General features: G+C 59.2%; 44 protein-coding genes and 1 riboswitch (1 of these 45 running past the window's edge). Of the genes, 31 read left to right on the top strand and 13 right to left on the bottom strand.

Annotated elements, in window-relative coordinates:
- From ACJMKX_RS08935 to ACJMKX_RS08905, 7 genes are all read left to right on the top strand, one after another.
- Window positions 1-1,737, top strand: partial view of a putative Ig domain-containing protein gene (locus tag ACJMKX_RS08935; RefSeq protein WP_452233333.1) — the end only. 4,845 nt of this gene lie to the left of the window's left edge; 1,737 of the gene's 6,582 nt are visible here — the last part of the coding sequence; its start codon lies beyond the left edge, outside the window; its stop codon occupies window positions 1,735-1,737.
- Between the two features lie 291 nt (window positions 1,738-2,028).
- Window positions 2,029-4,839 carry an XrtA/PEP-CTERM system TPR-repeat protein PrsT gene (gene prsT / locus ACJMKX_RS08930; protein WP_405223903.1) on the top strand — a complete coding sequence of 937 codons (2,811 nt, stop codon included), beginning with the start codon at window positions 2,029-2,031 and terminating at the stop codon, window positions 4,837-4,839.
- Between the two features lie 103 nt (window positions 4,840-4,942).
- Window positions 4,943-5,560: an XrtA/PEP-CTERM system exopolysaccharide export protein gene (locus tag ACJMKX_RS08925; protein ID WP_405223901.1), complete on the top strand. Its 618-nt coding sequence runs from the start codon at window positions 4,943-4,945 to the stop codon at window positions 5,558-5,560.
- Window positions 5,561-5,569: 9 nt separating this feature from the next.
- The gene (locus tag ACJMKX_RS08920; RefSeq protein WP_405223900.1) at window positions 5,570-7,111 is read left to right on the top strand and encodes an XrtA system polysaccharide chain length determinant; all 1,542 of its coding nucleotides are present in this window, start codon (window positions 5,570-5,572) and stop codon (window positions 7,109-7,111) included.
- 11 nt (window positions 7,112-7,122) lie between these two features.
- Window positions 7,123-8,028, top strand: coding sequence for an XrtA-associated tyrosine autokinase (locus tag ACJMKX_RS08915; RefSeq protein WP_405223898.1), 906 nt, complete (start codon window positions 7,123-7,125; stop codon window positions 8,026-8,028).
- 21 nt (window positions 8,029-8,049) lie between these two features.
- Window positions 8,050-9,324 carry an outer membrane beta-barrel protein gene (locus ACJMKX_RS08910; RefSeq protein WP_405223896.1) on the top strand — a complete coding sequence of 425 codons (1,275 nt, stop codon included), beginning with the start codon at window positions 8,050-8,052 and terminating at the stop codon, window positions 9,322-9,324.
- A 5-nt stretch (window positions 9,325-9,329) separates the two neighbouring features.
- Window positions 9,330-10,841: an exosortase-associated EpsI family protein gene (locus ACJMKX_RS08905; protein WP_405224559.1), complete on the top strand. Its 1,512-nt coding sequence runs from the start codon at window positions 9,330-9,332 to the stop codon at window positions 10,839-10,841.
- Window positions 10,842-10,891: 50 nt separating this feature from the next.
- Here ACJMKX_RS08905 and ACJMKX_RS08900 read toward each other — a convergent pair whose 3' ends face one another.
- Complete coding sequence (locus ACJMKX_RS08900; RefSeq protein WP_405223894.1) at window positions 10,892-11,770, bottom strand: GNAT family N-acetyltransferase; 879 nt, start codon at window positions 11,768-11,770, stop codon at window positions 10,892-10,894.
- 414 nt (window positions 11,771-12,184) lie between these two features.
- On the opposite strand from ACJMKX_RS08900, the gene ACJMKX_RS08895 reads away from it, so the two are divergent.
- From ACJMKX_RS08895 to ACJMKX_RS08855, 9 genes are all read left to right on the top strand, one after another.
- Window positions 12,185-13,285, top strand: a complete 1,101-nt coding sequence (locus ACJMKX_RS08895) for a glycosyltransferase (protein ID WP_405223892.1) — start codon at window positions 12,185-12,187, stop codon at window positions 13,283-13,285.
- A gap of 115 nt (window positions 13,286-13,400) precedes the next feature.
- Window positions 13,401-14,435, top strand: a complete 1,035-nt coding sequence (locus ACJMKX_RS08890) for an NAD-dependent epimerase/dehydratase family protein (protein ID WP_405223890.1) — start codon at window positions 13,401-13,403, stop codon at window positions 14,433-14,435.
- On the top strand, window positions 14,435-14,998 hold the full coding sequence (locus ACJMKX_RS08885) for a dTDP-4-dehydrorhamnose 3,5-epimerase family protein (RefSeq protein ID WP_405223888.1): 564 nt from the start codon (window positions 14,435-14,437) through the stop codon (window positions 14,996-14,998). The genes ACJMKX_RS08890 and ACJMKX_RS08885 overlap by 1 nt, the downstream gene beginning before the upstream one ends.
- A gap of 35 nt (window positions 14,999-15,033) precedes the next feature.
- Window positions 15,034-16,311: a DUF4910 domain-containing protein gene (locus tag ACJMKX_RS08880; protein WP_452233332.1), complete on the top strand. Its 1,278-nt coding sequence runs from the start codon at window positions 15,034-15,036 to the stop codon at window positions 16,309-16,311.
- The gene (locus ACJMKX_RS08875; RefSeq protein WP_405223884.1) at window positions 16,308-17,099 is read left to right on the top strand and encodes a sugar phosphate nucleotidyltransferase; all 792 of its coding nucleotides are present in this window, start codon (window positions 16,308-16,310) and stop codon (window positions 17,097-17,099) included. Before ACJMKX_RS08880 ends, ACJMKX_RS08875 begins: the two co-directional genes overlap by 4 nt.
- Window positions 17,096-17,746: a PIG-L deacetylase family protein gene (locus ACJMKX_RS08870; protein WP_405223882.1), complete on the top strand. Its 651-nt coding sequence runs from the start codon at window positions 17,096-17,098 to the stop codon at window positions 17,744-17,746. Before ACJMKX_RS08875 ends, ACJMKX_RS08870 begins: the two co-directional genes overlap by 4 nt.
- A gap of 94 nt (window positions 17,747-17,840) precedes the next feature.
- Window positions 17,841-19,046, top strand: coding sequence for a glycosyltransferase family 4 protein (locus ACJMKX_RS08865; RefSeq protein ID WP_405223880.1), 1,206 nt, complete (start codon window positions 17,841-17,843; stop codon window positions 19,044-19,046).
- Between the two features lie 450 nt (window positions 19,047-19,496).
- Window positions 19,497-21,302 carry an asparagine synthetase B family protein gene (locus ACJMKX_RS08860; protein ID WP_405223878.1) on the top strand — a complete coding sequence of 602 codons (1,806 nt, stop codon included), beginning with the start codon at window positions 19,497-19,499 and terminating at the stop codon, window positions 21,300-21,302.
- A gap of 378 nt (window positions 21,303-21,680) precedes the next feature.
- A complete protein-coding gene (locus ACJMKX_RS08855) occupies window positions 21,681-23,081 on the top strand; it encodes a phenylacetate--CoA ligase family protein (RefSeq protein WP_405223876.1) in 1,401 nt (466 codons plus the stop codon).
- A 567-nt stretch (window positions 23,082-23,648) separates the two neighbouring features.
- Here ACJMKX_RS08855 and ACJMKX_RS08850 read toward each other — a convergent pair.
- On the bottom strand, window positions 23,649-25,226 hold the full coding sequence (locus ACJMKX_RS08850) for a hypothetical protein (RefSeq protein WP_405223874.1): 1,578 nt from the start codon (window positions 25,224-25,226) through the stop codon (window positions 23,649-23,651).
- Between the two features lie 1,172 nt (window positions 25,227-26,398).
- Between ACJMKX_RS08850 and ACJMKX_RS08845 the strand changes: the two genes are divergently transcribed.
- Window positions 26,399-27,724 (top strand): glycosyltransferase family 4 protein, encoded by a 1,326-nt coding sequence (locus tag ACJMKX_RS08845; protein ID WP_405223872.1) that lies wholly within the window; start codon window positions 26,399-26,401, stop codon window positions 27,722-27,724.
- Between the two features lie 33 nt (window positions 27,725-27,757).
- On the opposite strand, the gene ACJMKX_RS08840 is transcribed toward ACJMKX_RS08845, so the two are convergent.
- Window positions 27,758-28,879, bottom strand: a complete 1,122-nt coding sequence (locus tag ACJMKX_RS08840) for a glycosyltransferase (RefSeq protein WP_405223870.1) — start codon at window positions 28,877-28,879, stop codon at window positions 27,758-27,760.
- Window positions 28,880-29,102: 223 nt separating this feature from the next.
- On the opposite strand from ACJMKX_RS08840, the gene ACJMKX_RS08835 reads away from it, so the two are divergent.
- The 3 genes from ACJMKX_RS08835 (at window position 29,103) to ACJMKX_RS08825 (ending at window position 33,575) form a co-directional block, all read left to right on the top strand.
- Window positions 29,103-30,920, top strand: a complete 1,818-nt coding sequence (locus ACJMKX_RS08835) for an ABC transporter ATP-binding protein (RefSeq protein WP_405223868.1) — start codon at window positions 29,103-29,105, stop codon at window positions 30,918-30,920.
- A 2-nt stretch (window positions 30,921-30,922) separates the two neighbouring features.
- On the top strand, window positions 30,923-32,299 hold the full coding sequence (locus ACJMKX_RS08830) for an O-antigen ligase family protein (RefSeq protein ID WP_405223866.1): 1,377 nt from the start codon (window positions 30,923-30,925) through the stop codon (window positions 32,297-32,299).
- Window positions 32,300-32,378: 79 nt separating this feature from the next.
- Complete coding sequence (locus ACJMKX_RS08825) at window positions 32,379-33,575, top strand: glycosyltransferase family 4 protein (protein WP_405223864.1); 1,197 nt, start codon at window positions 32,379-32,381, stop codon at window positions 33,573-33,575.
- Window positions 33,576-33,596: 21 nt separating this feature from the next.
- On the opposite strand, the gene ACJMKX_RS08820 is transcribed toward ACJMKX_RS08825, so the two are convergent.
- Both ACJMKX_RS08820 and ACJMKX_RS08815 read right to left on the bottom strand, forming a co-directional pair.
- Window positions 33,597-34,439 (bottom strand): sulfotransferase domain-containing protein, encoded by an 843-nt coding sequence (locus ACJMKX_RS08820; protein ID WP_405223862.1) that lies wholly within the window; start codon window positions 34,437-34,439, stop codon window positions 33,597-33,599.
- A gap of 104 nt (window positions 34,440-34,543) precedes the next feature.
- Entirely contained in the window at window positions 34,544-35,428 is an 885-nt protein-coding gene (locus ACJMKX_RS08815; protein WP_405223860.1) for a sulfotransferase family protein, read from the bottom strand.
- A 431-nt stretch (window positions 35,429-35,859) separates the two neighbouring features.
- On the opposite strand from ACJMKX_RS08815, the gene ACJMKX_RS08810 reads away from it, so the two are divergent.
- The 4 genes from ACJMKX_RS08810 (at window position 35,860) to ACJMKX_RS08795 (ending at window position 40,718) form a co-directional block, all read left to right on the top strand.
- Entirely contained in the window at window positions 35,860-37,047 is a 1,188-nt protein-coding gene (locus ACJMKX_RS08810) for a glycosyltransferase family 4 protein (RefSeq protein WP_405223858.1), read from the top strand.
- On the top strand, window positions 37,044-38,189 hold the full coding sequence (locus tag ACJMKX_RS08805; protein ID WP_405223857.1) for a glycosyltransferase: 1,146 nt from the start codon (window positions 37,044-37,046) through the stop codon (window positions 38,187-38,189). The genes ACJMKX_RS08810 and ACJMKX_RS08805 overlap by 4 nt, the downstream gene beginning before the upstream one ends.
- Window positions 38,186-39,319, top strand: a complete 1,134-nt coding sequence (locus tag ACJMKX_RS08800; protein WP_405223856.1) for a DegT/DnrJ/EryC1/StrS family aminotransferase — start codon at window positions 38,186-38,188, stop codon at window positions 39,317-39,319. Before ACJMKX_RS08805 ends, ACJMKX_RS08800 begins: the two co-directional genes overlap by 4 nt.
- A 205-nt stretch (window positions 39,320-39,524) precedes the next feature.
- Window positions 39,525-40,718, top strand: coding sequence for a polysaccharide pyruvyl transferase family protein (locus ACJMKX_RS08795; protein ID WP_405223854.1), 1,194 nt, complete (start codon window positions 39,525-39,527; stop codon window positions 40,716-40,718).
- A gap of 59 nt (window positions 40,719-40,777) precedes the next feature.
- On the opposite strand, the gene ACJMKX_RS08790 is transcribed toward ACJMKX_RS08795, so the two are convergent.
- From ACJMKX_RS08790 to ACJMKX_RS08770, 5 genes are all read right to left on the bottom strand, one after another.
- Window positions 40,778-41,698, bottom strand: coding sequence for a glycosyltransferase family 2 protein (locus ACJMKX_RS08790; RefSeq protein ID WP_405223852.1), 921 nt, complete (start codon window positions 41,696-41,698; stop codon window positions 40,778-40,780).
- A 183-nt stretch (window positions 41,699-41,881) separates the two neighbouring features.
- Entirely contained in the window at window positions 41,882-42,439 is a 558-nt protein-coding gene (locus ACJMKX_RS08785; RefSeq protein ID WP_405223850.1) for a glycosyltransferase family 4 protein, read from the bottom strand.
- A gap of 1,000 nt (window positions 42,440-43,439) precedes the next feature.
- A complete protein-coding gene (locus ACJMKX_RS08780) occupies window positions 43,440-44,390 on the bottom strand; it encodes a phytanoyl-CoA dioxygenase family protein (protein ID WP_405223848.1) in 951 nt (316 codons plus the stop codon).
- A gap of 69 nt (window positions 44,391-44,459) precedes the next feature.
- Complete coding sequence (locus tag ACJMKX_RS08775) at window positions 44,460-45,173, bottom strand: SDR family oxidoreductase (RefSeq protein WP_405223846.1); 714 nt, start codon at window positions 45,171-45,173, stop codon at window positions 44,460-44,462.
- A complete protein-coding gene (locus ACJMKX_RS08770; protein ID WP_405223844.1) occupies window positions 45,170-46,450 on the bottom strand; it encodes a methyltransferase domain-containing protein in 1,281 nt (426 codons plus the stop codon). The genes ACJMKX_RS08775 and ACJMKX_RS08770 overlap by 4 nt, the downstream gene beginning before the upstream one ends.
- 173 nt (window positions 46,451-46,623) lie before the next feature.
- Between ACJMKX_RS08770 and ACJMKX_RS08765 the strand changes: the two genes are divergently transcribed.
- The 4 genes from ACJMKX_RS08765 (at window position 46,624) to ACJMKX_RS08750 (ending at window position 50,563) form a co-directional block, all read left to right on the top strand.
- Window positions 46,624-47,526, top strand: coding sequence for an XrtA system polysaccharide deacetylase (locus tag ACJMKX_RS08765; protein WP_405223842.1), 903 nt, complete (start codon window positions 46,624-46,626; stop codon window positions 47,524-47,526).
- An 11-nt stretch (window positions 47,527-47,537) separates the two neighbouring features.
- On the top strand, window positions 47,538-48,566 hold the full coding sequence (locus ACJMKX_RS08760) for a FemAB family XrtA/PEP-CTERM system-associated protein (protein WP_405223840.1): 1,029 nt from the start codon (window positions 47,538-47,540) through the stop codon (window positions 48,564-48,566).
- Window positions 48,567-48,809: 243 nt separating this feature from the next.
- Complete coding sequence (locus ACJMKX_RS08755; protein WP_405223838.1) at window positions 48,810-49,544, top strand: sulfotransferase family protein; 735 nt, start codon at window positions 48,810-48,812, stop codon at window positions 49,542-49,544.
- Between the two features lie 164 nt (window positions 49,545-49,708).
- The gene (locus ACJMKX_RS08750; protein WP_405223836.1) at window positions 49,709-50,563 is read left to right on the top strand and encodes a polysaccharide deacetylase family protein; all 855 of its coding nucleotides are present in this window, start codon (window positions 49,709-49,711) and stop codon (window positions 50,561-50,563) included.
- A 47-nt stretch (window positions 50,564-50,610) separates the two neighbouring features.
- On the opposite strand, the gene ACJMKX_RS08745 is transcribed toward ACJMKX_RS08750, so the two are convergent.
- Both ACJMKX_RS08745 and ACJMKX_RS08740 read right to left on the bottom strand, forming a co-directional pair.
- Window positions 50,611-51,717, bottom strand: a complete 1,107-nt coding sequence (locus tag ACJMKX_RS08745; RefSeq protein ID WP_405223834.1) for a glycosyltransferase — start codon at window positions 51,715-51,717, stop codon at window positions 50,611-50,613.
- Window positions 51,714-52,892, bottom strand: coding sequence for a carboxylate--amine ligase (locus ACJMKX_RS08740; RefSeq protein WP_405223832.1), 1,179 nt, complete (start codon window positions 52,890-52,892; stop codon window positions 51,714-51,716). Before ACJMKX_RS08740 ends, ACJMKX_RS08745 begins: the two co-directional genes overlap by 4 nt.
- Before the next feature lie 88 nt (window positions 52,893-52,980).
- Between ACJMKX_RS08740 and ACJMKX_RS08735 the strand changes: the two genes are divergently transcribed.
- Together ACJMKX_RS08735 and ACJMKX_RS08730 are read left to right on the top strand one after the other, a co-directional pair.
- On the top strand, window positions 52,981-54,603 hold the full coding sequence (locus ACJMKX_RS08735; RefSeq protein ID WP_405223830.1) for an arsenate reductase/protein-tyrosine-phosphatase family protein: 1,623 nt from the start codon (window positions 52,981-52,983) through the stop codon (window positions 54,601-54,603).
- Entirely contained in the window at window positions 54,600-55,724 is a 1,125-nt protein-coding gene (locus ACJMKX_RS08730) for an NAD(P)/FAD-dependent oxidoreductase (protein WP_405223828.1), read from the top strand. The genes ACJMKX_RS08735 and ACJMKX_RS08730 overlap by 4 nt, the downstream gene beginning before the upstream one ends.
- Here the strand turns inward: ACJMKX_RS08730 and ACJMKX_RS08725 are convergent.
- Entirely contained in the window at window positions 55,711-56,409 is a 699-nt protein-coding gene (locus ACJMKX_RS08725) for a putative Ig domain-containing protein (protein ID WP_405223826.1), read from the bottom strand. The genes ACJMKX_RS08730 and ACJMKX_RS08725 overlap by 14 nt on opposite strands.
- Before the next feature lie 135 nt (window positions 56,410-56,544).
- Window positions 56,545-56,629: riboswitch (cyclic di-GMP riboswitch) on the bottom strand.
- A 478-nt stretch (window positions 56,630-57,107) separates the two neighbouring features.
- Between ACJMKX_RS08725 and ACJMKX_RS08720 the strand changes: the two genes are divergently transcribed.
- On the top strand, window positions 57,108-57,671 hold a 564-nt coding region (locus ACJMKX_RS08720; protein WP_405223824.1), incomplete at its 3' end, for a Calx-beta domain-containing protein.

Below are 57,671 nucleotides of genomic sequence, written 5' to 3'. Positions count from 1 at the left end.
CAGTTATTCACCTCCAAGGGCTGCGATAGCTGTCATACATCACCGAACTTCACCGACAGCCTGGATGAAACCACGCTCCACGACGTCGGCACGATCAAGCAGCCTACCAGCGGCAGTCGCCTGGGCGGGAGTCTCAACGGGATTGATGCACCCACGCTGGTCAGCCTCTGGAACACGGCGCCCTACCTGCATGACGGGTCGGCGATGGATGTGACCGAGGCGATCAGCGCGCATGCGGGGATCAGCCTGATGGCGGCCGAGTTGAATGACCTCGGTGCCTACCTTGACCAGCTGGATGGGGTGACGGCACAGATTCAGGATCCGGCTGGCTGTACGGATTGTCTCGATTTCTCTGTAATCACCACGGCGTCTTTCTCCCACCAGGACGTGAGCGCCGGTGTTCAGGTGCTGGATGGTGGCGAGACGCTCTTGCTAACTGACAACACGTGGCGCCGTACGGAGGAGACGTACACGATCACGCCGACGACGATGCTGGAGTTTACCTTCGAGAGCAGTCAGGAGGGTGAGATTCACGGGATCGGCTTTACGGACAGCGACACCACGAGTGCGGCGGCTTCACGCATATTTACACTGTGGGGCACGCAAAACTGGGGCATACGCGATTATTCTTACAACGGATCAGGCGCCCAGACCTTCGTCATTCCGGTTGGTCAGTACTACACGGGCACGGGGATGCGACTGACTATCGCCAATGATGACGATGCCGGGATAGGCAGCGATTCGCGTTTCACAGGAATCCGTATATACGACCCGAGCCAGGAGCCTGTGCCGCCAATGGTCACCAATCCGGGTCACCAGACGAGCACGGTTAACAACTTCGTGTCTCTGGCTATCTCGGCTAATGATCTCAATAGTGACCCCTTGGAGTTCTCGGCGACGAACCTGCCCACGGGGCTGAGCATGTCACCTGACGGAACGATCAGCGGGACGCCGACCGAGCTCAATACCTGGACGGTAACGGTTACGGTTACGGATAACGTCAGCGGCTCGGATTCAGCGATCTTCGACTGGTCGATCGTCGAGGCGCCTATCTGCTCCGACTGTTTCGATTTCAGGACCGCGGCCACCGTCTCTTTTTCTGACCAGGATGAAGATGGTGGGGTGCAAGTACTCGACAATGGTCTTTCGCTGATGTTGACCGGCAACACGTGGCGCCGTACGGAGGAGACGTACACGATCACGCCGACGACGATGCTGGAGTTTACCTTCGAGAGCAGTCAGGAGGGTGAGATTCACGGGATCGGCTTTACGGACAGCGACACCACGAGTGCGGCGGCTTCACGCATATTTACACTGTGGGGCACGCAGAACTGGGGCATACNTGGTGGGGTGCAAGTACTCGACAATGGTCTTTCGCTGATGTTGACCGGCAACACGTGGCGCCGTACGGAGGAGACGTACACGATCACGCCGACGACGATGCTGGAGTTTACCTTCGAGAGCAGTCAGGAGGGTGAGATTCACGGGATCGGCTTTACGTACAGCGACATTACCGGCGCAGCTGCCTCTCGAATCTTCCAGCTGTGGGGCACGCAGAACTGGGGCATACGCGATTATTCTTACAACGGATCAGGCGCCCAGACCTTCGTCATTCCGGTTGGTCAGTACTACACGGGCACGGGGATGCGACTGACTATCGCCAATGATGACGATGCCGCCGGAATCGCGATCGGTTCGTTCAGGTTTGTGCGAATCTACGAAAGTACAGGCAACTGACTATATTTGGAGGGTGCGTAGACGGGGGCAGACTATTTCGCCATGCCCGCGACTCTGGCGCCGTAGGAGGGGATTCATCCCCGATAATGATGGGCGGCATGCATCGGCTCTGAAGGCACTCCTACTTCGTGAATGTGATCTCCATCCCACTATTCCGCGGTAACGTGCGCTCCCCATCTATTCCCCGCTCTGGTGTAGAATTCTAGCGCTAGACTGGCGCGAGGCTGACCCGGTAAGCATCGGGTCACGAACTTCTCGATCAGGGATCGTCGCTTGGGGGTATGCCCGAACATGCTTGAAACGTCGCGCACGTGGGCCGGCCGGCTCGCCAGGGTTCCGATCCTATTCTCTCTTCTTGTCGTGGTCGTCGGCTGCGGGCTGGCCATGGACCACGGCGAGCGCCTGCAGCGTGCCGGGCAGGCCTACGAAGCCGGCGAGTACCGCGCCGCCGTCATCGATACCAAGCGCATTCTGCAGGACGAACCCGACAATCGGGCGGCGCGCCTGCTGCTCGGCCGCGCCTCGCTGCGAGCAGGTGACCCCGCCACCGCCGAGGTCGAACTCCGCCGTGCCGTCGATCTCGGCGTGGACTCCTCCGAGGTCGTCGTGGACCTGGCTGAATCCATGGTACGACTCGGCCGTTACAATGAAATGCTGGAGGAGATCCGGCCGGCGGTGGCCGCCCACGAAGCCGACCGGCTCGCCGTGCTCCGTCTCCGCGGCGACGCGACCATGGGTCTGCAACTGCCCGAGTCCGCGCGGGATATTTACCTGGATGTACTGGAGGCGGATCCGGCGAACTCTCACGCACGGCTCGGCCTCGCTTCCACCTACATTGCCCAGGAGGATTACGGCGAGGCCCGGCGCATCCTCGATGAGCTTCTGGCCGCCGATCCCGACTTCGCCCAGGGCTGGCGCGCGTCGGCCTCGCTGCACCTGTCCCGTGGCGATGCAGAATTCGCCGTGCAGGATTTCGAGCGGGCGGTGGGACTCTCGGCAGGTGCCGACGATACCGAGAATCAAGCCCAAGCCCTGGGCGGCCTCATCGAGGCCCACCTGGCTGGCGGGGGCACCGCCGCCGCGAAGGCCGCGGTGGAGCAGCTGCGCTCCCTGACCGGCAGTAACGTCGCTTCGCGCTACCTGGCTGGGCGGGTCGCTTACCTGGAAGAAGACCTCGACATCGCGCAGACGGAGCTGCAGCAAGTTTTGAAGGCTGCGCCGGAATATCGGCCCGCACAGCTCCTGCTCGGCGCCGTACACCTCCGGCAAGGCAATCTCGGTCAGGCCGAGATGTATCTCTCCGCGGTCGTGGCGGCGGCGCCGGCGAGCGCCAATGCCCGCCGACTGCTGGCCGAGACTCGGCTTCGGCAGGACCGAGCCGAGGAAGCACAGGAGGTTCTCCGCCCGCTGCTTGGCGGAGAAGACCGCGACGCAGCCACCCTGAATCTGGCTGTTCGCGCCAGCCTCGAGGCGGGCGACTACGACAACGCGATTGCCTATCTGACTCAGGCGGCCGAGTCTGCCCCCGACGATCCGGCAATCCAGCTGGATCTGGCCGCTGCCTATCTGGCCGCGGGAGAAGCCGAGCAGGCCGAATCCATCATCCGGTCGCTGCCGGAGGAGGCGGGTGACGCCAGTTACCGGCGGAATTTCCTGCAGGTAATGGCGCCGCTCCGCCGGGGTGACCCGACCACGGCCATGCAAGAGGCCGAGGCCATGCTGGAGCGCTGGCCCGACGATGCCCGCGTCCGCAACCTGATCGGCGGCGTGGCACTCTCCATGGCCCGCCTAGATAAGGCACGCGAGCACTTCCTCGCGGCGCAGAAAATTGCGCCCGACGATATCGCTGCCTATATCAATGTCGCCCGCATCGATACCCGCGAGGGCAATCTGGACGCGGCCAGAGAGCAATACCTGGCGGCGCTGGAGCAGCGGCCGGAATCGAGCCGGCTCATGGTGGCGCTGGCCCAGCTCGAGGCCCGGATGGCTAACAGGGATGCGGCCGTCGACTGGCTGGAGAAGGCCCGGCAGGCGGACGCCGACGCCCTCGCGCCGAGGGCGCTGCTCAGCCGCTTCTACGTGGCAGAGGACGAATTTGAGGCGGCACGGCAGGTGGCGCAAGAGGCGGTCGTACTGGATGCGGCTAATGCAGAACTTCAGAATCTGCTGGGCCTGGCTCACCAGGGACTAGGTGACAACGCGGATGCCTACGCCGCGTTCGAGCGTGCCGCCAAACTGGCACCGGACGAGCAGACCTACAGCATCAACAAGGCGCGGGCGGAAATGGCACTGGGCGACGCCGCGACCGCTGAGGAGACCCTTCGGGCATCCGGAGGAGACAATCCGGCGAATCTGCGGACGGCCTCGATGGTGGCGATCGCGCGGGCCCGGCAGGGAGACATAGACGCCGCCCTGGAAATCGCGGAAAGCCTGCAGGCGCGCCACCCCGAGGACGCCGTGCCCTTTGCGCTGGAGGGCGAGCTGCTCGCCTCGCGTGAGGATTATTCGGGAGCCGCGGCGGCGTACGACCAGGCCCTCGCTCTGCGCCCCGGGGATCGACGCCTGGCGTTCAGGGCCTTTCGTGCTCGCGCGGAGGGAGGTTTGAGCGATGCGGCTGCGCCCCTGCGGAGCTATCTGGATGGTGAGCCCGATGACACGGGCGCTCGGCTGGCCGTGGCTCAGCACTATCAGACCAGCGGCGATGGCCAGAGGGCGATCTCCGAGTACGAGCGAATCCTGCAGTCGGAGCCCGAGAATTTCGTGGCGCTGAACAACCTGGCGTGGGAATACGCCCAGTCCGGTAACCGCCGGGCGGAGAGCATCGCGCGACGCGCCTGGGAGTTGCGCCCGGATAATGGCTCGGTAGCGGATACGCTGGGCTGGATCCAGGTACAAAACGGTAATCTGGAAGAAGGCATCCCGATGCTGCGTCGGGCGGTCGAACTCAGTAACGGAAGGGCTCAGGTGAAGTATCATCTGGCCGCCGCCCTTGCCTCGGTCGGAGAGCCAGCCGAGGCGCGGAGGCTGCTCGAGGAGATACTGGAGTCCGACGCCGAGTTCAGCAGCCGTGCCGAGGCGCGGGAACTCCTGGCTTCTCTGTGACACCATTGACACTGGGAAATGTCGATGTCATCAGGGAAACTGCCCTGATCGGACGATAACCTGTCGAAGTCTGCAAGCGATTTGGAATCTTATGTCAATGCATATGCCGAGACTACTACTTTTTCTGGCCGCTGCGCTGGTACTGGGCGGCTGTGCTTCCCCGCCGAGCCTGCCTCCGGCTGAACCCGGCACCACCATCACCGACCGGGCCGACCAGGCCGAGTATCGCATCGGCCCCGGCGACATGCTGGAGGTCTTCGTCTGGCGCAACCCCGAGATTTCCGCGACCGTGCCCGTGCGGCCGGACGGCAAGATTTCGACGCCCCTGGTCGAGGACATGGTGGCTGTCGGCAAGACACCGTCCCAGCTGGCGAGGGACATGGAGGAGGTGCTCGCCACCTACATCAAGAGCCCGTCGGTCAACGTCATCGTCACCGGGTTCCAGGGCACCTTTGAAGAGCAGGTCCGTGTGGTCGGGCAGGCCGCCAATCCCCAGGCCATCCCCTATCGCGAGGGCATGACAATTCTGGACGTTATGATTGCCGTGGGCGGCCTCGGCGAGTTCGCCGCCGGGAATCGCGCCAAGCTTGTGCGCAAAGTCGATGGCGAGGCGCGGGAATACCGCGTGCGCCTCGACGATCTCCTCAACGGTGGCGATATCAGCGAGAACAAGGTCGTGCAACCGGGCGACGTCCTCATCATCCCCGAATCCTTCTTCTGATACTCGCCAATGACCCCTCAGATTCAGGATCTTCTCGCGCAGCTGAAGGGCCTCTGGCGCTATCGCTGGATGGCGCTCGGTGTCGCTTGGCTCGTTTGCCTCGTCGGCTGGGCGGGTGCCTACCTGTTCCCGGACACCTACAGGGCCGAGGCGCAGGTGTACGTCGACACCAGTTCGGCTCTGCGGGACGTCATCGAGAATCTGACGATTAAAACCGACGTTCGTAGCCGGGTGGATCTCGTGACGACGCTCATGCTCGGGCGGCCGCAACTGGAGAAGGTGGCGCGCAAGACGGATCTGCATTTGCGCGCAAAGACCAGCCAGGAGTTCGACAGCCTGATCGGTGGCATGCGCACGCGGATCAATATTCAGAACGATGAGCGGCGCGACCCTAACGTCTTCACGATCAGCTACAGCGACATCGACCCGGTGGTAGCCAAGGAGGTGGTTGACACCTTGGTCAGCAACTTCCAGGAAGACGTGCTCGGCGAGAAGCTGGTGGATACCCAAAAGGCCCAGGAGTTTCTGCGAGATCAGCTCCGGCAGCTCGACCGCGAACTCAGCGAGGCGGAACAGAAGCTCGCCGAGTTCCAGCGCGAGAACGTGGGACAGATGCCGGGAGAGAGCGGCGACTACTTCGGTCGCCTTCAGGCGCAGATGGATGCGCTGGAGGAGACCCGGGCCGAGATCAGGCTGGCGGAGCGCCGTCAGCAGGCGCTGCGCCAGCAAATGGCGGGGGAGTCGCAGACCATGGAGTCCGCCGGCATCCAGTCGGATCTCGACCGGCGGATCGACGAGCATGAAGCACGCCTCGAGGAGCTTCAGCTGCGGTTTACGGAACGCCACCCGGACGTGATCGCGATCAAGGAGACCCTGACCGAGCTCAAGGCCCAGAAGGAAGCCGAACTGCAGGCTCTGCGCGACTCCGGTGGTACCGGTGCCGCGTCTGATAATCCCGTCTACCAGAACATCCAGATGGAGATGAGCAAGGTGGACGTGGAGCTGGCTGCGCTGCGGGAGCAGGAGGCGTCCCAGGAACAGAAAATCCGGGAGCTGCGCGGGCTCATCGACGTCTTGCCGAAAGTCGAAGCGGAGCTGAAACGCCTGACCCGCGACTATGACGTGAAGCAGGCTCAATACCAGTCGCTGTTGCAGCGGCTGGAAGTCGCGGAGCTGACCGAATCGGCGGAGGCGAGCGAGGATGTCGACTTCCGGGTGATGGAACCGGCATCGCTGCCGCGGAACCCGGCATCGCCGAACCGGCCGGCGCTCATCGCCATGGTCCTTCTCGCCGGCCTGGGCGGAGGCGGTGCGCTTGCCTTCCTGCTGAATCAGATGAACCCGGTATTCAACAACGCGCGGATGCTGCGTGAGGCGACGGGCCTGCCGGTGCTGGGCACCGTGCAAACCATGCGGACGAGGGAGCGCAAGCGCTGGCGCATGGTGCAGATCTCCTCCTTCGGCGCCGGCCTGGCGGTGCTCGGCGTCGCTTTCGTTGCCGTGTTCCTGATGCACGATACCGGCAGCCAGTGGCTGCAGCGGCTGGTTTAGGGAAGAACCGAATGAGCAAGATTCAGGATGCTTTGCGCAAGATCCAGTCCGGGTCCGGAGGGCGCGAGAAAAAGATAGTACAAAGTGGTGAAACCAGTCAGATCGCCGCGCTCACGATTGCGCCGCCGGAGGAAGAAGTAGACCTCGAGAGCTATGACGGCCGCATCGTCGCCATCGACCGCCAGTTGTTGCGAAGTGCGGGCCTGCTTGCCCCCGAGGAGCAGGAGCTCTACATCGCGGAGCAGTACCGGATCATCAAGCGGCCGATCCTCGACCTGATGGCGGGCGCCTATGCGGATAAGCCCGAGTTCGCGAACCTGGTGATGATTGCCAGCGCGCTGCCCGGTGACGGCAAGACCTTCAACGCCATCAATATCGCGCTCAGCATGGCGGTGGAGAAAGACACGTCGGTGCTGCTGGTGGACGCGGACGTGGCCAAGCCTCACGTGAGCGAGCTCTTTGGCTTGAAGAGCGAGCCCGGCCTCATCGACGTGCTCACGGACAAGTCACTGAGTGTCGACAACGCCATCATACGGTCTGACGTACCGGGCCTGAGCCTCCTGCCCGCCGGGCGGCCGAATTCCCACGCCACCGAACTGCTGGCCAGCCGGCGCATGGCGCGGATGGCGGCGCACCTGTCCAAGTCCGTGCCGAACCGCATCGTCATCTTCGATTCGCCGCCGCTGCTGGTGACCAGTGAATCCAGAGTCCTGGCCAGTCGCATGGGGCAGATCGCGCTGGTGGTCTGCGCCGGCAAGACGCCCCGGCAGGCAATCGACTCGGTGTTGGACAGCCTGGACGCCGACAAGGCCGTGAACCTGATTCTGAACCAGGCGGGCACCTCTTTCTCCGATGCCGCCTACGGCAGCTACCAGTACGGCTACGGGTATGGCGAGAGGGCGACCGCCCGGACGTAACCTATCGCGACGGTGGATACGATGAGACCAACAATAGCGATTTTCCTGGCCAGCCTCGCATTAGCGGCCGGCAACACCGCGCTCGCCGCGAAGCTCGATTACGAACTCCGCGCCGGCGGCACCTACAGCGACAACATCGGCCGCGACTCGGGCGCGGAAGAGGAGGGCACCATCGCGTTCGTCGGCCTGAGTACGGATGTGACCCAGGCAACCCGGCGCATCGACTTCAGTCTGCTGTCGGATCTCGACTTCTTCCACTACCCCGATACGGATTTCGACGACGAGGTGTTCGGCGCCGCCAACGCGGACCTGACCCTGGACCTGATCCCGAACCTCCTGGACTGGGTCACCACCGACCGCTTCGGAAAGCTGCAGACCAACCCGTTCGGCGCGGACACTCCGGACAACCGGAGCAACTTCAATAATTTCTCCACCGGCCCGGAACTCACCCTGTCCCTGGGTGACCGGACCCGCCTTACCCTGGGCGGGCGCTACGGGGTCAACAGCTTCGAGGAGCGGGACACGGACAACGATCAGGTAACCGCCAGCATCGCACTCAGCCGCGCTATCAGCCGCAACCGCAGCGTCGGGCTGACCGCCGCGTACGACGACATTGACTACGACGACGAGCTGAACCAGGACTTCGAGCGACGCTCCCTCGCCGCCACCTTCCGCAGCGAGATCTCCCGGGGCAGCCTGGCGGTGGATCTCGGCATCAACGAGGTGGAGGTAGCAGGCGAGACGCTGGACGGCACGCTGGCCAGCGTGTCGTTCGACCGGAACCTCACCGCCAGGACCTCCTTCAGTCTCGGCTACGACCGGCGCTTTTCCAATGCCGGCGATATCTTCAACCGGTTCCAGACCGGTGGCAGTGGATTCGGCGAGACTCAGGACATCGCCGGCGACGGCGAGCCATTCGAGAGCCAGCGGTTCTCCGTCTCCCTGCGTACCGAGGCGGGCGGCAACGACTTCTCGCTGGCCGTCTTTCGCTCCGAAGAGGACTTCGAGTCCGACAACGCCCTGGAACGCCAGCGGGACGGGGTCCGCGCAGGGGTGTCTCGGCGGCTGGGCAGCAATTGGCGCATCTCCCTGGACGGGCGCTTCGAGCAGAGTGACTTCCAGAATGCGGACCGCGAGGACGACGATCTTTTCGCCAGCGTGAATGTCTCGCGGCGCCTGACGCGGACGCTTTTCATCGACTTCACGTATCAGTATGCGGACCGGGGCAGCAGCGACGGCGGGTTCGACTTCACCGAGAACCGCTACACGCTTACCCTCCGGTTCGACCCTGATTGAGTCTCATGCGGCGCTGGGCGGGTCTCATCGCCTACGCGGGCAGCGTGGGCCTTGTCCTCCTGCTCCACGCCGAGGCGGTGGCATCCGTCAGCCGCTTCTGGAACGAGGCCTTCGTCTACGGCCACGGCACGGCCCTGTCCGTCCTCGTGCTCGCCGCGGCGGGTTATTACCTCGCCCGGTTGCAACCGTTCGAGGAATCACCTCCGCTACTGGTCGGCATGCTGCTGGTGATCTCGGGCGTGTTGCTGAAAGCAGTCACGGTGGCCGACGTCGTGGTCGGCCAAATGATCATGCTCCACGTTCTCGCCTGGCTTGCCGTGGCCTATGTGTTCGGGCTGCGCGCCGGCGTCCGCCTGCTGTCCCTGTTCGCGGCCCTCGTCTTCACCTGGTCGGTCTGGGACGTGCTCGTGGCGCCGCTGCAGATGGTAACGGCGAAGGTCAACAACCTGTTGCTGGACCTGACGGGGAGGACGGCCTACGTTCGGGGCGACACCGTGTACGTGGCCGCCGGCACGTTCGTGATCGAGCGGGGCTGCGCCGGCCTGAATTACTTCATCGCCGCCTGCAGTCTTGCCGCCCTGTACGGGTTCTGGTTCCTGCGCACGGTCCCGGGCCGCATCCTGGCCGTGCTGGTGGCCATGGCCGCCGCCATGGCGGCGAACTGGCTGCGGGTGTTCATCGTGGTGGTGGCCGGCGACATGACGGATATGCAGAGCGGCCTTGTGGAAGACCACGTGATGTTCGGCTGGTTCGTGTTCGCCGCCGTCATGCTGGCACTGCTGCTCCTCGCGCAGCGCTATCTGCCGGTGGCCGCGGAAGAAAAGGCGCCGCCGGGAATGGAGGGGGGCGGCGCCGACGGCGGCAGCGACCGGGCGGTCCCGTCGACGGGCCGGGCGCTGGCCCCGGCGGCCCTGGGCGTTCTCTTGTTGAGCCTGCCGTCCCTAGGTGTCTTCGCGCTGGCCCGGGCGCCGGCGGCCGCGGACCCGCTCTGCACGGCCCTGCCGGAGCGAGTGAGCGAATGGCGCCGGGTTGACCAGCCACCGCCGGCCGCGCTGTCGCCGGAGTTCCCGGATGCCCGGGTTCGGTGGGGCGGCGCATTCGAGTCCGAGGCCGGCACGCTCCACGCCTGGTATTTCGGCTACCGTCTCGGCGAAGAGGGGGCCGAGGTGGTCGGCTATCCCAATCGCTGGTTCGACCCCGGTGAGTGGCGCCGGGCGACTGCGGATACCGCCGGCGCTACGGGGACCCTTGACCTCGCCGGTCCGCGTGTAGTGAGGCTGTCCAGGGGGTCGGAATCGCGGGTGATTGCGGCGGGCTACGTCTTTGGCGCCCGCGTGAGCGGCCACGCCCTGGTGGCCAAGGTCTGGCGCGCCGCATCGGAGTTGCGGGGTCGGGATACTGGGCACGCCGTCGCCGTGTCCGTCGGCTGCGCCGCGGCGGACTGTGACGCGGCTGCGCAGATGGCCAGCGGCTTCTTCCGCCGGCTCGAGGCGGTGGGGTTCTGTGCTGAGCAATGACCGGATGCCTGACTTTTGCGCAGGCTTTATCGGGCGATCAGGAGCGCGGTTCAGCGGCCGCGCCAGCGTCTTGAGAGCCGGTAGGCTGCCGCTGCGGTCGGCGCGCGGGTGAGCCGCTGGGTGGCGATCTCCGTGGCTTCGCCGGCGAAGTCCCGCTTGTAATTGCGGGCACGCCCGGGTCCTGCCAGGAGGTCGAGGTACGCCACCCCGGATTCGCATAACGCCTCCGCGGAGTAGCCGATGTGCAGGTACCCCAGGGAGATGCCCCGGGAGTAATGCGGCATGAAAGCGGACTGGATGTTGTATTCGGCATCGCCCGCGCGCAGGTTATACATCACCGAAACCGGACGATCGCCGTCGCAGAGCATCGAGAGGCGGATGCGGTCGCGGAAGCCGTCTCGCTCCGCGAGTTCCAGTAGGAACTCCCGGCGCAGACCCCGGAAATGCACTCGACCCCAGCGGGATTCGTGGAACCCGGCCATGATGTCGAGAGCATCTTCGAGGGCTTGGTAGCCTTGCTCGACGTGGCGCAGGTCGGGGCAGCGGCGCCGGTGGGCGACGGCCTTGCGGCGGGTCGCCCCCGGCAGGCGACTTACCCAATCGGAGAAGCCCCCACGCAGATCGAGCCGGTAGGCGGTCAGCGCGTCGGTGCGGTCGAGATGCGCCGAGGGAGACTGCGCTCGGCGGCGCTCGGTCAGCCTGGCGACCAGGCTCGATTCCCTCGTGTTGGCGGCGACCAGCTGGCCCCAGTCCCGCCGGTTCCCCAGATACCGGGCGAAGGCATCGAGTACAGCATCCTCGTGTTGGCGGTCGACCACAAGGTCCAGGTATTCGCTCATCACCGTCCCCGCCTCGCGCCAGAGTTCGCCGGTGAGCTCCAGCCGCTGCAGGGTCAGCGGACCCCAGAGGCGGGCCTTTCGCCGGCACAACGGGGCGATCCCCACCAGCCGGTCGTTGGAGCGCGCAGCGAGAAAAAATGGCTTAAGGGCAAAGGCACGCCGATGGAGCTGCCACCAGACAACCTGCCAGTCCCAAGACAGGAACAGGGGGTCTGCGCGGCTGCGGCAAAGGAGCTCAGTCCAGGGCTCGCGTGCCTCGAGGAACTGCTGTTCCGTCCAGGGCTCGACTATGACTTCCGTCGTTGACCGAGAATGGATCAAACTTCGCGCCCGTTCTTCGCCGACGCCGCGTGATCGGCACGGCCATCCCCACAAAGTATACGCGGCTCTGCGCTGCCTGCTCGCAGCTCCGTCACAGAAGCGGGCTCGGCCGGCAGCGCCAGCGCGGCTCTATTTGTGACCCCGGCCCTTTCGGGCGGGGCTTTTTTCATTAAGATGTGTTCCATGAAGTCCAAGTCAAAAAAGACTTCGCCGAAATACCGCGTACGATGGCATGTATCGCCGACTTTCTACCTGGAATTGTGTGGCAGCCTCGTAAGTGGGTTGGCTGCGATGCGTGCCAGGGGAGAGACGGACTTAATCCTGAATGTACCCCGCCCGCCAATGAATCACGAGCATTTCATGCTCTTTGACGTCGAGGATCTTCGGACCGGCCGCGCTCGAAGGGTCGCTCTTGATCTCTTCGACAAGAGCGACCTTTTCTGCCGGCGTACCCTCGAGGATGTGGATGTCTATTTCAAGCGTAACTACTGGAGTCCTGCCATAGCCGACTTGCCACATGCGCTACGCCGAAAGATGCGGTCTTCGGGTCTCACGTTCGGCTGTTATCTCGCCGGTACTCGGCCGTTCATGCTCAAAATCGCACTCGCTGGCCTCATGGCGCGGTTTCGAGCGCGCGACACGTATCCACTTCGCCGCTCTTTTGCCACGTGCCTGTCCCAGATGGAGTACGTCCGCAGCTGGCTGGCGAACGAGGATTGGCAATGGGCGGAAACGGACCAGGTCCAAGCCCGAGTCGTCTTTCAGACCCGTGTCTGGAGGTCCGTACGGGGGGATTCCCCCGGCGACATCCGAGTCAACGAGGAGCGGATGGAGGTCGTGCGCGCCCTCCGGCGCGCATTTGACTTTCCCGATACAATCGGTCTGTTGGACTCGATGATGGCCCGTGAGATCGGACCGGAGCTGCTTCTCAGCAGGAAAGTCCCGAGAAGCGAGTACGCGACCCAGCTTCGAACCAGTCTCGTGGCGGTCAATTCCCACGGAGTACACGGCAGCGCGGGTTTCAAAGTCGCCGAGTCGCTTGCTGCGGGCTGCGCGATCGTAAGTCGCCCCATGCTGATCGAGTTGCCTGTTCCTCTGGAACCGGATGTGCACTATCTTACCTATGATTCTGCTGAGGAATGTGTCGATAAATGTCGCTACCTGCTCGATAATCCCAAGGCGTCCAACGGGATGCGTGAGCGCAACCGGCAGTATTACCGCGAGAACGTGCATCCTCTCTCCGCTGCTCGAAACTTCCTTCGAAGCGTGTTCAGCGACAACTAAGCCACGAGATTTTTGTGAACTCAGCCCTTCAGGGGATCCGTTTTTAGACTAAAATTGCGTTAATGGCAGCTTGGTGCGTTCGACCGGGAAGGGTAGTTTGCGCCCGGAGGGCTCTATGAAGGTTTTCGTCACCGGCACGGACGGCTATATCGGCGCCGTTCTGGCTCCCGCTCTGCTGGCGGATGGCCATCAGGTGATCGGCTTTGATACCGGCTATTACCGCAGCGGCTGGCTGTTCACTGATCCGGCCTACCTGCCCCGCGGGCCCGAATCCGTGTGCGGTGACGTCCGCCGCGTGACGCCGCATATGCTGGAAGGGGTCGACGCCGTCGTGCACATGGCCGAGCTCTCCAATGACCCCCTCGGCGAATCGAACCGGGAGGTGACCTTCGACATCAACCACCGGGGCTCCCTGGCCCTGGCCCGGGCGGCCCGGGAGGCCGGCGTGCCGCGCTTCATCTACACCTCCTCGTGCAGCGTCTACGGCGTGGCCGACGAAGACATCGTGGACGAGACGTCGCGGGTCAATCCCCAGACGGCCTACGCGGAGTGCAAGGTGGCCGTGGAACGCGACGTCGGCGCCATGGCCGAACCGGGTTTCAGTCCTGTATTCCTGCGCAACGCCACCGCCTATGGCGCCTCCCCGCGGATGCGCTTCGACATCGTGCTCAACAACCTGGCGGGACTCGCCTGGACCACCGGCAAAATAGCCATGATCAGCGACGGGTCTCCCTGGCGGCCCATCGTCCACATCGAGGATATCGGCGCCGCCGTCCGCCAGTGCCTGGCCGCCCCCGTGGAGGCGATCCACAACGAGATCTTCAATGTGGGCAGCAGTGCCGAGAACTACCGCATCCGGGAGATCGCGGAGATCGTGCAGGAGGTCTTCCCGGAGTGTGAGCTGACGTTCGGGCCGAGCGGTGGCGACAACCGCAGTTACCGGGTCTCCTTCGACAAGATCGCTTCGCGCCTGCCCGGATTCTCCTGCCGCTGGACGGCCCGGGACGGCGCGCGCCAGCTCCGCCGGGTGTTCGAGCGCATCGGCATGACGGCGGCCGACTTCGAGGCGCCCGCTTACACAAGACTGAAGTGCCTGAAGCAGCTCATCGCCACGGGCCAGATCGACGAGGACTATTACTGGGCCGCCTGATGCGCTTCACGGAAACACCGCTCCCCGGCGCTTGGCTGGTGGCGTCCGAGCCCCACCGGGACGAGCGGGGCTATTTCGCGCGCCTGCGCTGCTCGGGTGAGTTCGCCGAATACGGCCTGCCGGCCGGTTTCGTGCAGACGAATCTGTCGTTCAATCGGCAGGAGGGCACCTTCCGGGGTCTGCATTTCCAGCGTCCGCCGTCCCGTGAGGGCAAACTCGTGCGCTGCCTCGCGGGAGCCGTGCACGACGTCATCGTGGATCTGCGGCCGGACTCGCCCGCCTTTCTGCAGCACTTCTGGGCGGAGCTGACGGCCGACGAGCCCGTCGCCCTGTTCGTGCCCACGGGCTTCGCCCACGGCTTCCTGACGGCCACCGATGGCGCGCTGGTCCTCTACGAGATGACCGACTACTATCAGCCGGAGCTGGGCGACGGCATCCGCTGGGACGACCCGGCCCTCGGCATCCGCCTGCCTGGCGATATCGACGCGATCCATCCCCGGGACCGGGACTACCCGGATCTGGACGTTGCCGTACTGAAGTGCTTCGCGGGGTGGGGGCTGTGAGCGAGGCGGTGGCGCAGCGGAAGCCAGTGGAACTCATGCCGCTGGTCGAAGCCCTGTATCCCATCTGCCGCAGCATCACCGGCGATGGCGTGAGGCAGACTCTGGCCCTCGTTGCAGACTGGGTTCCTCTTACCATCCACGAGGTGCCCAGCGGCGAGCCCGCCTTTGACTGGACGGTACCGGACGAGTGGAACATTCGCGAGGCTTGGATCGAAGACGAGGCGGGGCGGAGAATTGTAGATTTCGCGGACTCGAACCTGCACGTGCTGAACTACAGCGTGCCGGTCAACAAGATCATGGGCCTGGCCGAACTGGACGAGCATCTGTATTCCCTCCCGGACCGCCCGGATTGGATTCCCTACCGGACTTCCTACTATTCGGAAAAATGGGGTTTTTGCCTGCCCCACCGACTGCGCCAGAGCCTCACCGAGCAGCGCTACCGGGTGAAGATCGACGCGGATCGTCGACCCGGTAGCCTCACCTACGCCGAGTGTGTCATTCCCGGCGACACCGAGCGGGAGATATTGGTCTACACGCACACCTGCCACCCGTCCCTGTGCAACGACAACCTGAGCGGTATCGTCGTGGCGGCGGCACTCGGGCAACGGCTCATGGAAGAGGCGCCCGGGCGCCATACCTATAGGCTCGTGTTCGGACCGGGCGCCATCGGCTCCATCGTCTGGCTGAGCCGTAACCGAGAGCACCTGAAGCGTATTGCCGGCGGCCTCGTGATCGGGCTCCTCGGTGATGCGGCCGCTCACACCTATAAACGCTCCCGGCACGGTCATCACCAGATCGACCAGGCAGCAGAGTACGTGCTCGCGGCCCATGACCCCTTGGCGCGGATCATGGATTTCGAACCCTATGGCTATGACGAACGCCAGTTCGGCTCGCCGGGCATCAACCTGCCGGTGGGTCGGCTCACCCGCTCGGTGAACGGCGGCTATCCGGAGTACCATACCTCGGCCGATAATCCGGGTCTCGTCACCGAGGAGCGCCTGCAGGCCTCCCTGGATATTGTGACGGCGATCCTGCAGACGCTGGACGAGAACCGTTATCTTGTGAATCAGCAACCGATGTGCGAGCCCCAGCTGGGCAAGCGGGGGCTGTATCGAGCCACCGGCGGCGCGGACCTGCCCGAGCGAGAGTCAGCCATGCTGTGGCTGCTGAACCAGTCGGACGGTGAGAATTCGCTGCTGGATATCGCCCGGCGATCCGGTGTGACGTTCGAAGCCCTAGTACGCACAGCCCAGGAACTGGAAGCGGCCGGACTGCTGCGAGAATGTGACCCGGAAGAACAGGCGCCATCATGAAAGTCGTTTTATTCTGCGGGGGCTTCGGCACCCGGCTCAGGGAGCACTCGGACGTGGTGCCAAAGCCGCTGGTGGAGGTCGGTAGCCAGCCCATCATCTGGCACCTCATGCGTTACTACGCCCATTTCGGGCACAAGGACTTCATCCTCTGCCTTGGCTACAAAGGAGACATGATCAAGCAGTTCTTCCTCAATTACGACAGCTACCGTCACCGCGATTTCATGATGGAGGCGGGCGGCGCCCGCCTGACGCCAGCCGAGAGCGATATCGCCGACTGGACTATCCGCTTCGTGGATACCGGGCTGCACTCCAATATCGGTCAGCGCTTGCTGCGCGCGCGGGAGTACCTGGACGGGGAGACGAACTTCCTTGCCAATTACACCGATCAGTTAACGGACTTCCCCTTGCCGGAGCTGATCCGCTTTCACGAGGCCAACGACCTGACCGCGAGCTTTCTTAGCGCGAGACCGTCCCAGTCTTTCCACCACATGGAAAGCGACGAAGAGGGTTTCGTGACCGCCATTGGGACAGCGGCGGAACTGGATTTCTGGATCAACGGCGGATATTTGATTCTTAACACCAGTATTTTCAACTACATCCAGGAAGGCGAAGAACTGGTGGAGAAACCTTTTTCCCGCCTCATGGAGGAGCGCCGCCTCGGCACCCGCAAGTGGAACGGATTCTGGGCTGCCATGGATACGTTCAAAGACAAGATCACCTTCGACCGCATGCATGGCAGCGGCAACCGGCCTTGGGAGGTGTGGAATCATCGCGAGGACGAAACATGACGCCTCTGCGGTTGGATCTCGGCGATGCGCCCACGATTCTCTGCCTGGGGGCACACAGCGATGACATCGAGATCGGCGCGGGGGGGGCGATTCTGTCGCTGGCGGTGCGCTATCCGGGTGCCACGATCCACTGGGTGGTTTTCTCAGGTATGGGCGAACGGGGCGCGGAGGCGAGAGCGAGCGCCGAATTTTTCACCGCAGAGTTCGCGAACCGGAATATCGGGATATTCCAGTACCGGGACGGATTTTTCCCTGGCGAGTTCACGGGACTGAAAGAGACTTTTCAGACGATCCGTGAGGCGTGCGATCCCGATCTGGTGTTTACGCATTACCGGGAAGACCTGCATCAGGATCACCGGATGGTGTCCGATCTTACCTGGCAGACCTTTCGTGATCACTTGATTCTGGAGTACGAGATTCCGAAATACGATGGGGATCTGGGCCGACCCAATCTGTACTTTCCGCTGGAAGAAGCGGTGTGCGAGAAGAAGTTGTCGGGGATCGAGAAGTTCTTCGGGTCCCAGCGCGAAAAGCGCTGGTTCAACCGGGAAACGTTCGCGTCGATCGCGCGAATGCGGGGCGTGGAATGCGCCTGCGTGGGTAGTGCTGCCGAGGCGTTTTTCAGCCGGAAGGCTCGGATTCAATGAGAGCGAATGGGGCACCCGAGGAAGCCCGTATTCTTAAGTGATGCGCATCCTCTGGCTTTCACATCTACTCCCCTGGCCGCCCAAGGGCGGACTGATGCAGCGGTCCTATTATCTAATGCGAGAGGTCGCGCAACGTCACGAGGTGAGTGTAGTCGCCTTTCGTCAGCACGCGCATCAGCCGGACAGAGCGCATTTTCAAGCGGCGCTTGATGCGATCTCCGCATTTACGCAAGTAATTCATGTCTCAGACCTTCCCGAGGATCGGCAGATCGGCGGTCGCGGGGCGCTTGCTCTGCGCTCTCTGCTCCCCGGCGTACCTTATACGATCCGCTGGGGGATGTGCGATGATTATAGAAATGCTGTCCGAAAAGCCGTCACGGATTTGCAGCCGGACGTGGTCCATTTCGATACCCTGAGCTTGGCGCCCTATCTAGACGCGATAGGGGGGTTGCCCGCCGTGCTGAATCATCACAATATCGAGTCGATAATGCTGTTGCGCCGAGCGGAACAAGAGAATAACCCGTTCAAGCGTGTGTATCTGTGGCAGGAAGCTAAACGCCTGGCGGCCTATGAGCGACTCGTCGCCAGCCGGTTCCGGCAGCACTTGGTATGCGCAAACCTCGATGCAGAGCGACTACAACAAACAGTCGGCGACGTGCCGACCTCTGTGGTGCCTAATGGCGTGGATCTGATGTACTTTCAACCCGCGCCTCCGGCCACAGAACAGCTACCGAACTCACTTATTTTTGTTGGCGGTCTGAGTTGGTACCCAAATATCAGCGCTATTCGCTTCTTTCTCAAAGAGGTCTGGCCCGCTCTGACTGCAGCATACCCCGAGATTCTATTTCGGATAATTGGTCGCAATCCGCCTCCAGATATCCTCGCCATGTCGAAGCGGGACCGACGCATCCAGGTTTTGGGCTTTGTCGACGATATCCGTCCCCTGTTTCACGAAGCGATGGTATTTGTCTGCCCTATCTTCGACGGAGGCGGGACAAAGCTAAAAATGCTGGATGCTATGGCAATGGGGAAAGCGATCGTTGCACATCCGGTGGCGTGCGAAGGATTGGACTTGACTCACGGGCACCATGTGCTTATGGCGACCAGTGGCGCGGATTTCACCCAGCAAATTGCCCGACTCCTGGATAATGATGCGGAGCGGAAGAAGCTCGAGCAGAATTCCAGAGAATACGTATCCGCTCGTTTCTCGTTTGCGTCGATTGGCCGAGATTTGAGTCGCATCTATGTCAACATGTCCAGTCCCCCACAGTCGAACCGCATGAGAGGCGTAGTGGGCTAGATGTGCTCATCACGTCGCAAACGCGCTCTACCAGATAATAGGATGGGACCACATAAGCGCGGACATTGGTCATAGCTGGATTTTATCTTTATTGGACCTGCCGCCGATTTGCAAGGACGAATTCCAAGAGCTAGTTGTAGAGGTTGCGGAATCGAGTACAAACCATAGCTAAGTGGTTAAGGGCACCAGTGGGTTCTCCGGACGGCCGTTAGGTTTGTTAAGGGGAGGGTTTAGCTCTTCCTTGAGATCGCAGCACCGTGACGGAGGCTGCGCATCGTGAGGACTCCGGTCGGGAGATCGCAAGGGTTCGTGATCTGCCGTGAGCTTCAATTTCACCAAGATCAGATGAGTGGAGCGCGCCCGGTGTTCCATGCGCGATGCAGGGGGTATGCTCGATGACGTGCGCTGCTGGTTTTGCCTCCCACCGACTAGACGGACGGAAAATTTGAGATGTCTTTCATATTTGTATCAGGAGGCGCTTCTTCGTTATCGCGTTTTCACCATGCGGAGCTCTCTTACACCAGAGAGTTCACGGAGGCATGGTCTGATGGAACTTGTGCGTTATTCGTTAGGAGGGATGGCGGAACATCGGTATGGGATCTGCCCGGCTACTTCGCGGTGACGGATGGAGAGAGAGTAGACGGAATTTCGCAAGGTGTGCATGCGTTGGAATCCGGCGACGCGGAGCCGCTGTCGCGCATGATCCGCGGCAACGCTGTGGCTATATCAAAGCATACCGGGTATGCATGGGTATTGTCAGATACGCTGGGCAGTTTCCCGTTCTTCTATGGGGATTCCCAAGACCGAGGCTTTCGCGCCTATTCTCCGATTCAGGGCGATCTACGTTGGCTCCTTGACTGCCAGCCGGATTTTACCGGCGTGTACCAGTTTCTCGGTGGTGGCTACACCATCGGCAGGCGTACGGTATGCCGAGGCATGTATCAGTTCCTCCCAGGGGAGAGCCATATTATCGAGCCGGGCCGAAGCGCAGTTGAGGCGGTTATCAAGGTTCTCCCTAATCCTTGGGCGACAGAGAAACGAGTGCACCTGGATAGCTGCGCGACCAAGGCCATCCATGCGGTCACGCTCGAGGGCCGGCGGCTAGTTGGTTGCCAAGTCATGTTTTCGGCAGGATGGGACTCGCGCACGATCCTGGCGGGCATACTGGCGAATGGCCTGGAAGACGAGGTTTTGGCCTATAGTCACGGTGACACAAGTAGTCGCGAGCTTCGGATCGCGGACCGTATCTGCCGTGATCACGGCGTTCTCAGTTACTCGCGCGAGTTGGCGGAATTAGAGATCGATGTTGCTTTACTCGAGCGGGCGTTAGAGGATTCCGGGCATTCGTTGTTTCCCCACTGGCGACTCGCGAGCGAGTTCGCAAGGGAGCGTGGATTACGTTCTCTCTCTGGAGGAATATTTGGTGGAGTACTGGGTGGCCACTACGGCGTCCCTAGCATTGTCCAAGGGCAGCGCGCCCAGCTTACAAGTCTCCTCAAGTACCTCTATGGCCCAAAACCATCATCCAACACAGGAGCGCGAGCCCTAGATACTGCCTTTAAGCTGTTGCACCGCCCGTCCTATATCGACTGGTGGTGCCTAGATTCTGGAGTCAGAGAGGAAATTCGCCGCCAAGTCATAACGGACTGCGCGGTGGACACAAAGTCAGAGTTGCAGCGACTGGCTGAAAGTGGTGTGACGAATCTCGACAGCTTGGTGGAAGCATTTCAGGTCGGACACCGCGGGAGACAGTACATGAATGGGCAACTTGGGATCTGCCGCAGCGTGATTCCTATTGTTAATCCATTCTCAAACGATGAATTGGTTTCTTTAGCATGTGCTCTGCCCTTGAGGTGCAAGATTCACAACAAGGTCAACCAGGAGCTGCTACGTCGAATGGCACCCAGCCTATTGCGCTATCCAATGGCCGCCACGCTTCTTTCAGCTGCTTGGCCAATCGGAATGCAGGAGCTCTCCAGGGGTGGACGAAAAGTGGCCGAGAGCGTGCGCTGGCGACTCTATCGGGCCACTGGCGGAGTGTCCGCAAGACATCCGAACATGGGTTGGGTGAACTTCGATTTCTTGAGGACCGGCACACTACTACATGATATCGTCGATTCGTTGCTTGCTGATTTCTGGGATAAGGCCACTATGCACCGTACGATCAGCGAGCATCCCTTGACGAGCCTGCACCCTCTGTACGATATGCTCTGCAAGATCAAGACTATCGACCATCGGCTTAACCATTCTCGGTGACAGCACGCATTGGTTCCTTGGCGCCAGTGACTTCGACCGCTTTCGGCACATTAGTCTGGTCGCCGTCATGGCAGGCCCCACGGCAGGATTTTGAGCATGTTCCAAGAGTTGCGAATCCGCGTTTCAGCTCGGTAAGCATAGCCCATTGGACTTCTTCAAGGTAGCTTCAGTCTGACGTAGGCTCGTATCCAGAAAGCTGGACCACTTCCACCTCAACGCGCGAAATCGACGAACGCATCTTGACGGATCGTGGCTGGTAGTTCTCAATATTCACCAACCATTGGTCACTCACTGAGCAATTAGCTACAGTCAGCGGAGTAAGTGCCAGCGTCAATACGGAGAATTGAAGGGGCAGAAAGGTACGATGCGATTTGCGATATGAATAGTTTCTCTGAAAAATTATATGCTAGTTCGCCAGTTCTTGCCCAGCATGTACTTGTCAGCGCATACGGCTATTACTGGAAAAAGCTGCGCTTGTCGCAGAATTTCCACAGGGAGAGGGATGCATTCATTTCACGGGAAAGATTTTCGCATAAGGAGTGGGAACAGTATCAGAATGCGGAACTTCGTAAATTGCTGGTGACGGCATTTGATCACGTACCGTACTATCAGAAGGCTTGGCGTGGGCTTGTAACACGAGCGGACTTGGAGCGCTTTACCGTAGGTGATCTGCCTGCACTCCCTATCGTAGAGAAGAGCGCGGTTCGAGATGATCCCGATGCATTTCTAGTGGGAGGGTCTCCCCAGAAACTCCATCGAATTAACTATACGAGTGGTTCATCAGGTACACCTGTGTCAACTTACTGGCTCCCTGGCGAGATGCAGCGGTCAATAGCTATGCGAGAAGCTCGATCCTGCCGATTTGCGGGCGTTAGCTATAGTCAATCGCGGGCCACCTTTAGCGGACGGAAGGTCGTTCCGTCGGCGGATAGCCAAGGTCCTTTCTATCGCTACAATTGGTTTGAGAAGCAACTGTACTTTTCCGCCTTTCATATTTCTCCTAGCAATGCCGAAAAGTATATTGAAGCATTCGAGAGGCATAGACCGTATTGGATGACCGGCTACGCCAATTCGATTTATCAGATAGCCAAGCTAGCAGCAGAAAAGGGTTTGCAACCGCCAAGCTTGAAGGCAGTAATCACGACCAGCGAGCCGGTAAGCTCCGAAATGCGGAGTGTAATCGAAGCTGTATTCCGGACTCGGGTGTTCGAGGAATATGGAACAGTCGAGAATCTTTTTTTCGTTTGTGAGAATGAATACGGCCAAAAATTGATCAACCCTGACTGTGGCATCCTGGAAGTTGTGAATTCAACGTTCGATCAGATTGGCCCTGCGGAAGACGGAGAGATCTTGGCAACAGGATTCATAAGGCCTAGTCAACCAATGATCCGCTACCGTATCGGTGATCGTGCCGTGCTTTCAGAAGAGCGAGCACGTTGCGGAAGGCAGATGCCCGTACTCAAAGAAGTCATTGGTCGTTTGGAAGATACTGTCTACGGTCCGGACGGTCGACGAATGGTTCGTTTCCATGGCATCTTTGTAGACCAACCAAATATCGAAGAAGGGCAGATTATCCAGGAACGGCTAGATTTTGTTCGCGTTATAGTCGTGGCGAAACCAGGTTTCGGATTCAATGATGAACAGGATGTCATCAAACGGATCAAGGAGAGGCTTGGCGATGGGATGCGCGTCGTTGTGGAGCAAACATCTGCAATCCCTCGAAATCAGGCGGGGAAGTTCAGAGCAGTAATCAGCAAAATAAGTGAACGATCCGAGTAGGCTATTCTGAATGACTGATCGGGCTAGGCGCCTATTCCCAATCCTGCTTTTCAAATGTACATTGTCGCAGCGAATACGCTAGCGTCTTGAAGTTGCGTCTCATGAGCCAATATAGTGTGGGCTAGTTGCGAGACGACGTTATCCCATAACGCAGTCATGCTCGATGCCGGATGTCCTAGGATTGAAGCTGTTCCCTGTGGCGCGCCAGCAGCTAGTGACCATATCAATTTCGGATTTCCGCTGCCCAGTTTGAAAGCACATTCATCCCCTGTGCGATCATTTAGAGCCTTGCAACCGGCGTTTTGCTAGATTGGCAAAGTGCGAAATTTCGTATTCACTGACACAACCCAGTAGTTCCGGGCCAGCGGCAAGCTTTCATGGCGCAAGCGAGTCAAGTGTTAGTGCGTCATAACGGTATCTTATCTGAGTAGAAAAACAGCTAACCCTGCGCCTGTTTAGCTATCCGCGCGCGACGTATCAGCAGTTTGTCCTGGGTGCCTACCCGCCGATCGACTTTGAATCAAATGTTCCCAACATACTGACTTCTAGCGCGGCAAACAGGAACCATTATTCACTGATTTCATGACCATGTGTGCCTAGGTATTGATCGCGATACTTACCTTGTAATCGGTAATCAGCATCGAGAACCTCGGTTAACGCAGATCGGGAGGCAATCAAGTTATCTCTTTCGGTGACTGTCCGAGTGCTGCCGCTCTCTTGAATTCCGTTCTTGTTCAGGACGACATTGTTCTCAATCACCACTTCATACACTGCATGCCCCAGTCCTCGCATTTCGCCCACAACGGTATTCCGATATATCCAAACCGAATTGCCAGGGTCACCTTCACCAGTAGTCCAATTGTATACGATCGCCATGCTTCCGGAGTCTGGCACGTACAGTTTGTTATAAGCGAATTCCAGCCTTTGTGGACCATACTCCGACGATGAGCCGAGGTTCTCAAGCGCGCCATAAGAAAAGTTTTGCAAGGTCGAGACATTACCTCTGACTGACCAGAAGTCACTTGCGGCTTTCGCGAATATCCCCTGATCAACGTAAGACATCGTAGATGCGCCAAGCACGTTATTGTCAACAACAACGTATCTGGTCGCGTAAAAAGAGCCCACGAGGGGCGCATCATATTCCTCGATACTGCAGCCAATAATGGCCCAATATTCGACGTGACTATTACCTCGGAATTTCACGATGGCACCGGGATTGTCCGTGCCCGAAGTTCCTCTAACCAAATTTTCAAAGTGCAGTTCGAAGAACGTTGAGCGCGAGCCGTTTTCACCCCCAAACCAGAAGAACCGTGAATTTGACAAGTCTGCCCGAGAATTAATCATGCGAAATCCGTGCATGAACATGTCGTTGCCAGAGTTGCCTTCCAGCATGTAGACGCCGGCACTCGACGCATCCACAACAACCTCCTCACCAGGATACGCCAACCAGACCTGCGGCTTATTGTCACCTTTTACGTTGAAATTGCCGTTATTACCTGCCCAGCCGGTGAGCTTATGAGTACCGCCCCGAAGGTATAGGATATTGCCGGCGTAAGTTCGATCATCCTGCGAGCCTTTGTGTACGTCTGCAAATGTTTTGAGCGGATTCCCAATACTGCCATCACCGCTCGTCGCGACATTTGGATCCAGAAATATGAAGCCTTTGCGGGTAACCTCTATGGAGAATTTTACATCAACAAAACTGTCTTGCTGATCTGTGACGCGTATGGATACCTGTTGGGGTCCGGACTCCTCGGCAGGGGTCCATGACGCAATGCCATAATTGGCGTCTCCGTACTTTTCCCCGACTGTCATACCAGATGGGCCGGAAACAACCTGGTATCTGTATGGGTATGCCCCGCCTTGTACGACAACGGGAATTCGATACTCCAGTCCAGGATAAGCTCTCTTTTGCCTCGCCCAGCTCGCGGTCTCCGCGTCTGGGCGAGGATAAACAAGGTGTATCGGCATCTTCGCAGGCGTGAAATGACCGGACGGAAGTCTCCAAGTACTCAGAGGAGTATTCTCGCGCTCAGCGCCGAACAACGTCGGCGGCTCAGGCGTCGGCTGCGTGGTCTGGGCTGGGCTTGCCGCGGCTGCAATCGTGGATAGAACAAATATCGTCGCCTTCTGACAAAAATTCATTGTGTTCTCCGGAAGATATCGCCGGTTACATACACTCGCGTTAGGGATTCTAGCTGAATCACATTACCGATAGTTTGGTACGGTATAAAAGTGTGACACGCATCGCAATGTCGCTCTTTGCCGACACTGACTCGAGGTTACAACCAAGAGTCTCAGACGCGGGACATTCGGCGGGCCCGGGAAGGAAATAGCGCATAACCAATTGTTTCGCGTGGTCTTTTGAGGTGAGCTACGGGCGAATCTGCCTTTATGCTAAATTCGTCTGGCCTCTATTGCTTCGCACAATCGAGCACGAGCTCGGATAGCGTGGCGCCGCGCAGTGTATCAGCCCGTAGTTCGAACTAATTAACCGTATGGCGCAAATTGCGATGCCCAGGTGCAAACCGTATCATCTCACCATCGATACCCTCGTCCGGCATGGCTGAGTCAGCCTCGCCATTGGCGTAGGCGATAGTCACTCCGGAATTCCCGTCAGAACGATCACGCATTAGCCATAAAGTCGGCACCCTTATCACCCGATTCTTGTCTCTTCCTATGAACTAAGCAAAGAATCTTTGTCTCGGAGCAAAGTTGTAAGCTTCCCCATTTGAACGACGCGTAGAAAATCGAGTTTCTGGCACCGTCGATCGTCAGGAGGCTCAATACGAAACATTCTCGAATAAGCGATTCGGGCGAACGCAGATTTTAGCGATCCCCAAAGAGGCCGACGTCATGGTGGCGATGAAGGGGTCTGGCGCACGCATCGCATCTGCGACGGGACGTAAGACAATTCGGAGTCGAAGTAAGGAGGCATTGGGGCTGCGGATGTGGAGCACATTGAGTAGCAATAGTCCGAAGCTACGATCAGTCTAAGTAGCATTGGCATCGTGGCTAGAGTGTTTAAGGTCTACTCAGATTGATATCTGGCGAAGCATTGCCGGAGAAGGGTCAGTGAAGACTGCAGAACACCGATAACGAGAAGCGTCAATCTTATCGGATCAGGACTGATCGATTAGACGGATGATCTCTGCCAGAATGCCGCCCCTACAGACGAATTCGAGGCCGTTATATAACGGGAATTAGTGGAACGACCTGCACCTATCGAGTGCACTTAAATGATTGGTGGTAGACTCTGCCTAACTCTCTAACGGAACGCATCGAAGCGAACTTTCGCAGCCGGGAACAGACGAAGCATGTTTAGCGCTCGTGAGAGTACGATCTACTGGGTGGTATTCAGCTGGTTCAAAGACTTCCAGTTTCGAGTGGTGCGTCGAGTATTAGCGTCTTTGCTTGGTGGCGCAGGTGTCATTGCGCTCAATACAGGGCAAAAGACCCGTGGGGTGTCGTGGCTATTGCGCGCCAGCCGTTACTCAGACTCGCGCTGGTTTGGTCGAGCGATCTCGGTGGCAAAAAAGGATATTGCTATTGAGTCGGCAAAGCTCTTACCGAAGGCTGTTGACGTCGATTCGCTGGACGGTAGATGTCTGGTCATGGCCGAACCGGAGATGGAGGCTGGGTATGTGGTGAGGAAAGGCGTGCTCTTGGTCAGCTTCACCGAGACGGCCGAGAAATTGTATTCGACAGTAGACGTTGCAGCGCTGTCGAGGCGTTTCTACTTGGTGCTAGAACCGAGTTTCGCCGGATACGCCGATCCGGCAATCTTTTGCTGGATGAATGTGAATGAGCCGGTGGTCGTTCAAGCTACCGAACGATATGATCGAAAATTGATCGACTGCCTGGATTGCAATCTTGTCGCGGTTCCTTACGGCGCGGGAGACTGGATTGATTCTGAAGCATTTAGACCAGCGGATCACGACCGCGCCGAGAAGCGGTGGGACGCGGTCTGCGTGGCCAATTACCTCTGGTGGAAAAGGCCTCATGCATATTTTCGTGCGGTCGCGGCTGCTTTGCGGGAGCTTCCAGATTTCCGTGCCGCACTCGTTTTGGCAGGACATGGGAAAAACGCCAGCAGCACGCGGAGGATCGAAGCGCAAATCGATTTTTATGGAATAGGGGATAGTCTCGACATATTCGAGGCCGTCACACAAACGGAGCTGAGAAGAATTTATGCTTCCTCCAGAGTGTTGGTATTCACTTCTTACAAGGAAGGTAGTAGCCGCGTGATCTACGAAGCAATGGCGAGTGATACTCCGGTATTCGTCTTGGAAGAAAATGTCGGGGTAAACAAAGACTACATAAACAATGACACCGGTAGAGTATTGCGAGAGAGAGATCTTGGTAAGAACTTAGCAGCAATTAGAGAGTCGGAGCGGTCATTTACACCAAGAGAATGGTTTTTACAGAATCTGGGACCAGTGAATACCACGGCCAAGCTGTGCGAGGACTTGCAACGCGCGCATGGGATTGGGGGGCAGTTCGAGAAGCGCGTGTGTATTAAAGCTAACAAGCCTGAAGCACAGCTGGCACGAGATGAGCAACTAAAGCCATTGTCTTTTTGGATGAACGAGCCCTTAGCAGAAGAAGGGAAAGATACTGTGTCTGATTTGGCGCTGCCCTAGACTGCGGTCCAAAAAGCCGGCAAGGGATGATATTTATCTATTCGCCAAACCTCCATAGAGCTTCAGATATTGGGCGGTGACTGAATCGATTTGATATTTTTTTGGCAATGTGCAGGCCGGACGTCGCTTGCCTCGAGCTTCCTGAAGCTGTTTGAGCAATACACCTCTTAGCTCCCGGTCCGTATCGAAGAGAAAATCTTGAATACCGGCGTCCCGGGCAAGCTCGCTCAGGCCGCCTTTAGCCGGGGCTATAAAAGGAATATTTAGAGCCAAGGCCTCGAGAGCCGTCATCGGCAGGCCTTCATGATCCGACGCTAACACCAGCGCGTGCATCTTGGATAGCCACGGAAACGGGTTCTCTATAGGGCCTGTAAAATGGATATAGTTGACAGCGTCTAGTCGCTGGGCTTTACGTTTTAGTGCGGCTTCCAATGGTCCGTCTCCGATTATGTAAAGGCTCCATCGACCGGGTTCTGACTTATGGAGGAGTTCTACCGTATCAATGATTCGATCGACCCGTTTTACGGGTGCGAGGCGTCCAATAAATACAAGGCGGGTAGCATTTGCGTCGACGGGCGGATCACACGCGGTTGCCGCATTGCGGATCGCCGCTATGTCCACACCATTGGGTAGCATCGCAACCTGCTGGTAGGTCTTCCGAAGGGAGTCCCTTAGCTCTTGGGATACGGCTACGATGAGTTGGAAATACCGGGTCAGCACAGCCCGTTCGAGCCGGAGTAAAAACTGATGGCGCAAGTCCCACCACGGGTAAGTGAACTCACTCGCGCCATGAATCGTCGCTACCAGCTTGGCGCCAGAGGCCCGGGCGGAGAGTGCTCCCAGTACGTGCTCTTTCCGGCGATGGGTATGGACGATATGAGGTTTCCACTCTTTATTGAGCTGCGTCAGTGCCTGGGCGAGTTCCACAAAAGAGTGTCGGCTCTCATCGAGAATCAGCACGTCGACCCCTTCCTCGGTTAATCGGCTTGCCAGAGTTCCCGGATTCATAACCGCGACTCTGAGGGCAATGGCTGGCGTGGCTTTCAGGGCCCGCGCCAATTGGAAAATCTGCGTTTCAGCCCCGGCCCAAAGATCCCCGGAAACAACGTGCAGGATTCTTGTTGGTGGTTTCTCTACCGAACGCGGTCTGCTCATTCTATACCGGGCAATTTTATAGGAGGTGATAGGAGCTGGTTTTGCTCTTCTGTATTAACCCTAAAGGGCGGTCGACGGAGCGCTGATTGCCGTCGGGACCCCGATTTTGTGATCTGCGCCCCAAAATGTGCGCCTGCTGTCGCCCGGCAATCATTATAAGGGTATCATTTCGACAGTGTTTTTCTGCCCCCTTGCGTCCGCTTGGACTCGTGAGTCTAGTGTAATGTTAATCGCTTATAAAAAGTTATTTGCCCTTTTGGATCAGAGAGAACGGCGACGAGGGGCTGTCGTGTTCGGGGTGCTGATCCTCGTGGCGCTGGTGGAGACGCTAGGTGTTGCGTCAATCATGCCCTTTATTGCCGTGCTCTCTAATCCGGAAGTGATAGAGACCAACCCTTATCTCGCCCATACGTATGAGTTACTGGGGTTCGGTGAGCGGTCCGATTTCCTTTTTTTCTTGGGTCTAGTGTTTTTCGTGCTTCTCATCGGATCTCTCCTTCTCAAGGCGGTGGGTCTCTGGGCCCAGTTACGCTTTTCGCAGAATCGAAACTATGCATGGAGCGCCCGTCTCATCCGCGGCTATTTGAACCAGCCTTACGAGTGGTTTCTGAACCGGCACAGTGCGGACTTGGGCGCTTCGGTACTGGCGGAGGTCGCCCAGGTCATCAATGGCGTGCTATTCCCGGCCATGCAGGTTTTGGCCCAGTCGTTGGTTGCCATTCTCCTGATGGCCTTGCTGATTAGCGTAGATCCCCTACTGGCTGCGGCCATGGGCCTCGGTTTGGGCGGTACGTACTTTATTATTTCAGCCGTGTTGCGCACGCGTCTGCGCCGTCTCGGCGCGGAGCGCAGAGCGGCCAACCATGCCCGGTTTCACGTTGTTCAGGAGGCGTTCACCGGCATAAAGGAGGTCAAGATAGGCGGTCTGGAAGATGTGCTGGTGAACCGGTTTGTGCAACCCGCACAGACTATGGCAAGCCGCCAGATCTCCGCCCAGCTGTGCAGCCAGTTGCCCTCTTTCGCGATGCAGGGACTGCTGTTCGGAGGCATGCTGCTGGTCCTCTTATATTTGATCGCCCAACAAGGTAGTTTTCAGGATGCGCTGCCTATCATCGCTCTGTATGCATTCGGCGGCTATCGTCTGATGCCGGCGCTCCAAAATATCTACCAGGGCATCTCCCAGATCCGCGTAACGGAAGCGCCGCTCAATGCACTATGCGAAGACTTCCGCACCTTGCAGACACGCCGGGAAGAATCGGGCCGCCGCACTAAACTCGTCGGCACCGCCGATGCGCCGTCGCGGCGTCATCTGGAGGGCCGGCTCGAGCTGGATGCGGTGAGTTACTCCTATCCCGGCGCCAGCCGTCCGGCCCTGGACGGCGTCACTCTCACGGTGTCCGCCTGTACTACTGTTGGGCTCGTGGGGGCGACAGGGTCCGGGAAGACGACCTGTGTGGACATTATACTCGGATTGCTGGCTCCGACTGAGGGTGTGCTGTGGGTCGATGGCGTCCCGATCACAGGCAATGCCGTGCGACAATGGCAGCGTTCACTGGGCTATGTGCCCCAGCAGATCTTTCTCTCCGATGATTCCGTAGCGGCGAACATCGCTTTCGGGTTGCCCAAGCGCCATATCGAGATGGTGTCGGTGGAACGGGCGGCGAAGGTGGCGAACCTCCACGATTTCATAACGAGCGAATTGCCGGACGGCTATCACACCAGGGTAGGCGAGAGAGGCGTTCGGCTTTCCGGCGGCCAGCGGCAGCGCATCGGAATTGCGCGGGCACTCTATCATGACCCGGATGTACTCATTCTGGACGAGGCGACCAGCGCACTCGACAACTTGACTGAACAGGCGGTAATGGAAGCGGTGCGAAATATTGGCAGCCGCAAGACGGTCATCATGATTGCCCACCGGCTAACGACGGTAGAGGATTGCGACCGAATTTTCCTGCTGGAGCGAGGCCGCGTCGTCGAATCGGGGACCTATGACGAACTCGTCGCCAGGAATGAGCAATTCCGGGCGATGGCCGGGGCGTAAAGATGGGCGGACGGCTTGCGGCGCACAGGCCGAGGGAAGAACCCGTTGCAGCGGCTGGGAAAATTGGACTGGAGTCGGACTTCAGTCCTAAGACTGTCTGGCGATGCTTTCGTGACCAGCCCGTCGGCTTCCAGCTAGCGTGCCTATACGTCGTCTTCGAGTACGTTCGGCCGCAGAGCAGATTCCCGGCCATCGATGTCCTGCCTTGGACGATGCTCGTGATTCTCGCAGGGGTGATCGCCATGTTGCCGGACGTAGCGCGCCGGGGCTGGACACGCAGCTTTATCTACATATGGCTGGGCCTGTACTTACTGGTTGCGATATTTTCCCTGATTTTCGCGGAGTTTCCCGCTTATGGAGTTAGCAAGTGGGATCAATTGGTTCCCTGGCTTGTGATAATAGTGCTGATCACCAATACGGCGACGACTCGCGAGCGATTCCTATTGTTGATGGTGGTCTATGTTCTCTGCAACCTTCGCTTTTCCCAGTTTGGCCTGCGCTCTTTCGTGTTCTCCGGATTCAGTCTGCCAGGTTACGGCTTTAAGGGGCCGGTCGGTTGGTTTCAGAATCCAGGTGAACTGGGCGTCCAGATGGCGATGTTCACGCCACTGTCATTTCTGGTGGTTTATGCGCTATGGGCCAGGTTGGGGCGATGGGGCAGGGTGCTGTCTGCGCTGCTACCGATATCCGCGCTGGTAACGACCGTCGGCACGAATTCCCGTGGTGCGATTATCGCCGTGGCCGTCGGAATGAGCTGGGCTCTGATGGCGGTGGGGGTGCGAATCCGAAATATCGTCGCTGTTGGCGTACTTGCTGTAATAGGGTTCCTACTGATTGGCGAAGGCATGAGGGAGCGCTTTCAGACCATAGGGGATGATGGAACTTCCCAGCGGCGCCTTACTTTGTGGAGTGACGGACTCGAGATGATAGGGGAGCATCCGGTCACCGGGATCGGCTATTCCAATTGGATGCCGTACTACGTGGCTCATTTTCCTCCCGTCGACGATGTCAGTTATCTGGGTACGCACCAAGTACCCCACAATATATTGATCCAGGTTACCGCCGAGCTGGGTTTGCCCGGGCTCTTCGTTTTCGCGGTGCTCGTTGCACTATCATTCCAAGCCGGTCGGCGTACGAGGCGAAGGCTCTCGGACAAGGATAGCCTGCTTCGACATCTAAGCCATGGACTCGATGCCGGTCTGGTTGCATTCCTTTTGGCAGGCCAGTTCGTGACCGTGCTGTATTACCCTTACTTCTGGATCAGTTTAGCCTTGATCATCGCCCTGCATGAGGCGGTAAGGCGGGAATACATGTTGGGGTTGCGGAGCAGCTCCGCGGCAGATCGCAGGGCGCTGTCAGGGGGCGCCGTGAATGACTGACCCGGTCCCTAGTAAGGATGTGCAGAGACCAAGAGTATTAGTCCTCGCGCCCATGTTCCCTTCGGTTAATCAACCATGGATGGACACCTATCTTCGTCAGCTTGTCAGTCAGCGTGTTCAGGTTACCGTAATTACATTTAATCGAAGCGCCGAATCAAGAGAGTCCGCAGCGGTTGACCTGGCGATCGATCTCATCGTGATGGCTACTAATCGAGCCGGGCTAGTCTCGGCGGCATTGAGTAGCTTCGTTAGAAGGCCGCGGCTATGTGTGAGGCTGTGGCGAATGATCCGTCCAATTGACAGAGGTGCCGGTAACGCCAAACGCTTTCTACGTGCTCTTCATGCGCTTTCTGTTGTCTTAAAATCAGGTTCGATCGTTGCCATCCATTCGCATAGCGAGGCGATGTCTTGCCGATTCCAGGATGTCGCCAATGCAATGTCGATTCCCATGGTTGTAACTTTCCACGGCCTACCGCCGAACGGAGTGTCATCGATAACCACAAATCGCCGCCAGGAATTATCGAGGGGCGTCTTCCGCGTGTTGGTCAACACGTGTCCCGCATTGACGCATGCGCAGGAACTTGGATATTCCGCGGATAAGCTCGCGGTCATACCGCAGGGTTTGCCGATTGAGCGCTTCGTTGGTCGAAAAAGGCGAACTCAAGAGTCCGGACGCCCGGTAGAGATATTGTGTGTTGGACGTTTGAATCGCGAGAAAGGCCAAGGATATTTATTACTTGCCGTTGCTAGACTGATGAGAAGCGGGCGCTCGGTTCGAGTGCATATCGTTGGTGTTGGTCCGGACCGTAATCGTCTGGAAGAGCTTTGTCGCAAGCACGGCCTGACGGAAATCGTCACATTTCACGGACCGATGAGAAATGAAGCCCTGATTAAAAAGTACTATGAGACGGATCTGTTGATTCTGCCGAGCACCCACAGTCGATTCCGGCAGGGATGGTTAGAGACCCAGGGCGTCGTCCTGCAGGAGGCCCAAGCGACGGGATGTATTCCGATCGCTACGCGGGTCGGAGGTATTCCCGAGTGCATCAATCATGGAGTGGATGGATGGCTGATACAGGACAGATCGCACCGTGCAATTGCGGAATCTATAGAACATTTCATCGATCATCCGGAGCAGTGGCCGTCTTATCGGGATGCAGCGCTACGAAATGTCGAGCGAAACTTTTCTGCAGATGTTGTGGGTCGGCGGACATGGGATGTACTGCGCGAAGCTATCGAAAAAACAAGGCGCTCACGTACCCGAGCGTTACAGTAGACAAGGTGAGTAAATATGGGATCACGGATCTAAGGCTGAGAACCAGTGGTCATCTGTTTCGTATCCGTAGTCTTTGAGAACCGAGAATAGCTCAGGGCACGCTAGAAACTGTCTTCTGATACGATCCACATCTTCGGAGGACCGGCGCCACCGCGAGACTCGTTCTTTCGTTGACGCGTCATTCTCGCGAACTAGTTTAGGATCTTTAGCTTGAAAGCGCCCTCGATAACTGTATGCATGCTTTTCCGGCCGTTTATGGTAGTTGCTGAAGTCACTGTTGAAGCGAAGATTGAATTTGTCGCCTAGCTGGTGTTGGACACGATCTGGGTCTGCCACCAGGTCTTCATAGCGAATAATGGTGACATCGCGTCGGTTCCGGATTGACTCGATGGCTTCGTATACCGGAATGACGCCTGGGGCTTCATGCGCCCAGCTGCGAAAGTTTCTGTCTTTCGGCCAGAGACTTGTATCGAAACTGATAAAATATTGATCGGGTACGAGAGGGTGTCGTGAAGTTAATATATCTCGGATATCTCGAACCACCACAATGATTATCAGTGCTTTCCTATTTATATTCAGTCCGTCAATTGCTGGTATATGGAGAACGTCCAACGGCGCCTTCGTCGCATAACTGCCAAGTCGATGAAGGCGATACATAAAATAGTTTTCAAAAGGCTCATAGCGGAAACCGTGCGTCGATGCACTCAGCATGTTGTAGAGGAGAGAAGTGCCCGCTCGAGGAAATCCGCAAACGATCAGATGCTGTTGGTTGTAGCCCAAGAAAACGCGGCCAACAGAAGATAAAGCTGCATTGACGCGAAGTCGCAGCTGCGTGAGCCTGGTATCGACGGGAATCTCAAGCATGATAGTGCATCGGGCCGGAGAGAGGTTTACTAGGGGTCGTTCGTGCGAATCGGATTCGACGGCAAGAATACTCGTTTGTCTGCAAACTATCCGTCTTTCAGGCGCTACTTATCGCTAGTCGTTTTCGCATCCGGGTTTAAGATTTCGTAACCGAATTTCTCAAGGGTCGGACCAGCTATTCGGTTTATCGTCGCAATATCTTGGGCGCTCAATCGTTCGATGCTTTCGTTGTTGAGATCAGCGATCGGTTGCTTCCGTTCGTGGACAACTAGCGCATCGTCTGTATTAAAGGTGGGGAAATCTTCCAAGCCGGCAAAGCGCGCGATGTTGTTCAGGACATCCTTGGGTGATTCGGCCAGTGATTCATAGCTGACCCACAGGAGATGGTCCAGATAGCTTGAATCCTTCTGTAGCATTTCATTCGAGCGAACCCATTGGCGCGCACAGTCCTCGATAGGCCAGCTCGCCGGGAGATGGTGAGGATCCGCTTTGCGTCGGATACCCTCGGCCACAGCATAGCCGTTCCGCACAATTGCAACAAACCGGGCTGGAGCAAAATAACTTTGAAGCCAGCGGGTGCGGGCCGTGTTGGGAGGGGATTTCTCAAGGAAGACCGGCTTCCGACGGTCGAGCCGCATGCCCCACTCTTTCTTGATGCGTTGCGCGTCGGGGCCCTCGTCTTGTTCGGTTAATCGAAAAAGATGTTCTCCTCGGCTCCACATGCGTGGTAGGCCCACATCGAAGTCCTTTACAAATTGGTTAGTTATGAAATGACCTTCGGTCGGGAACGATGCGATATCGGGATGGCGGGCGAGCATTTGGGCCAGCAGGGTTGTTCCCGAGTTGTAACAACCCACCAGGAAAAGCCAGCATAGGGAAGGCCGTGGAGGGGGCGTGGCCAGAATGCGACACTCCCTCACAATATCGCTGAGGCTCTCACGGATGGTCCGCCGGAGGTATGATGTATTCATGGCTTCTTGTCTATTCAACGCGGCTCCGTTCACCTAATAATAGTAGCGCATGAGGAGGCGGGCATGTGTTGTTTGCGTCGCATTTTCCGATGCGAATGGCACGGGGGTGAGTTCGCGATGGGTCGTGTGATAGGAGTCACGGCGCGAATCAGATCATTAGGTAATATTCTAGGCAACGCCCTTGATTAGAAGAAGTAAGCAGAATGGCCGATTATGAGTGTCGCAGTGCGTTCTATTTCGAATAGTTCGTGGGTGCCGAGCTGACTGACAAAGAGGGTGAGGCCTACACGCATGATGACTCCGGTCTCCATTGCCGACTACCGATTTGCTCGCTCCCTGGAGATTGCCGATAGGGTGAGGGAACTCGATCGAGGCGGACTGGCCATATTCGTTGGTGCCTTAAATGCGACATGCGAGTGCCATGTCACTCCCGCGGCGTTCGAGCTGGCATGAGCAAACGGTCCGGTCTTCTCTTGGTTGGAAATCACGACTCCGACGTGGGGTATGCCTGGTGGCTGATGGAGGGCTTCTGGGCGGCTATGGCTGAGGCCTATCAGCCTTCGCTTGTATCTTACGTAGCGTTCCCGCAGGTGACGAAGGTCAGCCGGCGGTTGTTCGATGCGCCCCTTCGCGTGATCGAGCAGGATTTCAGATCTCCGAGGCCTGCTGATCTGCTGGCTCAGTTCAAGTTATTGAGGAGGCTCCGTATCAAAACGCTCTATCTCTCGGACTGGAGCACGTGGAAGTTTAGGTACTTGCTATACCGGATCGCCGGCGTCGAGACTATCATCGTTCACGACCATACGCCGGGCCTCAGAATCACGCCCTCAGGCGGGAAGCGCATGCTAAAGCAGATGCTAAACCGCGCTCCGATGATCGCCGCCGATGGTGTCATTGGCGCTACAGAGTTCGTACGGCGGAGACTGATAGAAGTCTCCTGCGTCCCGCCGTCGCGCGCCTGGGCGGTACCCAACGGGTTGGCACCGCAGCCGAACAGGACGACCGTGAGTAGCGACGTCTATACCATGTTCGACATCCCCCGGGGCCGGGCAATCATGGTGATGGTCTCCAGGGCTAATCGATACAAAAATGTCGAGTTCGTGCTGGAGTGCCTAGCTTCACTGAAGGAGAAGCATAGGGACGGTATCCATTTTTTGTTTATTGGGGACGGTCCCCATCTGGAGGATTTCCGGACCCACGCGGCGAGACTGGGCGTGGACGGCTTGTCCACCTTTCCCGGCCGGCTATCGGATGTGGCGCAGATCCTACCGGGCTGTACCATGGCGTTTCACCCGGCGCGCGGGGAGGTGGGTTACTCACTTTCCATTCTTGAATATATGCGTGCCGGGCTGCCTGTTATAGTCCCCGACAACCCTTCCGTTTGCGGGGCGACGTCGCATGGGAAAACGGGTCTTGTTTATCCAGAGGGCAACGTGGAGGAGGCAAGCGCCTGTGTGTTGCGGCTTGCGGGCGATAAGGCTTTGCGCGCTCGACTGGGTCGAGAGGCCGCCCAGGTTGTGGATGAGAATTACAGGCTGGATCGCACGCATGAGGCGCTTTTGGACGCTTGTGCCGGCATCGACCCGCGCTTTCCTCGGAAGGTCGAACCTGTCGGCCAGGGCAGGGTGTCTTCGTGACGGAATGGGTGATCTGGCTGTTGATGCTCGGCGCAGGCTATAGCTACGGCGTTTACCCGGTATTGCTCCTAGCCCTGACCCGGCTACCGGGTGCGGACAAGGAAGCGGGGCACGCGGATTCGTCAGGTGTCGAGGCGCCTGTCAGTTTCATAGTGACGGCGAGGAATGAGGCAGCGCGCATCGAGGGGAAGATCCGCGATCTGTTGGCCCACGCCGAGGGCTGGCCCAGCGAGATTCTCATCGTCTCGGATGCCTCCGAGGACGAGACCGATGAGCTGGTGCGCGGGATGGGCGATGATCGGGTACGGCTTATCCGTCAGGAGGCGAGAGGGGGCAAGGAGGCCGCGCAGAAGCTGGGAATCGATGCGGCAAGAGGAGAAATCCTCGTTTTCTCTGACGTCTCGACTCGCATTGCTCCGGGCAGCCTCGAGGCTCTCATGAAGCGATTCCGGAATCCCTGCGTTGGCGCAGTCTCCAGCGAGGACCGCTTCGAGAGCCCTGATGGCACACTTGCCGGCGAGGGCCTGTATGTGCGTTATGAGATGTGGCTCCGGCGGCTAGAGTCCCGCCTGGCCGGTCTGGTTGGGCTGTCCGGTTCGTTCTTCGCCGTTAGGCGCTCGATCTGCGATGAATGGAGGACGGATGTACCGAGCGATTTCACTGTGGCACTGACCTGCGCACGTCGGGGGTTGAAGGCCGTCAGTGATCCGGCGGTAATCGGTGTCTACAGGAATCTGCGGAACACAGCCGATGAGTATGCCCGCAAACGCCGAACGGTCCTTCGGGGCATGGCGGGGCTGAGCGCAGCCCGGGAGGTATTGAACCCAGCTACATTCGGCATGTTCTCGTGGCAGGTCTGGAGCCACAAGATGCTCCGCTGGGCGGTCCCTTGGTTCCTATTACTGCTTTTTGTTACCAGTTGTTTCCTTGCCCCCGGGGGCGGCCTGCCGCTGGTGCTGCTGGCCGGTCAGGCCGTCGGCTGCGGCCTAGCCGTGCTTGCCTCGGTCTCCGCCGCCGTTCAACGGCTGGCTTTCGCCCGATTCGCGTACTACTTTTGCCAGGTCAATTTGGCAATGGCCGAGGCGTGCCTGCGATTCATTCGCGGCGAGCGAGTCGTGACCTGGGAGCCATCGCGGCGATGAGGCTAGGGCGTGTTCGACCGGCGGGCGAGCCCTTGCCCCCGCTTCGCCGTGATATCGCGCTGGACGACGTCCTACCCGGCGGGTATGTGGGCCTTTTCGTTCAATCAGGCACGGCAGCTCTGGCACTAGCCCTCGTACTGGCCAAACAAACGAGTGATGGGAGCAGGACGCGTGTATTGCTGCCGGCTTATGGCTGTCCCGACCTGGTGGCGGCGGTCTTGTATGCGGGACTAACACCGGAGCTGGTCGATACAGCGCCGGATTCGCCTTTCCTGTCTCACGAGCATCTCGCCGATCGTCTCGCCGATGACGTCGTGGCCGTCATAGGTGCCCACTTCCTAGGTTTCGCGGAGGATATAAATAGCTTGCGGAGGCTTTGTGAACCCCATGGAATTACAGTGATTGAGGATAGCGCGCAGCGGCTCCCCGGGAACGGTGGGTGGGCACCGACCGCTGACTTGGTTACGATGAGTTTCGGGCGAGGGAAGCCTGCCGGCGGTCTTGGGGGAGGCCTTCTATTGTTAAGCGCTCTGATGTTCGCAGAGGGGTCTGGCGTTATTAGCAGTATCGGCCGCCCCAGTTTCTATCCCCTAGTGCGAATGAGGCGGCAGATCTTCAACGTCAGCCTTCGGCCGATACCATATGGTTTCGTTTCTAGGCTTCCATTTCTACGTGTTGGGCAGACACGCTATTCTAACTTAACAGGTATACGAAGGTTAGATTCAGCCAGGACACAACTCGCACTCAGTAGCTGGGCTCAGGATTACATTCATCGATCCAACCTCAGGACGATAAGCAGATTGGTAGATTCTTGCGACAAGTTTCGTCCGATAGCTGAGTCGGTTCCCGAGGGGCGAGATTCCATCGTCTCAACTCGTTATCCTGCACTATGCTGCGATGCGCGCTATCAAGAAATTCTCTGCGAAACTAGAGAAAGCAAGAAATGGGGTATTACGAGGATGTACCGAAATTGCTTGATCGACATTCGCGGCATGCCGCGAGTATTGGTGAATCAAGTGGAGCAGGCTCGCGATTTCGCCGCTAGACTTGTGACCTTTCCAACGCATTCTGATGCTAATGAGATCCGCCTTGAGTTGTTCCGAGCGCTTATGGACACGAAGAGAAACTAGTTCGTCTTAATTCTTCTCGTATTATGCGTGTTCATGCTGTTCTAGGAACGATAGGGGCCGCCAAGGAGAATTCTCACTGCATGCAATTGCGGCTACGGCAATACGGAAGGCGCCATGCCACGACGTTGCCGCGGGCGGTTTTGTCTAGGTTAGCGATTGGATTGATGTAGGTGAACATGAAAGTGAAAACGCGGGATAAGACATAATGTTTAAGAGAAGGAAAAGAATTTTATTGCTCGCCGACGTCCATGGATTTGGGAGGGACTATCATGTTGGCGATGAGGCGATGGCAGAGGTCGCGATTAAGCGGATAAGTGAACTCATTGGTCGCGACAGAATAGTCCTTGCAGCTGGGGATCGACGTCGCGCCTCTAGCACCTATTCGGTCACGGCATTTTCCTTTTATCACGTAAGTGATAGAGCTTGGCGGGCTATGAGAGTCAAAAGACCTGCGCGGTGGGCATGGTCGTATATTAGGCAGATTTATTGGTTGCTATCCTGTGACTCCGTTCTGATCTGCGGTGGCGGGAACCTGACGAGTGTCTACCCGAACGTTCTTGAAGCGAGGTTGAGGTTCTTGGAGCTTGCGCGCCGCCTAAGACGCAGATTGTTTTTTGTGAGTCAGACTCTCGGGCCGTATTCGCAAGGTGATCGGGCGAGAGTTCGTTTGCTACTGCGCGACGCAGACTGGATCGGCGTCCGGGATCCTGGCTTCTCGGAAGCGCAGATCGGGATGCAGGCACGTCCCGCTTTAGATGACGCTGTCTATTTGCAACCAGAGTTTAGTGAGTCGGTTGATGAGATGAGCGGGGGGAAGAGATTCGCGATCTTCACTTACCGGCGGCTAGATGGCATGTCGGAGGAGGATGTTGCGAGCCTTGCCGGCGCAAGCGAGCGTGTAGCCAAGGAACGGGAAATGGAGGGACTGCTCGTGCCGCATCATGCGCCTCAAGGGGGAGGGGATCTGAATTTAGCAAGAGAGGTAAGTGCATTCTTAAGCGCGAACGCGACCTTCTCGATAGCCCCAATCATGCGGGCGGCGGAGGTGAAAGCCTTGACTCAGAGGGCGCAACTTGTGGTGACGATGCGCTACCATCAGCTTATCTTCGCGTTATCAGCAGGTATACCTGTCGTAGCAATCTGGGGCAGCGAGTATACAAAAGGGAAGTTAGGCGGGGCATTTGAGATGATGAACCTTGAGCCGTGTATGTTGCCGATTGATCGTATAGGAAAAGATTTGGATGACATGGTGGATTTCGTTTGGGAGCAGCGAGAACAGTTTCGTGACGCGGCGTCTTCCGCGCCGAGAAACGGTCGGACACGCAATGAGGCGCCCTATCGCCTTATAGCTGGACTAAAGCCCCTTTCGGAAATGAACGACGCCGCGAAGACCGGTTGAGAACATGATGATTTAGCGCGGGTAGAGGATTGCACTTTGCAAGGATATCTGCTCAGAGATCAGCGTTTTCGTCGAGCCTGTAGCTCCCAAACTATGCCTTTGAGCCTAGGGTGCAGTGAATCGATTTGTGAGGGTCTCACCACCCAAGACCTGAGAAGACAGCAGAAAGCACGAAACCTACGCCTCTGATCATAGGCACGCCAAGCCATCTGGTACCACATCCAAGCTATATGTTTACTGCGTAGTTCTGAGTCTGATATTTTCGCAGCAATTTGCCGACGGCAATCAATGATAGTGTCAATATCACCATCTTTTCTGATTTCGTCATGAGCTCGCTTAAGGCAGGTAACCTCTGATACGCCACGGATCGCGGATGATTTGGCGACACGCAACCAGAGGTCGTAGTCTTGCGCGCGCTTCAAATTTTCGTCGTATCCTCCAAGATCCTCGAGGACAGCGCGACGTACTATCTCGTTAGAGTTCGAGCCTGGAAGGCACATAGATACGGCAAGACGCTCGTATTGTATCGTTGGCTTGGGAGTGGTGATGTAGGGTAGCCGTTCGTCGTGCTCGTCCATCGACTGAACACCGCCGCAAACGGCGGCGGTCTCTGGGTGCTCGGCAAAAACCTGCATTTGAAGTTCTGTCTTCGTCGGTGTCCATGCATCGTCAGAGTCGAGCACGGCAATGAACTCGCCGGATGCGTGCTTAATCCCTACGTTGATTGCTGCCGCCCGTCCTCCATTGGAGGGGCGTCTGACGATAGTGAGCCGATCAAGCCATGGCCGAATATAGGTCGAGATATCTTCTGTCGATGCATCATCGACGATAATCAATTCAATCGGGGAATATGTCTGAGAAAAAACACTCTCGACAGCCGTACGAAGCATGCTGGCCCTGTTATAGGTCGGAATTATCGCAGAAACCAGTGGTCCGTCGTTGTCTCGGGTACCGAAGTTTCTCTGATGGAGACTACTCATGGTTCGTAACGGTCCGATAGAAGTAGCTGTGAAAGAAAAAGATTAGCAGAGGGGAGAGAGCTAGTGTCATCGATTGACCAATATTTCTTCTGGAAGGCCAAATATCTTCGGCGTTAGGAAGGCGTTGCTAATGGAAGAGTAACCTGGTGAGATTTCGACCATCCAGAACTCGCAATCGCTAAGTCACGAACGACCCACCGCGCGCAGCACAATATTCTCATAGTAAGGCAGGATCTCTTCCCACTTGAAACGCGATACGAACTTTTTTGTTCTCTCGCCGAGTGCATGTCGGCGCGCTGGTGCGGACAAGAGACTGTCAATCGCCGTGAGGAACTCTTCATCTGTATCAGCTCGCAAGGCTACCTCATCGATGTCATCCCCAAGCGGGTCCAGACAAATGGTACTCGCAATAACCGGCGTTCCGGCATGCATCGATTCTAAGAGCTTATTCTGAAGGCCCGCACCAGACGTCATCGGAAATACCATCAGGTCGCATTGTTTAAGATGCACCCAAATTGAATCGACTGGTCCGGTCACTTCTACATGTGGCCCTGCGAGTTCCAGAATCTCCTTTGTCGGGGCTCTGCCAATGATCTTCAGGTGTAGGTCATCAAATCGGCTTCGCAACGTTCGAACAATTCGATGCAGGCGAATTGCGGCTTCCACGTTCGGTTGGTATCCCATGTTGCCCAAGAACCCAACAGTCAAACCTTGTGCGGCCGGAGGGCTTTCCTCAACCATGTCATCTAAGACACCATTTGGTACCACATAGACGTTTTGGTGCTGTTGAGTCGCAAACCGGCTATCGATTTCTGAAATATAGATTGATGCGCTGTATGACGCCCGCAGAGATGATTCCCATTTCCGAAGTCGCTCAGCTCGCCAGCGCGCGAATCTCGAGTCCCCGGCTCGACGATGCGAGTGAAGGGAGGGTGAATCACACCAATCGACTACATTCGGTAGGGAATCTTTCCGTTTCGCGTAAAGGGATGCCGCCTCGGAGCCACCAATCCAAAGAACAACCGCCGAGTTATGTCGATCGGCGTTGATTGCAATAAAGTCGACGATTTGGTGGCTTCCGTGTCTCAGTAGCTCGTACGGAGCCCGGGTAGGGCTGAGAATTCCGCGAATTGTCTCCAATTTTCTGACAAGGCGCGGCTTGACTCTCGGCGGAAGGCTGCGAACTTCATGGCAAAGCGTGCTTGCTTCCATGGCGCGTGCTACAGCATTCGGACGCGGATCATGGACGACCAGAAGTTGAACCCTGTGACGGGCGGCGAGGTAACGAAATATCGGTTGCAAGCGGATCGTAACTCCGTCGGAACGCGCCGGAAACGGTGATTTAGGCGTAACTATCGTTATGTTCGTCACCTGTTTTTTACTCCTGCATTAGTCGGCAGATGTGTGGATCAACGAGCGGACCCCCAGCGGGTCGGTAACAACAGCGACTTGCGCTTGCAGGCTGTGATCAGAGAAGCGGAAAGCATTTAGATTTGGTTGGCTTTGTTGCCGTTTCTACTGCGGCCAGGATTTTATGTGCTCGGTTGAACAGTATAACTAGAGTGCGACTCGCATGGGTTGTTGTCCCCCAGGGCGTACGGTCGCTTTTTTAGCTAACGCTTTGCCGCCGCTTTTCCACGGGCCACTGTTTCGCCCCAAGTCGGGACTTACTCGAACATTTGACTCGGAAACGCGGGAAGAGATGCGACGTGGTAGTGCCTCTGGATTAACGAGAGTCGCACTACGGCTTAGGTACTGCGAGACTCTCTCGGGACGCCTGTGTCGGGTCAAACACTTTGGGCGCATCGGCGGGCCCGCCGTCGCGATCATAAAGTGCGACCAGGCCTTCATCCAGGCGGCCAAGATCGCTACAGTTCAGGAAATCCCTGAGCGTCGTGCCGGTGCACTCGGAGTCGATATTAGGCGTCCCCCGATCTTGCTTGAGATCCCGCCGGTTTACGGTACGAAAATCGATACTGAAACGGGCTACTCCACTCGAGTTCTCCACCGAGGCATGCAATTGCGCGCCGGAAAACACGATGATCTCACCCACCATGGGAACAAGCCGGAGCGGATGGGTGATATCCAGCGTCTCCTCTGGCCTCGGTTGGCGGCGGGTATCTTTCTTCACGTGTTGAGCCGCTTGTGCGCGATTATCCCGATTCCAGACATAGTAATTGTAGTCACAGGACCCGTTCTTGACCGGCTCGGAGAAATAGCGCGGGAAGAACTCCATACCATTCTCTGGCAGCACGTCGTAGACGGGTATCCACCAGTTAATCTGACACTGGGGCGCTGAATACCAGGTGTCGCGGTGAGGGTGGAAGGCATATGCGATGCCAGATGTCAGATAGCCGTCCGAGGTTGAGGTTCGTAGTCGAGGTACATCGAAATAGGTCTCTCGAGGATCACATCCGGCTGTGGCCAGGATTTGGGGCAACAGGCGCTTGCACTCAGGGTGATGGATGAAGGCCGGCTTCAGCTCTGCCAGAATGGCTGCGTATTCCTCGACGGCGAAATGAAACTGAGCGGTTTCCGGATCGTGGGGCGCAAAGGCTTGCTTTAGCATCTCGCGGGCCAGTTGGCAGAGTTCGAGCGAGGCATCACTCGATGGCAGAACGAAGATGTCCCCTGCATACACCCGGGGCCGGCGCTCCGCATCGCTATGGTTTCTATTCACCCAGATGTTCATGGGGACGGATTCCTCGATTGTGTTGATTCGCTGGCTGAAGCCTTGGTCGGCATCGGCGGCCTCGGTGTTTCAGTCGGGCCATCGGCGTCGCAGGTGAATATCCGTAATCTCGACGTTGTCCGGCGCGTCCAGGATGTGGATCACCAGCGCCGCAATGTCGTCCGGCTGCAACAGACGACGCATGTCAACCGTATCGCGATAGTACTGGCGAACCGGCTCGACCCCCGGCGTGGCCGTGCGTCCGGGATAGATGGTGGCAACGCGCACGCCGCCAGGATTCAGTTCGCCGCGAACGCAATCGGCGAAACTGGCCAGTGCGGCCTTGGAGGCGCTGTAGACGGCACGATCCATTCCCGGCGTTCTCGAGGCGCTGGAGTTGATGAAGACAACATCCCCGTTGCTGTCCTGCAGCAGACCGGCCAGTCGGGCCGTCAGGAGCATGGGGGCGCGCGTGTTGATATCGAACATCTGATCCACACTCTCGGCGGTCGTCTGTGTGACTTTTGCAGGCACCGCGAGGCCGGAGCAGAAGATGAGGCCCTTCAGTTTGATACTCTCATTCGTTACCGACTCGCAGAAAGTCTCAATCTGGTCGGGTTCGGAGAGATCCGCGGTGAACGGATCAAAATCAGGACCGAGTTCTTCACGCAGCGCTTCCAGTGCTGCCTCGTTCCGGCCCGGGGCGATGACACGCCGCCCGGTTTGGACCAGTCGGCGCGCGACCGCCGTGCCCATCCCGGCTGAGGCACCGGTGACGATGTGAGTGGGCTTCGCTTGATTCATAGCACGCGGACCGCCGGAATGGGCGTGACGAACTGTCCGCCCCAGTCGCGGATGTAAGCACACTGCTCGGCGATCTCATCCGCGAGGTTCCAGGGGAGGATGAACAGATAATCAGGACGCCGTTCGGCTATGACCTCCGGCGCCAGGATCGGGATACGGGTACCGGGTGTATAATTGCCGTGCTTGTACGGGTTGCGATCCACCGTAAAATCCAAGAAATCCGTGCGTATACCGCAGTAATTGAGCAGGGTGTTGCCCTTCCCGGGCGCGCCATAGCCAGCGATGGTCTTTCCGGCCTGCTTCTGCTCGATGAGGAAGGCGAGAATGTTGCGCTTGGTGGCTTTCACCTGCTCGGTGAACCGGCCGTAAGGCTCCATCTGGTTCACGCCGGCATCCAGTTCCCGGCGCCGTAGCGCCTCGACCCTGTTCGTCACCGCCCTCTCGGTGTCTTCTGCATGCCGGCCGAAAATACGCAGTGAGCCGCCGTGAGTGGGCAGTTCCTCGACGTCGAACAGCACCAGCCCATGCGCGGCAAAGACCTGTTCGACCGTATAGTACGAAAAATAGCTGAAGTGCTCGTGGTAGATGGTGTCGAACTGGTTTTCGGCGATGAGCCGTTCCAGGTGCGGAAACTCCATAGTGAGGACTCCATCGTCTGCGAGCAGCACCTTCATCCCGGCCACGAAGTCATTCAGGTTTGGCACATGAGCGAGGACGTTATTGCCCAGCAGGATGTCTGCAGGCCCGAATTCCGCCCGCAGAGCTCGAGCCGTCTGCTCGCCGAAGAATACGACACGGCTCGGGATACCTTTCTTCTCGGCAGCCGCCGCCACGTTAGCGGCAGGCTCGACCCCGAGCACCCCGATGCCCATGTCCATGAAGTGCTGCAGCAGGTAGCCGTCGTTGCTGGCGATCTCGACGACCCGGTGTTTCGCGCCGAGGCTGAAGCGGTCGCGCATCATCTCGCAATAGCGGCGTGCGTGGGCCACCCATGAGTCCGAATACGACGAGAAATAGGCGTATTCCCCAAAAATGTCGTCCGGGGCGACGAACTCTTCCAGCTGCACGAGGAAGCACCGGCTGCAGACCCGGGCATGGAGAGGGTAAAATGGCTCCATCTCGCCCAGTTGCGCCTCGCTGATATGCGTCTGGCACAATGGGGACAGACCAAGGTCCACGAAAGTGGTAGCGAGGGGATGTCCGCAGAAGCGGCACGACGGTGAGCCGGGGGCAGGTTCCGCAGCAGTTGTTGATGGAGCAGAAGAAACATCGGCCACAGTGGCATCCTTTCTGGTGATGGCTGACGAATATTAAGGCATCGCCACGAAAATTTTTGCGATTCAGATCAATTTTGGGCCGTGATCAGGTTCCGGCTTGGCGCGGTCGCTTTCGTATACACTCTAGCCGCATAGCAGCATCCGGGCCAGCTGGGCGCAGCCTCCAGCTCATTATGAAAAACGCGAACATCAATGCACTGACTGTCGACGTGGAGGAGCATTTCCAGGTCGCGGCCCTTAAAGAGGCATTTGACCCACGAGATTGGTCGTCCCAGCAATCGCGGGTCGACGCCAATACCGGTCGGCTCCTCGACCTGATGGGCCGCCACGGCGTGCAGGGTACCTTTTTCGTGCTTGGCTGGGTGGCCGAGCGACACCCGGATCTTATCCGCCGCATCGCCGCTGCCGGGCATGAACTGGCCTGTCACGGCCAGAGCCATCAACTGATCTACAGCCAGGAGCCGGCCGTCTTCCGTGAGGAAACGCTGCGGGCGAAAAATACGCTGGAAGATATCGCCGGTGTGCCGGTTCACGGCTACCGCGCAGCCTCGTATTCGATTACACCGGCATCGGTCTGGGCCCTGGACGTCATCACCGAGGCCGGGTTCCAATATGACTCCAGTATCGTCCCGGTACGGCACGATTTTTACGGTTTCACCGGGGCTCCAGCGTTACCGCATATACTGCGGCTGCCGGATGGCCTGGAGATACGGGAGTTCCCGCCGTCTACCATCCGCATCGCGGGCCAGCGCTTGCCGATAGGCGGCGGCGGGTATTTTCGGCTATTTCCTTACTGGTTCAGTCGCTGGGGGCTGCGCAAGGTCAATCACAAGTATGGCCAGCCATTCACCTTCTATACGCACCCCTGGGAGGTGGATCCCCAGCAGCCCCGGGCGCAGGTCAGTTGGAAATCCCGCTTTCGTCATTATGTGAACCTGGAGAAATGTGAGCCTCGGCTCGATCGTCTCTTGGGCGATTTCCGCTTCTCGACCATGCGCGCGGTACTCGACAGCTTGGATCTGCCTGTCGTTGAGCTCCAGTCTTACGCAGAACAGCGAGAGCGTCAGGCCGCTTAGGCGTACCGCGGATGCTGGTCCGGAAAATCGACATCTCCGAGGCCGATGCGTGGGATGCTTGCGTGGCGGCTTGCCCGGGTGCCAGCCTCTATCATCGCTACGCTTGGCGCGCTTTCTTCGCGGATTATTTCGGCAAGGAAACCGAGTACCTGGCAGCGATCGATTCGGCAGGTAGCCTCGAGGGCGTCTTGCCGTTGGTCCGCCTGCAGAGCCGACTCTTCGGCAATTTCTATGTATCCCTGCCGTTCGTGAATTACGGCGGGGTTCTGACCAGAGGCCCGGATGCGGCGAAAGCGCTGCTCGCAGAGGCAGCGGATCTCGCTCGGGAGAGCGGGGCCACCCATGTCGAATATCGGCACACCGACCAGCAGGTGGCATTGCCCTGCCGCACCGACAAGGTGGCCATGATCCTGGAATTGCCGGAGTCTCCTGAGGCGCTGGGGAAGGCGATTGGTTCCAAGCGCCGGTCACAGATCAAGCGGCCGTTGCGTGAGCACCCTGATGTATGCATCGGCGGGGCTGAGCTCGTGGACGAATTTTATGCGGTATTTGCGCGTAATATGCGCGACTTGGGTACGCCGGTTTACGCTAAATCGCTGTTTCGCTTTCTTGCGGATCGCTTCCCGGATGACGTGACGCTGATGGTGATCCGGGTCAACAGCAGGCCGGCTGCTGCCGCGTTTCTCTTGAGCGACGAGCGGGGTATGGAGATTCCCTGGGCCTCGACGGTACAGGACTTCAACCGCATCAGCATCAATATGCTGCTGTATTGGGAAGTGCTGAAGCACGCCATTGAATCCGGGAAGACGTTGTTCGACTTTGGGCGGTCTACCGTCGATAGTGGTACGTATCGTTTTAAGAAGCAGTGGGGCGCTGAGCCTGTGCAACTGCACTGGCATTACTGGTTGGCCACTGGAGAGGAATTGCCCCGCATCAACCCCGACAACTCTCGGTACCGGCTAGCGATTCGCATGTGGCAGAAATTGCCGTTAGCTGTCGCGAATCGACTCGGTCCTTACTTGGTTCGCAATCTGCCGTAACGGACTGGTGTAATTAGGAATCGACCCTGATTTCGAGGCGAGGAGGACAGCGTGCAAATAGGTATACTTCTGGCGAACTGGTTGTCGGGCGCTACGCTGCTGACTCTGCTGCTGGATCGTCACCCTGCCGTCTGTACCCAGGGAGAGGGGTTTCCCCATGTGGGTCAAGACCCAAGCCGGCTACTGTGTTCTTGCGGGGCAGCCTTGCGCGAGTGTGATTTCTACCGGGTCGCAGGTTCCGGGATGCGGATTGGCACCGATTATGATCCAGCGCTTTTTCGTGTTCTCCCGACCTTTCTTCAGGAAGGTACTAGTGTCCGAACTCGTTTCTTATACTGGCCCCTGCGTAACGGGCGGTTAGCGTCTCCTGTGCGAGCGCGGATCATAGATTCGCTTCCTGTCCTCAGGCGAAAGTATGAGGAATTTGTAAACGCCCATTTCCTCTTTATGCGGCAGGCGCTGGAGATTACACAGGCAACAGTCTACCTCGATGCTACAAAATCCATGCGGCGGGCAGAAATGCTGTTATCCGCGGATAGGAGTATGCGCAGGCCTGTAATTCTGCTTGTGCGCAATCCACTTTCGTGGTGCGCAAGCTGGTTACGCAAGCGCAAGCGTGCCAACGTCTCCGGGGCCGCCCGCGCATGGCGGGCCTACGCACAGCGGGCCTTTACTCTTTGTGAGCGGTTCCCAGAGGCGCAACTGCACATCGTGCGATACGAAGATCTCTGTAACGATCCGGAGGCGACTCTGCGGCGGTTGGAGGAGCACCTCGGCATACCTCATTGCCGTGTGCCGGATTCCTCAAACGACGGGGCGGCGCACCATGTGCTTGGAAACGTAATGCGGTTCGAGTTTGACGGTATCGTTCGTGCTCCGTCCGACAAAAGTGACGAACTCTCGTCCGAACAACGGCAAGCGATAATCGCGGGATCTGGCGCATGCGCTTCACGCCTTGGCTATGAGCTCTCGGATTAAGCGCTGAGCCCAGGATGCTGTCTTTATACCGCAAGCTCCGAGATTGGTATGGCGCGTCTCGTGCGCCGGCAAGGTGGTCCCTTATTTCCCAGGGGTTGGTCGTGCTCGGTTATCATCGGGTGCTACCCCGCCGATTCTCGGAGCTCGGCGTTGTGGAGCCGGGCATGTACGTGTTCGAGGACACTTTCCGTATGCAGATGGAGCTGCTGGCAGAGTACTTCGAGCCCGTGGACCTGGCCGAGTGGCTCCGGCAGCGGGAATCCGGCGGCGACTTGCCTCCGCGGGCGGCGGCCATCACCTTCGACGACGGCTGGCGGGATAATTACGAATGCGCTTTTCCCGTGTTACGGGAGTTGCGCCTCCCGGCGACGATCTTCGCCGTGACGGGGCTCGCGGGTACGGAGTATTCGTTCTGGCCGGAGCGTCTGGCACGGCGGCTGGAAGCGGCGGCGCATGATCCGGCGGCCACCGCCAGCCCGTGGTTGGATTCGTTGCTGCGAGATGCCGGGGTCGGATTGCAGGGACTGGACGGTGAGGCGATCAGCCGCGTCATCGCGATGGCCAAGCGGGGCTCCGATTCCGACAGTCACCGGCAGCTCGACTTGCTGGATGAACGGTTCGGCCCGGTGCTCCCGGCGGAGGGTAGGGATCTCGCGGACTGGTCGGAACTCGCCGCGATGCGGGATTCGGGCTGCATCCGTATCGGCTCGCATACCCGGCACCATGTTCGCATGAACGAGGACCTCTCCCCGGCGGAGCTCGAGGAGCAAGTGGTCGGTTCCCGCAGGGAGATCGAACAGAAGCTGGGGACGAGCCCCGAGCTGTTCTGTTATCCCAATGGAGATATTACGCCTGCGGCTGCCGCCTTGGTCCGTGAGAATTACCGGGGTGCCTGCACGACGCAGAATGGTTGGAACACCCGCTCGACCCCTGCCCATGAGATTCGCCGCGTGCCCCTGCACGAGGACCGCTCGTGCTCACCCGACGCCTTCCTCGCGCGGCTCGCGGGCGCGCTCTGACAGCCCGGTCGGCTCCGGTCTCCATCGTTTCCGTCGTCTCCATAGTCTCAAGCGGGTAGCAGTTCGTCGAGGAGACGGGCGTAGGCAGCCACGCTGCGCTCCAGGCTGAATTCGGCTTCCGCCCGCCGGCGTCCGGCGGCTCCCATCGCTGCGCGGGCGGCATCGTCGCCGGCGAGCTCGATCAGGGCGTCGGCCAGCCGGACCGGTTCGTCCACCGGGACGAGCCGACCGGTCACGCCGTCCGCGACGATGCTCTCCGGTCCGCCGCTCCGGGTTGCCACCGCCGGCAGTCCGGCGGCCATCGCTTCCACACAAGCAATGGAAAAGCCCTCCTGGCGGGAGGCAATGGTGAAGATGTCGAGACCGGCCAGGAATTCTGGTATGTCATCGACGAGCCCCAGGAAGCGGAACCGGTCTTCCAGCTCGAGTTGCCGGTGCAATTCCTCGAGCTCATGGGCGAGATCGTTGCCGCCTTCCCCGGCGACCACGAATACCAGTCTCGGGTCCCGGTCGGCCGCGCTCCTGGCGGCGCGCAGCAGGACGTCATAGGCCTTGGGGGAGCGGATATTGCCGACCGCGCCGATGAGGATGTCGCTCGCGGAGAGCCCCAGGCGCTGCCGGAGGCCCGAGCCGATGCCCTTGAATGCACGAATGTCCACGCCATTGTGGATCACCTCGCAGCGCGGGGCGGAGAGTCCCAGCCGGGGTCGCAGGTCGGCGAGCAGCGCGGCGGAGACGAAAACGCTGCGACCGGGCGGCAGGGACAGAATGCGGCCCTTCACCCGGTTCAGTCGGCTGCCTTCCACGTCCTTCTGCCCATGGAAGACGCTGATGACCGGTCGGCGGGCGAGGGTGGCGGCGATGGAGGCGTAAAACGACGCGCCGTAGAGGTGCGCGATAACCGCGCTCACATCTTCGCGTCTGATGACCTCGATTATCCGCCGGAGATACGCCAGTCGTCCGTCACCGGGTGGGTTGATGAGAGGGGCGAGGTCCTGCTGTCGGCACTGCCCGGAAAGCCAGCCTTCCCGGCTGACCATGGTGACGGGTTCGTAGCCGCGCTCCCTCAGGCCGGCTGCAACCCGCACGAATACCGTCTCCGCGCCACCGGGTCCGCCGGTGTCGATGATATGGAGCAGGCGGTGTCGACTCATCGGCGGTCGCCTCCCACCCCGAGCCAGAGCCGGAGTTCGCGCCAGAAAGGCCGTATGTCGCCGAGGCGCAGGACTTCGAACCGGGTGCGGGGCGTGAAAAAGTTCACGAAGCGGAGGGCCGCGCGAGCTCTGGCGCTGCGCGACACATTCGGGTCCCGGAGCGTCAGGTACAGATTGTCCAGATCACCCAGCAGCCAGCGCAATTTCCGCCCGGTCTCGTAGTCCCACTGGGGCGCAGGATTCTCGCCGTTCATGACCCGGTACCAGCTCCATGGCAGGTCGAGTCCGGAGTCGATGGACAGTTGCAGCGAGCCCCAGAAGCGGCCGTTGATTTCCATGAGCCAGGGTTTGCCGTTGGCGTCGACGCGGAATTCCACCATGGCCGGGCCCAGCCAGCCGGCGTCGTCCAGGAGTGCTTTTGCATAATCCCTGAGCGTCGGGTCTACGGGCGCACTCTCGCACAGCACGCTGACGCCTCCTGAGGGCGGTTTCTCACGCAGTCGCCGATGAGCGAACCAGTGCAGCGGACCCTTGCGGCCGTAGACCGTGAAGAGGCCGACGCCGTGGCCGGGAATGAACTGCTGTACCAGGCCGGATATCGGGCCCAGCCAGTCGAATTCGGGGATCCGGGCCCGGGCCTGTTCTGCGTCCTGCAGGACGGCGACAGAGGTAGACTGGATCGAGGCGCCTCGCCGGTACTTAGAGAAGGCCGGTTTGATCACGACGGGGCCCTGCCAGCCGGTCAATGCAGTCTCGAGTGCGTCCGTATCCGCCACCCGGATACTATGCGGTACCGGCACGCCGAGCCGTTCCGCCCGTACGGCCAGGGTCGCCTTGTCGCTGACGGCGTTGTACGATTCCGGAGGCGCGGAGGCGACTCTCGCGTCCGCCAGTCGGGCACGACCCTGCAGGGCGGTGAGGCTGGCATCCGCGATCGGGAAGACGAGGGCGGCGGTTTCACCTTTCGCAAGTGCTTCGAGCGCGGATACGAACGCATCGGCATCGCGGTCCGGGCTCGGTAGCCCAGCGGTTCGCACGCACCATCGAGATGCACCCGCGAGGCTGCGTTCCGTGTCTGCTGCCACGACAACCCGGAGTCCGCGTTCGCCGAGGCTGCGGACGACGGCGAGCGCGGCTCTCTGGGCGCCGTCGAGGACAATGACCGTGGCTGACAAAGGTGACGCGTTCCCTGTTCGCGGACTGGCGTATGGTATCAAATGGTCCGCCCGAGGGTGTTTCGGTTCCCGGTGATAAAGGCATAGCTTGAAAGCGTCTCTGGCCAATGTGGCGGATCGGGTGCTCTCCCTGCCCGGCATCCGAAATCGTTATCTCGATGCCACCCGGCACGTCGTGCCGATCCTGTTGTTTCATCGCGCTGCCGATGCGGAGAACGGGATAGGGGGTTATCAGCCCAGCGCGATCGAGCGCTATCTCGACCAGGTACGCGCCGCCGACATACAGGTTCTTGGCCTGGAGGAGCTCGTGGAGCGTTACCGAGCCGGCAGGGGCGTTTCCCGGCCGTCGATCGCGTTCACGGCGGATGACGGCTACGAAGATCAGGGCTCGGTACTCGGGGAGGTTTTTGCTCAACGCGAATTGCCGCTCACGATCTTCCTGATAACCGATTTCGTCGACGGCTCCGACTGGCCCTGGGATGCCAAGATCCATTATGCGTTTCGGCAGACGGCGTCGACCGCAGCCAGCATTCCCGTGGGCTCTCTCGTGCTGGATTTCGATCTGTCGAGCGAGAGGGCACGTGTGCTGGCGCGCAGGGAGTTCCAGTTGATATGCAAGAGCCTGCCGCCGGAGTCGCTCTCTTCGGCACTGGATTCCCTGTCCGGGAGCCTGGACGTCGTCATCCCCGCATCGCCGCCCGCGCCATATCGGCCCATGAGCTGGCAGCAGGCCCGCGACCTGGAGGGGCGCGGGATCACGTTCGCGCCGCATTCCTGCAGTCATCGCGTTTTCTCCTGCCTGCCCGAGGAGGACGTGAGGAAGGAGATGGAGCTCTCCTGGCAACGAGTATCGGCCGAGCTCCGGCGGCCGCTGAAGGCTTTCGCCTGGCCGGTGGGGCAGGATCATGATTTCGGCCCGAGGGAGGATCGCATCGCCCGCGCTATCGGCTTTGACGCCACTCTGGCAGCCAGGCATCGGTATTCGATTGTCCGTCGCGGTGAAGAGCCGGCGACGCTGGAGCGAATCGGGTTTGGTGCGGGCCATGTGGGCGAGTCCATGTGGCGGGCGACAACCGGCATACGGCGGCTTGGTCTGCGGAACACTGCGAAGAGCATGACACGCTCGGCCAGTGACGATCGACTTGGTGGACTTGCCATCAAGTCGAACAAGCGATTCGGGCGTCGCGTGCGGGCCAGAGCGCTGTTGTCGATGACCAGAGCCCTGATTGGTGGCTACCGCCGACCCCCTCGTTCGGAGCTGGGCAAAGTGCGCAGGGTCGTTTTCGTTTGCCAGGGCAATATCTGCAGGAGCCCGTACGCAGAGGCGCTGCTGCGTGATGAGGGCTTGCCGACGGTTTCCTGTGGCCTCGGCGCGAATGGCGTCGCGCCAGCCGATCAGATTGCGGCGCGCGTGGCTTACGGCCGCGGTATCGACCTGTCGGGCCACTGCTCGCTGAACGTGAAAGACGTTGATTTCCGGCCCGGCGACCTGGTACTGGGAATGCAGCCGGCCCACCTGTCAGCGATGCAGCCTTTTGTCGAAACCCACGGCATTTGCGCAAGTCTGCTGGGCCTCTGGGCCCGGCCGCCGCGGCCCTGGATCGAGGATCCGTACGGCCTTGCGCCGGGAGCATTCGAGGATGCCTTCGACATTATCGAGGAGAGCATCGCCAGACTCGGCCAGGACCTGGCGCATCTTTACCGCTCATGACGGACCGGATCGACTGCATCGTGATCGGCGGCGGGGTGATCGGCCTCGCGGTGGGGAGGGCTCTGGCACGCTCGGGCCGCCAGGTACTCGTTCTGGAGTCCGAAGCGGAGATCGGCGCGCATACGAGCAGCCGCAACTCGGAAGTGGTGCATGCCGGCATCTATTATCCGGCGGGTTCGCTCAAGGCAGAGACCTGTGTGACGGGCAGGGAAGCTCTCTATGCCTATTGCGAGGAGCGCGGGATTCCCTACCGGCGATTGGGGAAATTGATCGTGGCAGCCCGCGAGGCGGAACTCGACCTCCTGGACGCTTACGCGGCCAGCGCGCGGGCCAACGGCGTGACCGATCTGCGGCGTATCGAGGTCGACGAGATTCGAGAACTCGAGCCGGCGGTCACCGCAGTCGGCGGCTTGTTCTCGCCATCGACCGGGATCGTCGATAGCCACGCCCTGATGCTGGCTTTGCAGGCCGACCTGGAAGCGGCCGACGGGACAGTGGTGCCGCGGAGCCGCGTCACTCACGTGGAGGCGGGCAAGGGCGGATTCACGCTGCATCTGGACGATGACGCCGGTTTCTCCGTCACCTGCGGCGAGCTTGTCAACGCCGCCGGGCTGTGGGCCAGCGAGGTCGCGAGCCGCATCCGCGGGCTCGCCCCGGAGCACGTCCCGGTTACCCGCTACGCCAAAGGCCACTATTATGTCCTGAAGGGCCGCTCACCATTCAGCCACCTCGTCTACCCGGTGGCGGGCGGGGGAGGACTCGGCATCCACGTGACCCTGGATCTGGCCGGCCAGGCGAAATTCGGGCCGGACGTCAGCTGGTTGGACGAGGTGGACTACCGCTTCGACGAAAGCCGGCTGCCGGCGTTTGAAGAGGCCATCAGGCGTTATTGGCCGGAGCTTCCGGACGGCAGGCTCGCGCCCGGTTACACGGGCATACGGCCGAAACTGGTTGGCCCGGGCGAGAAGGCGGCCGACTTCCTGATCCAGGGCGCGGACGCGCACGGCGTCCCCGGTCTCGTGAATCTCTTCGGGATCGAGTCACCCGGGCTGACGGCAGCGCTCGCGATTGCCGAGGTCGTGGCCGCCGAACTCGGCCGAAAAGCAATCAGTTTACGCTGACCGTGCGGACTGCGACGTTCGAGTAGTCGCTCTCGACGCCGGTCCCGTTGACCGATGTCGCGACGAAGTAATAGGTGTCCGCCGTAAGGTTCTCTACCACGTAGCGGGTCAGACCCGGGTTATTCAGAGCGATCCGGTTCGGGTAATCACCTTCCGACAGGCCGTAGTAAATGCGGTAACCGGCGAGATCGGTCAGGGTCGAGCCATCGGTATTTTCAGTTGGGGGAGTCCAGGACAGCGTCACCGAGCCCGTGGCGACCTGGTTGACCGTGATGGAGAAGGCGAGGGAATCGCTGGCCGAGCCGTCACTCGCGGTGATCTTTACGTTGTTGTACGTGCCTTCGTCGCCTTGCCGGGGCGTGCCCGTGATCTCGCCAGTGGTCCTGTCGAAACTGGCCCAGCCGGGCTTGTTCTGAATCTGGAAGCTAATCGGGTCACCATCCGGGTCGGTTGCGCGCGGCTCGAAGCGGTACGCTTCTCCAATCTTCGTCGAGGAGCGGGGCGTGCCCGCCAGGGACGGGGGCGAATTGCCGTCCGACCCCGCCGGCGAATCCGGCCGGGAGATCACTCCCTGCGCTGGCGCTTCGTCAACGTCGGATTCCATGAGACAACCGGCAATGCTCATCGCGGCCACGGCAACGAGAGCCGCCCTTGCCGCCTGGCCAGACAATATCCCTGCTTTCACGGTATTGATCTCCGTGCTCCTGCGGCCAAACCTGGCCGGTGAGGTCCAAAGGCCATTCGCCGCCGGCGGAGTGGCCCGGGATCGTTTCCACGGAGTGAGGACGAGACGACTGCACTGAATGCGCTGTCTGATCGCGTCGGCAACCCCGCTGTCATAGGCCCGAGCCCGTAGACCGGTGGCTTTGCGTCCCCGCCTTTCGGCGGGTTTGCCTTTATCGGAATGGCAGTGTCACTGACATAACCCGATACGGCAATCGGCTGGTGACATAATTGGAGGTTTGGCCCGCCGATTTGTGACGGCCCTCCCAATCCATCCTTTGACTCATGCCCGGCGCACAATGTGGCACCCGTCCAGCCGGGCAGGATTTAACCTCATGCCCGGCCTGACTACAAGCCATCGGATAAATTTTTTCTTATAAAAAACAGCAGCTTGATGTCTCCGATTAGCGACACTTTATCTAGAAATTACATTAAGTGGTGGCCCCAAGAGCACGAACACGTTTGGCATAGGCGGTTTTTGCACATGGGCAGGATTGTGGCCACGCGCAGTCACCGCATCAGCCGGTTTCCGAATGCTCGACTGCGCTGCCTGGCCCATTGGTGACATAACCAGATGCAATCCGCGCAGGTTGGCTTGCAACGACGCTGCTGGGGGCATAGGTTCAAAGGCGGGACAGGGTCGTCGAGGACGGATTGGCTATGGATTTCGAGAACGCGCGGTATGCCGCGATCGTCTTCGGCTGCCTGCTGATGGCGGCCTGTGGCGGCGGTTCTGGTTCGGACTCTGGCGGCGGGCAGGACCTGCCGTCGGTCAGCATCAACAGCCCGGCCGTGCAGGAGGGAGACTCCGGCACCGTGGACATGGCTTTCACGGTCACACTCTCCGGACCGGCACCGGGTGCGGCCTCCGTCCGCTACGCGACCGCGGACGGCAACGCCACCGCCGGCGAGGACTACACGGCGGTATCCGGAACCCTGGACGTTGCCGCTGGCGCTACCAGCGCCACAATCGTGGTGCCGATCCTCAGTGACGTCCTGGACGAGGCGGACGAGACATTCACCCTCGAATTGAGCGATGCCAGCGGGGCGACGCTCGTCACCCGGTCTGCCATTGGCACCATCCAGGATGACGATGATGCGCCGTCGCTCACTTCGGAAGCGGTCAGCGTGACGGAGGGAGATGCGGATAATGTCACTGCATCGTTCGAGCTAGTGCTCAGCGCTTCCTCTGCCCGCACGGTGACGGTGAGCTATGCCACCTTG

This window comes from Lentisalinibacter sediminis (assembly GCF_040706615.1).
GTDB lineage: Bacteria > Pseudomonadota > Gammaproteobacteria > Steroidobacterales > Woeseiaceae > Lentisalinibacter > Lentisalinibacter sediminis.
Note: the sequence above shows the minus strand (reverse complement) of the source record. Positions and strands in the feature narration are given on the sequence as shown.

Excerpts from the sequence above, each read along its gene's own strand:
- ACJMKX_RS08825 (WP_405223864.1), top strand. The coding sequence starts at position 32,379 with ATGGACACCTATCTTCGTCAGCTTGTCAGTCAGCGTGTTCAGGTTACC.
- ACJMKX_RS08800 (WP_405223856.1), top strand. The coding sequence starts at position 38,186 with ATGAGGCTAGGGCGTGTTCGACCGGCGGGCGAGCCCTTGCCCCCGCTT.
- ACJMKX_RS08780 (WP_405223848.1), bottom strand. The coding sequence starts at position 44,390 with ATGAACATCTGGGTGAATAGAAACCATAGCGATGCGGAGCGCCGGCCC.
- ACJMKX_RS08845 (WP_405223872.1), top strand. The coding sequence starts at position 26,399 with ATGTTTAGCGCTCGTGAGAGTACGATCTACTGGGTGGTATTCAGCTGG.
- ACJMKX_RS08910 (WP_405223896.1), top strand. The coding sequence starts at position 8,050 with ATGAGACCAACAATAGCGATTTTCCTGGCCAGCCTCGCATTAGCGGCC.
- ACJMKX_RS08775 (WP_405223846.1), bottom strand. The coding sequence starts at position 45,173 with ATGAATCAAGCGAAGCCCACTCACATCGTCACCGGTGCCTCAGCCGGG.
- ACJMKX_RS08890 (WP_405223890.1), top strand. The coding sequence starts at position 13,401 with ATGAAGGTTTTCGTCACCGGCACGGACGGCTATATCGGCGCCGTTCTG.
- ACJMKX_RS08840 (WP_405223870.1), bottom strand. The coding sequence starts at position 28,879 with ATGAGCAGACCGCGTTCGGTAGAGAAACCACCAACAAGAATCCTGCAC.
- ACJMKX_RS08765 (WP_405223842.1), top strand. The coding sequence starts at position 46,624 with ATGAAAAACGCGAACATCAATGCACTGACTGTCGACGTGGAGGAGCAT.
- ACJMKX_RS08830 (WP_405223866.1), top strand. The coding sequence starts at position 30,923 with ATGGGCGGACGGCTTGCGGCGCACAGGCCGAGGGAAGAACCCGTTGCA.
- ACJMKX_RS08920 (WP_405223900.1), top strand. The coding sequence starts at position 5,570 with ATGACCCCTCAGATTCAGGATCTTCTCGCGCAGCTGAAGGGCCTCTGG.
- ACJMKX_RS08730 (WP_405223828.1), top strand. The coding sequence starts at position 54,600 with ATGACGGACCGGATCGACTGCATCGTGATCGGCGGCGGGGTGATCGGC.
- ACJMKX_RS08745 (WP_405223834.1), bottom strand. The coding sequence starts at position 51,717 with ATGAGTCGACACCGCCTGCTCCATATCATCGACACCGGCGGACCCGGT.
- ACJMKX_RS08835 (WP_405223868.1), top strand. The coding sequence starts at position 29,103 with ATGTTAATCGCTTATAAAAAGTTATTTGCCCTTTTGGATCAGAGAGAA.
- ACJMKX_RS08895 (WP_405223892.1), top strand. The coding sequence starts at position 12,185 with ATGAAGTCCAAGTCAAAAAAGACTTCGCCGAAATACCGCGTACGATGG.
- ACJMKX_RS08860 (WP_405223878.1), top strand. The coding sequence starts at position 19,497 with ATGTCTTTCATATTTGTATCAGGAGGCGCTTCTTCGTTATCGCGTTTT.
- ACJMKX_RS08755 (WP_405223838.1), top strand. The coding sequence starts at position 48,810 with ATGCGGATTGGCACCGATTATGATCCAGCGCTTTTTCGTGTTCTCCCG.
- ACJMKX_RS08880 (WP_452233332.1), top strand. The coding sequence starts at position 15,034 with ATGCCGCTGGTCGAAGCCCTGTATCCCATCTGCCGCAGCATCACCGGC.
- ACJMKX_RS08790 (WP_405223852.1), bottom strand. The coding sequence starts at position 41,698 with ATGAGTAGTCTCCATCAGAGAAACTTCGGTACCCGAGACAACGACGGA.
- ACJMKX_RS08820 (WP_405223862.1), bottom strand. The coding sequence starts at position 34,439 with ATGCTTGAGATTCCCGTCGATACCAGGCTCACGCAGCTGCGACTTCGC.
- ACJMKX_RS08855 (WP_405223876.1), top strand. The coding sequence starts at position 21,681 with ATGAATAGTTTCTCTGAAAAATTATATGCTAGTTCGCCAGTTCTTGCC.
- ACJMKX_RS08795 (WP_405223854.1), top strand. The coding sequence starts at position 39,525 with ATGTTTAAGAGAAGGAAAAGAATTTTATTGCTCGCCGACGTCCATGGA.
- ACJMKX_RS08905 (WP_405224559.1), top strand. The coding sequence starts at position 9,330 with ATGCGGCGCTGGGCGGGTCTCATCGCCTACGCGGGCAGCGTGGGCCTT.
- ACJMKX_RS08915 (WP_405223898.1), top strand. The coding sequence starts at position 7,123 with ATGAGCAAGATTCAGGATGCTTTGCGCAAGATCCAGTCCGGGTCCGGA.
- ACJMKX_RS08875 (WP_405223884.1), top strand. The coding sequence starts at position 16,308 with ATGAAAGTCGTTTTATTCTGCGGGGGCTTCGGCACCCGGCTCAGGGAG.
- ACJMKX_RS08760 (WP_405223840.1), top strand. The coding sequence starts at position 47,538 with ATGCTGGTCCGGAAAATCGACATCTCCGAGGCCGATGCGTGGGATGCT.
- prsT (WP_405223903.1), top strand. The coding sequence starts at position 2,029 with ATGCTTGAAACGTCGCGCACGTGGGCCGGCCGGCTCGCCAGGGTTCCG.
- ACJMKX_RS08750 (WP_405223836.1), top strand. The coding sequence starts at position 49,709 with ATGTACGTGTTCGAGGACACTTTCCGTATGCAGATGGAGCTGCTGGCA.
- ACJMKX_RS08925 (WP_405223901.1), top strand. The coding sequence starts at position 4,943 with ATGCCGAGACTACTACTTTTTCTGGCCGCTGCGCTGGTACTGGGCGGC.
- ACJMKX_RS08850 (WP_405223874.1), bottom strand. The coding sequence starts at position 25,226 with ATGAATTTTTGTCAGAAGGCGACGATATTTGTTCTATCCACGATTGCA.
- ACJMKX_RS08865 (WP_405223880.1), top strand. The coding sequence starts at position 17,841 with ATGCAGCGGTCCTATTATCTAATGCGAGAGGTCGCGCAACGTCACGAG.
- ACJMKX_RS08785 (WP_405223850.1), bottom strand. The coding sequence starts at position 42,439 with ATGGTTGAGGAAAGCCCTCCGGCCGCACAAGGTTTGACTGTTGGGTTC.
- ACJMKX_RS08885 (WP_405223888.1), top strand. The coding sequence starts at position 14,435 with ATGCGCTTCACGGAAACACCGCTCCCCGGCGCTTGGCTGGTGGCGTCC.
- ACJMKX_RS08870 (WP_405223882.1), top strand. The coding sequence starts at position 17,096 with ATGACGCCTCTGCGGTTGGATCTCGGCGATGCGCCCACGATTCTCTGC.
- ACJMKX_RS08810 (WP_405223858.1), top strand. The coding sequence starts at position 35,860 with ATGAGCAAACGGTCCGGTCTTCTCTTGGTTGGAAATCACGACTCCGAC.